A 51,709-nucleotide genomic window follows, 5' to 3' on the forward strand; every position below is an offset into this window, starting at 1 on the left:
CCGTTCGAAGAAGGCGTGCCAGCCTACAGGCTGGTCAACACCGCTGATGACGGCGCCTACCGGATCGAGAAGCGTATCCTGGCCGACCCTGCACGACCCACCTTGCTGCAGGAGATCACCTTCACGCCGCTCAAGGGCGCGCCGGGCGACTACCGCGTCCACGCCTTGCTGGCGCCGCATCTGGTCAATGCCGGCATGGGCAACACCGCCTGGGTCGGCGACCATGAGGGAGAGCCTGTGCTGTTCGCCTCGGGCCGCGGCACTTGCCTTGCGCTGGCCTCATCGCTGCCCTGGCGGAACGGCTCGGCCGGCTATGTCGGCGTCTCCGACGGCTGGCAGCAACTGCGCAACACCGGTCGGCTCGATCCAGCCTTTCAGCAAGCCGAGGACGGCAATGTAGCGCTGACCGGCGAAATCGGGTTTTCCGCCAACAGCACCAAAACGGTACTGGCGCTGGGCTTCGGGGCGACGTCCGAAGAGGCCGCTCGAAATGCCTTCGCCAGCCTCAGGCAGGGTTTCGCGGCGGCGGCGACGTCCTACGCCGAACAATGGCGCGAATGGCAGGCTGGCCTGCTGCGGCTGGACCGCCGTGGCGCGTCCGGAGTGAACAGCTACAGGATCTCCACCGCCGTCCTGGCGACGCACCGGTCATCGCTCATGCCGGGCGCGGCGGTCGCCAGCCTGTCTATCCCATGGGGCTTCGACAAGGGCGACGACGATCTCGGCGGTTACCATCTGGTCTGGCCGCGCGATCTGGTCGAGACGGCGGGCGGCTTTCTCGCCGCCGGCGATGCCGCTTCGGCCCTGCAAACCCTCGACTATCTCTGCTCCATCCAGCAGCCGGATGGCCACTGGCCGCAGAACGCCTGGCTCGATGGGACAGCTTATTGGCCGGGCATCCAGATGGACGAATGCGCCTTTCCGCTGCTGCTGGCGGATGCGCTGCGGCGCCAGGGCCATTTGCCGCGCGCCAGGCTTTTGGCCTTCCTGCCAATGATCGAGCGCGCCGCAGCCTATGTCGTGCGCAATGGACCCGTCACCGGCGAGGACCGTTGGGAGGAGGATTCCGGTTACAGCCCGTTCACGCTCGCCGTTGAGATCGCGGCGCTGCTTGCCGCCGCGGATATGCTGGAGGCCTGCGGCAAGCAGGACGCAGCAAGCTATCTGCGCGAGACCGCCGACGGCTGGAACGACCAGGTCGAGCGCTGGACCTATGTCACCGGCACGGCAAGCTGCGAGGCGACCGGCGTCGCGGGTTACTATGTCCGCATCGCACCGCCCGACAGCGCCGAGGCCGGTTCGCCGAAGGACGGCTATGTGCCGATCAAGAACTGCCCGCCTGGCGATGCCGACCGGCCGGCGCAGGAAATCGTCAGCCCGGACGCATTTGCCCTGGTGCGCTTTGGCCTCAGGGCAGCCGACGATCCACGCATCGTCGACACGGTCAAGGTCATCGACGCGCAGCTGCGCCGGCAACTGCCGCAGGGGCCGCTCTGGTATCGCTACACCGGCGACGGCTATGGCGAGCACGAGGACGGCGCGCCATTCGACGGCACCGGCCAGGGCCGCCCCTGGCCGTTGCTCGCCGGCGAACGGGCCCATTACGAGCTGGCGGCCGGACGCAAGGACAAGGCGACCTCGCTGCTGGCGGCAATGGAGGGCTCGTCCGGACCGGGCGGCCTGTTGCCGGAGCAGATCTGGGACGGCGCCGACCTCCCCGAGCGCGAACTGCTGCATGGCAAGCCCTCGGGCAGCGCCATGCCGCTGGTCTGGGCGCATTCCGAACATATCAAGCTGCTGCGCTCGCTGCGCGACGGCGCGGTGTTCGACATGCCGCCGCAAGGCGTCGAACGCTATATCGACAATAGGACCGTCTCGCCGTTCCGGACATGGCGCTTCAACAACAAGATCCGTTCCATGCCGGCCGGCAAGACAATGCGCGTCGAGCTTTTGGCGAAGGCAACCGTTCATTGGAGCGTCGACAATTGGGCGACCGTGCATGACAGCGCGACCAGCGAGAATGCCTTCGGCGTCCATGTTGCTGATCTGCCGGTCGCCGGCCTGCCCGAGGGGAGCACGCTGATCTTCACTTTTTTCTGGCCCGGCAGCGGCGATTGGGAGAATGTCGACTTCTCCGTCATCATTGGTGAACAGGACAGACTGTAGATCCTTCCCGACAGATCCTCTTCAAGACACAAGGATGAGACCATGCAGATCGGAATGATGGGACTGGGCCGAATGGGCGCCAACATGGTCCGGCGCCTGATGCGTGACGGCCACGAATGCGTCGTCTACGACATCAACCCGGCAAGCGTCGCGGCCCTGGTCGGCGACGGCGCCTCGGGGGCTGCATCGATGGCGGAATTCGTCGGCAAGCTCGCCAAGCCGCGCTGCGTGTGGCTGATGCTGCCTGCGGCCATCACCGGCAAGATCGTCGATCAGGTGGCGGCGCTGATGGAACCCCGCGACATCATCATCGACGGCGGCAATTCCTACTATCACGACGACGTCGACCGGGCCGCCAAGCTCGCCGCCAAAGGCCTCAACTATGTCGATGTCGGCACCAGCGGCGGCGTCTGGGGCCTGGATCGCGGCTACTGCCTGATGATCGGCGGGCCCGATGACGCGGTCCGGCATCTCGATTCGGTCTTCGCCACGCTGGCGCCCGGCGCGGATGCCGGTGCGCCCGCTCCCGACAAGACGGCCGGCACGGCGCCCTTCGGCTATCTGCATTGTGGCCCGAGCGGCGCCGGCCACTTCGTCAAGATGGTCCATAACGGCATCGAGTACGGCGTCATGGCCGCCTATGCCGAAGGCATGAATATTCTCAAGGCCGGCAATGCCGGCAAGGTCAAGCGCGAAGCCGATGCCGAGACCAGCCCGTTGCAGAACCCCGAATACTACCAGTTTGACATCGACCTTGCCGAAGTGGCCGAGGTCTGGCGGCATGGCAGCGTCATCGGCTCGTGGCTGCTTGATCTCACCGCCGGCGCGTTGAAGAGCGATCCCGGCCTGACCCAGTTTGGCGGCCGGGTGTCCGATTCCGGCGAAGGCCGCTGGACCCTGAAAGCGGCCATCGACACCGGCGTGCCGGCGCCGGTGCTGTCCTCGGCTCTCTTCGACCGCTTCTCCTCGCAAGGCGAATCCGAATTCGCCGACAAGCTCTTGTCGGCCATGCGCTATGCATTCGGCGGCCATGTCGAAAAACCGAAGGCCGGCAAGTGACGGCGGCAGGGGAGACGCGCTCATGAGCCCGGAACGGTCCGATACGCTGGTGCTCTTCGGGGCGACCGGCGACCTCGCCCACAAGAAGATTTTTCCGTCCCTCTACGCCATGGTCGCCAAGGGAACGCTCAGCGAACCGGTGATCGGCGTCGCCTTCGACGCCTGGGATTTGAGGAAATTGCAGGACCGCGCGCGCGACGGCATCGTCAATACGCTCGGCAAGATCGACGAGAAGGTGTTCGGCAAGCTCGCTTCGCTGCTGCGCTATGTCAGCGGCGACTATCGCGATCCGGCCACGTTCGAGAAACTGAAGAGCGCGTTGGGCACCGCCCAGCGGCCGCTGCACTACATGGCGGTGCCGCCGACCATGTTCGAGACGGTGGTCCAGGGCCTGGAGCAATCGGGCACGGCGCGCGGCGCGCGGCTGATGGTGGAAAAGCCCTTCGGCCATGATCTGCAATCGGCGCGCTGGCTGAACCGAGTGCTGCATCTGGTGTTCGACGAACAGTCGATCTTCCGCATCGATCACTATCTCGGCAAGGAGGCGATCCAGAACCTGCTCTATTTCCGCTTCGCCAATTCCTTCCTGGAACCGATCTGGAACCGCAATTTCGTCGAGAGCGTGCAGATCACCATGGCCGAGGATTTCGGCATCGATGGGCGCGGCCGCTTCTATGACGAGGTCGGCTGCGTCAGGGACGTCATCGAGAACCATCTGCTCAACATCCTCCTGCTGCTGGCGATGGAACCGCCGGTCGGCCGTTCCGCCGACGACCTGATCGACGAGAAGGTGCAGGTGCTGCGCGCGATCCGCACCCTGACCAAGGACGATATCGTGCGTGGCCAATTCGACGGCTATCTCGCCGAGCCCGGCGTGGCGCCCAACTCGCCGGTCGAAACCTTCGCGGCGGTGCGCTTCCTCGTCGACACCTGGCGCTGGCGGGACGTGCCGTTCTTCATCCGCGCCGGCAAGAACATGCCGGTGCATGCCACGGAGGTGATCGTGCGGCTGAAGCGGCCGCCGCTCGATGTCTTCGACCCGATCAAGCCGAACGACGCCAACTATGTGCGCTTCCGCATCGACCCGCAGGTGGCGATCTCGATCGGCGCCCAGCGCAAGGCAGCGGGCGACGACATGGTCGGCGAACAGGTCGAACTGACGGCGCTCGACGACAGCAAGGGCGATATGCCGCCCTATGAACGGCTGATCGGCGATGCCATGAACGGCAATGGCCAGCTTTTTACCCGCCAGGACGCCAGCGAACTCGCCTGGCGCATCGTCGGGCCGGTGCTCGGCGACACCACGCCGCCACATCTTTATGAACCGAAGACCTGGGGGCCGGCAGCCGCAATGAACGGCTTCGGGCCGCCGAACGGCTGGATCAATCCATCGAAATAGGCTGGGAGAGGGCAGCATGGCCAGGGCGGCAAGGCCGAAAGCGGCGAGCGGCGATCCGATCGTGCTGTCGATCGACATCGGCGGCTCGCACGTCAAGATCCTCACCAGCTCAGGCGGTGCTGAGCGCCGCGCCGATTCTGGGCCGGATCTGATGCCCCAGCAGATGATCGATGCCGTGACGGCGCTGGCCGACGGGCTGTCCTACGACGTCGTCTCGATGGGCTATCCCGGCCCGGTGCATCACAACAGGCCCTTGCTCGATCCCGCCAATCTCGGCAAGGGCTGGGCCGGCTTCGACTTCGCCGCGCAGTTCGGCAAGCCGGTCAAGGTGGTCAACGACGCGCTGATGCAGGCCATCGGCAGCTATGAAGGCGGCCGCATGCTGTTCCTGGGGCTGGGAACCGGCCTGGGTGCGGCGATGATCGTCGACAACGTCGCCCAACCGATGGAACTCGCCCATCTTCCCTACAAGAAGGGCAAGAGCTTCGAGGACTATGTCGGTGAGCGCGGCCTGGTAAAACGCGGCAAGAAGAAGTGGCGCAAATCCGTCTTCGACGTCGTCGACCGGCTGCGCGCCGCCATGCAGCCCGATTATGTCGTCATCGGCGGCGGCAATGTCGACAAGCTCGACGATTTGCCCGCCGACAGCAGGCGCGGCGACAACACACGCGCCTTCGAAGGCGGATTTCGTCTGTGGCGAGACAAGGCCCTGATCGTCTGATAGTATTACAGTTCAGTATAGTTATTCAAAATAATGTGTGACGCGGGGCCAAGTCGTTGCATTGCGCAGATTTGCCGACTAGGAATTCCGGCGCACTACATCGCGACGAACCGCGAGGGACGTGCAAAGACGCCGCCGCACTTTAACTTTGCGCATCATCCCATCCGAAACTGTGCCGATTTCGGGCCCCATACGCCATAGACGGAGGAAAATAGATTGACCGACGACAGCAACGACGCTCGCAAGGATATCGACCTTCTCGAGCTGACCGCCCATATCGTGTCGGCTTACGTCGAGAAGAACCGCCTGCCCGCCTCCGGCCTGGCCGACCTCATCGCCAGCGTCAGCGCTTCGATCAGCGGGCTCGGCCAGCCGGCCGTACCCGTGGCGGCGCCGCTCGTGCCGGCGGTCAATCCCAAGAAGTCGGTGACGCCGGATTTCATCATCTGCCTGGAGGACGGCAAGAAGTTCAAATCGCTGAAGCGTCATCTGGGCGTGCATTTCGGCCTGACGCCGGACGCCTACCGCGCCAAATGGGGCTTGCCGTCGGACTATCCGATGGTCGCTCCCAATTACGCGGCCTCGCGTTCGGAACTGGCTAAGTCGATCGGTCTCGGCCGCAAGGCCGTCGCCCCGAAAGCGCCGGCCAGGGGCAGGAAAGCCAAGGTCTCGGCCTGAGCGCGCATTCCGGCGCTGAGCCAATGGTTTGATTGAGGCCTGCCGGCGGTCCGTCTTGGCAGGCTTCATGCTTTTGTGGCTTGGATGTGCAGACAGGCCTTGGGAAAGCCATGAACTACACCAGGCTGGTGATCGAGAAAGAGGCGCCGCAGGAATACGGCTACGACCGCATCCGTTACAATCTCTCCGAAATTCGATCGCCGACCAGAAGCTATTCGACCTCGGCCTGTCGCTGCCCGATCTTGCGCTCTTCCACGGCGAGCGCGCAATTGCAGGGGGGGCTCGACGCCATCTCCGCCGCGCTGAGGGAATGATTTTCCACCCCGCCTGCAGGCAGGCAGGAAAGCTCAGTTCGCTGCCGGAACGGAACAGCTCAGATCGCCTTCCTTGCAGTTCAGGTAACCGTCGAAATCCTTGACCCGGGATTGCGTCAGGCCATCCATGCACATCGAGAGGAGCATGGGGACCACGCTGCCTCCGGCCGCTCCCGCGGTCTGGAAATTGCACTCAGCGTCGCGGAACTTGATCCAATCCTGCTGCGCTTGGACAAGAAGCTTCTTGGTATCCGCGTCGTCCTTCAGGCGGGTTTCGATCTGCTTGTAAAGTTCGTTGAGCTTCTTGTCGGATTTCCTGAACGAAGCATCGGCGCACTGGTTCATGGTGGCCTGATCCTTGGCGCCGGCGCACTTGTCCTTGGCAAAAGCGAAAGCCGGCATGGCCAGAACCACGGCGGTGGTCAGAATTGCGGTTTTCATTGGTCTCGTCCTCTTTGCAGGTGAGCGGCATCGTCATTCCGTAACGGTTTCGGCGAAGCACCTGGCCAGCTTTTCCGGTGCTCCAAGCTTCTTCGCCCAGGATACCAGTCCAGGCTTTTCCGATGGATCGGCATAGCCGCCCCATACGTCACGAAACTGCTTCTTTCCGTCGACGGTCTGGAAGAACATCACGCCGTCATCGCTCACAGGCGTGGAGACATAAGCGGCGCTCCAGTTGCCGCTTTCCAAGATGGTGATGAACTTGGCGCGGGCGGGCTTGAACTTATTGTCCATCGCCGAAGCGACGAGCGGTGCATATTCCTGTTTGCGCGCCTTCGTCACTTCGACCTTGACGCCGTCGCAGGCATCGTTCGCGAAAGCAGATGTCGGTATCAACCCCGCCAGCCCGATCATGACGATTTTGGCGTGCCGTCGAACCAAGTCGCCGAATTCAGACATAGGTGGTTTTCCTCTTCCTTTGCGGAGTGTGGCTGTCAGTCGGAATCGTCGTCACCCGATGAATTGTCATCGTCAGGCGCATCGACCTGGCAGCCAATGCCATTGCACCCCTGATAGTTGCCCTGCGTATCGAAGTTTGGATTGCCTTGCCTGTCGTATTGCGGCCTGTCGTCGATGCTTTGATCCCCATCGCCAGGGTCATCGACTTTGCATCCGATCCCATGGCAGCCAATGTATCTGCCTCGCGTATCGAAATTGGGATTGCCTTGCTTGTCGTATTGCGGCCTGGTGTCGATGGTCTGATCGTCGGTGGTGCAGCCGGCGACCGCCAGTAAAACACTGGCGATGACCGAATAGACTATATGTTTCACGGTTTATTCTCCTCGCTCCCCGGCGGCAGCGATTCATCCGTCGATCGGGGGACGATCCGAAGAGGACAAAAGCTTCGCGGACCACGAAACGCCCGGGCTGTGGTCCAGGCATTCGACGACTTTGCTGCCGGCTGTCGCAATTCCTCAAGTCGAGGGGAACGCTCCCAGCGGGAGCCGCCTTGGCGAATGTCCATTTCCCTCTCCATGCCTAGCGCCCATCCGCCCAAGCATGCCAACGATCCGCCGGCGCGGTTGATGTATCCATAGGTTGTAGCCGATGTCGCCGGCTAGCAAGGGAAAATTGCCAGATCTTGAGTTCTGTTTTGAGAATGCTTAATAACCCAGTAAGCACCCTGCTTGATTTAGCAAGTACTTAAATATGATTGACAGAAAGGCTCCAGCAAAAAGATTGCTGGGTAACGCCTACGCTTTTCGACTATTCCAGCATAAAATGGTCTATTATTCCAATTCACAAGGGACGACGATATATAAGGGTGGAGTTACGCTCGACATTATCGCCAGAACCCCAATGTATTGGTAGGTTTCGGCCAGGCCAGTGGGCAGGCCGAAAGAATGCTGCTCACGGATCGGCTTTCAAGGTTATCGCGTGCACGATGGGGGGGGCATGCGGTCTTCGAGACACCCGATAGGCTTTCCTGTCCCGCCGGGTCTTGGCGGGTGAGTTTCGTGTGCGTTCGATGGAACACGTCAGAAAATCCTTGATCCAGAACCTGTTTTTTGCGCGCGTCATACGTCGAACTGGGCTAAAGGGCTCCCCGGCCGGACCAGCGTCCATCGTGGAAGTGCCCCGCCGGCCTCCATCCTTCTAACGGGGCCTCGTTCCATGACCTCCGAACAGATATCACCGGACCAGCGCTATGCCGCGTTCCGCCATCGCTCGTTCCTGAGCTATTGGGCGGCGCGCTTCCTCACCACATTCGCCACCATGATCGTGTCCGTCGCGGTCGGCTGGCAGATGTACGATCTGACCCGCGACCCGCTCGATCTCGGGCTTGTCGGCATCGTCCAGTTCCTGCCTGCGCTGCTCCTGGTGCTGGTCACGGGGGTCGTTGCCGACCGTTTCGGCCGCCGGCTGATCATGGCGCTGGCGGTGCTGCTCGAGGCGATCTGCGCGCTCGCGCTGCTCATCCTGACCCTGCGCGGCATCAGTGGCCCGCTGCCAATCTTCATCGTGCTCGCCATGTTCGGCATCGCCCGCGCCTTCTTCGGACCGGCCTCGTCGTCGCTGTTCGCCAATCTGGTGCCGCCCCGGGATTTCGCCAACGCCATTGCCTGGAACTCGTCGGCCTGGCAGACGGCGACCATCGTCGGGCCGGTCGCCGGCGGCCTTCTCTACGGCGTATCGGCCGAGGTGGCCTATGGCACGGCCACGGCGCTGATGCTCGTCGCCGGGCTGCTGATCTTCACCATACCGAGGCCGGCACAGCGCAGCGAGACCGACAAGCCGACCATGCAGACCCTGTTCGCCGGCTTCGGTTACATCTACCATGGCGGCGCTGATCGGCACGGTGCCGGCCGTCGTCATCGGCGGCGTCGGCGCCATCGCCGTTGCCGGCCTGTGGGCCTACCTGTTCCCGGCGCTCCGAAGGGTGCGGCACCTCAATGGACGAAACTGACGGGGCATCGAATTCAGGTCCACCGGTATCGGCGGGCTGCGAATCTGTGCTAAGCCGCCGCCCGACCAACCAAAGGACGATACCTGTGAGCGAACCGACCGTGGCTGAGGCAACCGAGAGTATCTATGTGTCGCTGCGGGCCGACAATGCCGATCTCGACGCCCATATCGCGACGCTTAAGGCAGCGCTGGCACGAGAGGGGATGAAGCAGGCGGTGTTCGATCCCACCAAACTGGCGCAGAACAACCGCTCGGGCCGCAAATTGATGCAGGCTTATTTTCGTCAGCGCGGCGTGAGCGTGACGTTTTCGAACTAGCAGGCGTTAAACGACCCGCCATCAGGGGATGGTTGTGCCGCGACCGCGCCGTCGGCCGCCGAAAATCAGCACCAGGAACTCGTCCAGCCAGCGCTTGAGGTGCATGTCCCAGATCAGCCTGCCGCCGAGATGGTCGCGGCCGGGCTGGGCGCCCGGCAATTCGAAGCGGTGCGCGCCGCGCACCACCCAGCGCTGCATCATCAGCCTGGTCAATTCGCCGTGGAACTGGATGCCCCAGGCATTGTCGCGGTAGCGGAAAGCCTGGTTGGGATAGGTCTCGGCGGTCGCCAGCAAGGTCGCGTCGCTGGGCAGCGAAAAACCTTCGCGGTGGAACTGATAGACCATTTCCGGCCAGCGCATCAGTTTCTGGCCCGCTTCCGTCGCCTTCAACGGATACCAGCCGATCTCGACAAGCCCTTCGCCATGCCCCTCGACCTTGCCGCCCAAATGGTTGACCAGCATCTGCGCGCCAAGGCAGATGCCCAGCAGCGGCCGGTTCTCGCGCAGCGGAACCTCAAGCCACTCGGTCTCGCGGCGGACGAACTCGTCCTCGTCATTGGCGCTCATCGGCCCGCCGAACACCACGGCCCCGGCATGGCCGTCGAGCGTCTCTGGCAAGGGATCGCCAAGCGGCGGGCGGCGGATGTCGAGATCGAAGCCCTCTTCGAGAAGCATGTGGCCGACGCGCCCGGGGCTCGAATTCTCCTGATGCAGCACGATCAGGATTCTCGGCTTCGAACGCGGCGGCATCGGCGGCATCGGCGGATGGATCCTATTCGTCGCTCGACGTTCCACGGGCCCCCGGCGCCGCGGCCGCCGCCTTGCGGCGCGCCTCGATGCGATCCTGGCGTTCGACGCCGATCAGCTCGGCAACGCGCCAGACCGTGTTGTCTTCCAACTCGTGCAGCTCGCCATCGGCATAGACGATCTCCCACATCAGGCCGATGAAAGCCTTGCGGCCTTCGGCATCGAGGTGGCGCTTCAGCACGCTGGTGAAGGCATAGAGGTCGATCGCCTCGTTGTCGGCGCGCTCGCCGGCGGCGGCCAGCGCGTCGAGCTCGTTGCCGCTGACCGAATAGGCCTGCGCCAGCACTGCCTTGAACCGTTCCCACTCGACGTCCTGGCGCACGCCGTCGGCGCTCATCACGTGGTAGAGCAGCGCCGAGGCTGCCACGCGCGGATCATCGGCGCTGGCGCGGGCGCCGGTGCCGGTCGGCAAATCCCTCAGAAACGACAAAACGCGTTCGAACATCGATCCATTCCCAAACGGCCGGGCCACCCAGCCAACTCAAAACAACCGGAACCGGCGCGGCGACTTTTCCGCCGCATCGTCCGGATCGACGCCGGGATCGTCCGGCAGGCGTGCCAGTTCCTGCGCCGGTTCGACGGCCTCGGCATCGGCGGGCACCGCGGCGAAAGCCTGCGCCGTCACCGGCCTGACGTGGTCCTGATCGTTCTCGGCCTGCTTGCCGGCCGTCTCGCCGCCCGGGCCAGCGTGATCGATCACCTCGACCGACTCTTCCTGCGCCGGCCTGCCCGGCGCCTCGATCGCCACCGCCGGGGCGTCCGGCGCATCGTCACGGCTGTCGATCAGCTGGCCGAGACGCTCCATCGGGGCGCGCCACTCGAAGGCGTCAAGCCGGCCGGTGACCGGCGATACCGGCGCCCAGCGCTCCGAGACGACGCCGTCGGCGACCCAGGCCGGGTCGCGCGGCGCCCGCACCGCCTTGGACAAGAGCTGTCGCACCTTGCCCTGGTCGCCCGTCTCGGCTTCTTCGATGTCGGCCAAAAGCAGATAGGCGCCCTCGCGGCGGTCCATCCGGATCGCCGCCTCGGCTTCGCGGCGGGCAGTCGCAAAATCCTGTGCATCGAGCGCGGCGCGCGCCACCGTCATCGAGGATTCGGCGTGGTTCTTCCTCATCTCCTGCAATTTCTTCGCCCGGTTGAGGCGATCGAGCACGGCGTCACCTGGCCTTGCATGGGTATAGAGCTCCGCTATCTCCGGATGCGGTTCGGCCCTCCAGGCCGTCTCGAGGATCTTCGAGCCCTTGCGCACGTCGTTTTGGCGAAACAGCAGCGTCGCAGCCGCGACCGCGGCCGGCGCGAACTCCGGCTGCAGCCGATTGGCCTCTATCGCCGCCGTGCGGGCGGCTGCGGGATCGCTGTCGGCGAGTGACTGCGCCTTGGCGGTCAACAGCACGGCGCGTCGGCGGTTGGCGGCGTCACGTTCGATCTGGCGGGTCGCTTTCTGCGCCTCGACCAGCTTCAGCGCGCCGTCCCAGTCGCCGCGCCCGGTCAGCTCTTCAAGCGTCGATTCGGCCGCCCAGGCCAGTTGCGGCGCCATGCCGGCGGCGCGCCCGGCATAGTGCCTGGCGGCATTGCGGTCCCCCAGGCGCTCGGCTTCGAGATAAAGCCCGCGCAGCCCGAGCAGCCGCATTTCGGGATCGTCGAGCATGCTCTCGAATTTCTGGCGCGCGCCTTCGTGGTCGCCTTCGAGCAGCGAAGCCTGGGCCTCGAGCAGATGGATCAATGGCTCCTGGTCGGAGCGGATCAGCTTGGCCGCTTCCTTGGTCTTCTTGCGGGCCAGCGCGCCGTCGCCGGCGCCGGCGGCGATCATGCCGGTCGACAGCGCCTGATAACCGCGGTCGCGCCGCCGCACCCGGAAATAGCGCGAAATGGTGTAGGGGCTGTTCCAGACCGACTTGATCAGCCACCACAGGATCATCACCGCCGCGACGACAGCAACCACCGCCACCGCCGCCACCATCAGGCTGACCTGATACTGGTAGCCGTTGAAGGTGATGACCATGTCACCCGGCCGGTCCGCCAGCCAGGCAAAGCCCAGGCCCAGCGCGAAGACGGCGGCGAGGAAGAGCAGGATTCGGATCATCGCCAGTTCCTCACGCCTTCATCGCGCCTGATATCAGCGCATCGATCAGCGTCTCGACCTCGATGCGTGCCTTCAGCTTGCCGGCAAAATCGGCGCCGGCCGCCTTTGCAGGCGCGGGCAGCGTCTCATATTCGGTAAGCGCCTTGGCATAGTCGCCCTGATTGACCGCCACCTCCATGCGCGCAATGGTTTCCGGCGCGCCGGCGCCCTGGACGGCGCCGATCGGCCGGACCTTGACCAACGATTCGGCGCTCGACAGAAGGTTCTGCAGCAGCCCGGCATTTTCGTCGACGGGTGTGGCCGCCGCGACCATGGCGTTGGCGGCGGCATCCATCTGCGATGCGATCTCGGTGCGGGTCTGGACGCCCTTTTGCGCGTAGGCACGCAGAGCCGCAAGCTGCGGTGCGTCCGGCGCGATCGCGGCGAAGGTCTCAAGCTCGGCACCAAACGGCGCGCCCCGGTCGAGCGCCGCCTTCAGTGCCGAAGCGGCGATGGCGAGCGCAACCTTCGGCTGTCCGGCCTGCGCCTCGACCTTGCCGGAAAGCTGCGCCACCGACTGCTCCAGCGCGGTGAGCCGGCCGTCCTGCTTCGCCGCCGACTCGCCGGCCGATTTGACCAGCGCATCGAGGCCGGCCAGCCTTTCATTGAGTAGACCGAGATCCACTGGAGCCGGGTTGCCGGCCTTGCCTAGCGCCGCAACCGCCGTCTCGATCTGCCTGACCTTGTCGCCAAGCGCGGCCAGCCCGGCATTGTCGCCCGCTCCGCCTTGCTCGACCGCCGATTTGAGCGCCGCGACATCCGTCCTGACCTGATCCAACGCCGCGGACAACCCGTCGACCTTGGCCGACGCACCGCCGTCGCCGGCTTGCCTCAGATCCGCGATCTCGGTTCTGAGCGCGGCGATTTCGCCGTTGACGCCTTCGAGCGAGACGCTGGGAGCGGACCCCGGCGCGCCGAGCAGGCCGGCGAACTGCAATCCGCCGGCGCCGACCAGTGCGATGACACCGCCGATGATGCCGGCCGCGATGCCATTGACCCGCTTCGGCGGTGGCGGTGCGGATGCGGTTTTCCCGTTCCCCGCCGAGGCGCCGGTCACTGGCCCGGCCGGTTTAGGTTCGGCGCGCTTCGCCGATGTGTCCTCGAAACTGTAGTCGAAGGCGCCGGCCTTGCCAGCGGCGTCGTCCCGGGAACCGGGGTAGGCTGCCGCCGGTTCGTCCGCCTTGGCGGCGCTTTCCGCGGATCGTTCCGATCGGGGCGCTGTCGCCTCGGCGTGCTCCCAGGGTTCTAGATCGGTCTGGTCGGCGTGCACAGGCTCTTCGGGCGCCTCCGGCCGCGAGGCGTTCGCGGCTTCCTCCGCCTTGGCCTCGTCGGTTTGCGCCCCGGCCCTGGCGGCATTCTCGTCGGCGATGCGGGAAACGGCGCCGGGCTCAAGTTCGATGGTCACCGGCTCGCGGCGGCTTTTCGAATGTCGCATCTTCGGCGTCTTGACCATGCTTGGGCTCCGCAAATTCGCTTGGGGATGGTTCAAAGAGGGTCTAGCACATCACCAAGCGGTGAAAAGGGGCGGTGTGATGACGCGGCTCAGGACCCGGGCCGCAAAAGCGAAAGCAGCGCACCCTCGTCGGGCCGCGCGGCTATGTGGATGCGGTCGCCAGCGACGTCGCCAAGGACGGCGGCGATGCGATGCGACAGGGCAAAAACCCGCGTCTTGTCAAAGGCTTCATGCAGCGCAGGCCGCCTGACCAAGGCCTGCAGCGCAGCAGCCGCCCTGGCGGAATAGAGCAGCACCGCATCCGCGGTTTGCCCCGACAGACGGGCAAGCACGGCCTCGTCCGAATAGGTCACGGCGAGCGTGTCGTATGTCTCGACGGGGCGGACCCCGACGTCGGCAGCTTGCAGCCGCTGCTCGAATGCCGGGAAGCGCACGCGTCCGCAGAGATAGACAATGGTCTTGCCCTGGAATTCGCCGGCAAGACTGCCAGCAAGACCTTCGGCATTGCCGGGACCTTCGCTGACGGACAAAAATCCTGCTTCACGCGCGGCTTGCGCGGTCCTCTTGCCGACGGCATGGCAAGGCAAGTCCGAAAGCCGGGCGACGACCTCCTTAGGCGCAAAGCGCACGCCATTGGCGCTGGTCACCGCAACGGCCACGGCATTGCCGATGACGAGGTCCGTATCGATCGGCAAGGCCACCGTCTCGGTCAGCGGCAAAAGCAGCGGTAGAAACCCCATGTCCTTGAGCATTCGCGCGGTGCGGGAGGCGCCCGGTTGAGGCCGCGTCACCAGAACGCGCTGCACCGTCAGGCCCAGCCGTCGAAGAATGTCTCGCCGGCCCTGGCCCGCACCGTCCTTGCCGCCTCTTCACCGATGCGGGCGGCATCCAGCGCCAGGCCTTTCATCTCGACCATGTGCGACTGCGTGCCATCAGGCGAGATGATCAATCCCGCGAAAGAAAGGTCCGCGCCGTCTATCACGGCATGACCGGCAATCGGCGTGCGGCAGGAGCCGTCGAGGGCCGCCAGGAAAGCGCGCTCGCAAGCCAGCGCCTGTCCGGTCGGCAGGTCGTGGATGGCCGCCAGCATCTGTTCGACGTCGCCATCGCCTATGCGGGTTTCGATGCCGATCGCGCCTTGGCCCGGCGCCGGCGGAAAGATGTCGAGCGGGATCAGATCGGTGACCACGTGGCCGAGCCCGAGCCGCTTCAGCCCGGCATGGGCGAGGATGGTGCCGGCGGCAACGCCTTCATCGAGCTTGCGCAGCCGCGTCTGCACATTGCCACGAAACATCACCACGTCGAGATCCGGCCGCATGCGGCGGATCAGCGCCTGCCGCCTGAGCGACGACGAGCCGACTTTGGCGCCACGCGGCAGGTCTGCAATCGTCTTAGCCGCCCTGCCGACAAAGGCGTCGCGTGCGTCCTCACGCGGCAAAAAGGCTGAGAGCTCCAGGCCGTCGGGCAACTGCGTCGGCATGTCCTTAGAGGAATGCACGGCAATGTCGATCGCGCGGGCGAGCAGCGCCTCCTCGATCTCCTTGGTGAACAGGCCCTTGCCGCCAGCTTCCGACAGCGGCCGGTCCTGGATGCGGTCGCCGCTGGTCGAGATGACGACGATTTCGAACGCTTCTTGCGGCAAACCATGCGCCGCCATAAGCCGCGCCTGGGTTTCCTGCGCCTGCGCCAGCGCCAGCGGGCTGCCGCGTGTTCCGATCTTCAAGATTGTTTGCATGGCGCGCGGTCCGTGATAACCCCCCGGCAAGCGAAGTCGCCTTTTCCGGGCGTCTCCTACCGGGGAATGCCCCGATACACAATCCTTGGGGACAGCGACCAATTGATCCGCGTTCTGGGCATTGAAACGAGTTGTGACGAGACCGCCGCCAGCGTCGTGGCGTTGGAGGGCGATGCCGCGCCCAAAATCCTGTCCAATATCGTGCTGTCGCAGATCGAGGAGCATGCCGCCTTCGGCGGGGTTGTGCCGGAGATCGCCGCGCGCGCCCATGTCGAGGCGCTGGACGGCATTGTCGAGGCAGCCCTTGCCGATTCGGGCGTGGCGCTGGCCGACATCGACGCCATCGCCGCGACCGCAGGTCCGGGCCTCGTCGGGGGCCTCATCGTCGGGCTGATGACGGCCAAGGCGATCGCGGCCGCAACCGGCAAGCCGCTGATCGCCGTCAACCATCTCGAAGGCCATGCCTTGACGGCGCGGCTGACCGATGGGCTCGACTTTCCCTATCTCCTGCTGCTGGTCTCCGGCGGCCACACACAGATCCTGGCCGTGCGCGGTGTCGGCGACTACCAGCGCTGGGCGACGACCATCGACGACGCGCTCGGCGAAGCATTCGACAAGACGGCCAAGATGCTTGGCCTGCCCTATCCCGGCGGTCCCAATGTCGAGAAGGCGGCGGCATCGGGCGATGCGGGTCGTTTTGCCTTCCCGCGTCCGATGAAGGGATCGGCGCAGCCCGATTTTTCGTTCTCCGGCCTGAAGACCGCCGTGCGCCAGGCGGCGAGCGCTATCGAGCCCTTGAGCGACCGGGACGTCGCCGACATCTGCGCGTCCTTCCAGGCGGCGGTGGCCGACGCGCTGGGCGACCGTGTCTCGCGCGCGCTCGCCCGGTTCCGCCGGGAATTCCCCGACACGGCCGCGCCGGCGCTGGTCGTCGCCGGCGGTGTCGCCGCCAACCATACGATCAAGGCGACGCTGGAACGGCTGTGCGCCGAGGCGCGCTTCGCCTTCGTCGCGCCACCGCTGAAACTTTGCACCGACAATGCGGCAATGATCGCCTGGGCCGGCATCGAGCGGATGCGCGAAGGCCTGGCGCAAGAAAACGGCTTCGATTTCGTGCCGCGCTCGCGCTGGCCGCTGGACAGCATCTCCGCGCCGATGATCGGCTCGGGCCGGCGCGGGGCCAAGGCATGAACACGGAGGGCAGGAGCAAGGAGGGCAGGAGCGGCATCGAGACCGCGCCAACCGGCTGGCGCGTTGCCGTGCTCGGTGGCGGGGCCTGGGGTACCGCTCTGGCGCTGGCTATGCTGCGCGCCGGCCATTTCGTCCGCCTTTATGCGCGCGACCCGGAGACCGTCGCCGCGATCGATCACGGCGAAAATCGACGCTATCTGCCTGGCATCGCGCTCCAGGCCGGCATCGTGGCGACGAGCAACATCCAAGCCGCGCTCGACGGTGCCGATTGCGTGCTGGCGGTGACGCCGGCGCAATCGTTGCGGGCGATGCTTGCTCACGCCAACGGCCATATGCCGGCCGGTGTCCCGCTGGTGCTATGCGCCAAGGGCATCGAGCGCGATACCGGCGCCTTGCTGTCGGCGATCGTCGGGGAAATCCTGCCTGGGAATCCGGTCGCCGCCCTGTCCGGTCCGAGCTTCGCCACGGACGTTGCCCGGGGCTTGCCGACGGCGGTGGTGGTTGCCGCCCGGGACGAGGCGCTGGCGGCCAAGCTTGCCGCGCGCTTCTCGGCGGAAAATCTGCGCTGCTATTCGAATGATGATTTGATCGGCGTCGAGATCGGCGGCGCCTTGAAGAACGTCTTCGCCATCGCCGCGGGTGCCGTCACTGGCGCCGGGCTTGGCGCCAGTGCCCAGGCCGCCATGGTGACGCGCGGCTTCGTCGAACTGCGCCGCATCGGTGCCGCCTTCGGCGCCAGACCCGAGACGTTGATGGGGCTTTCCGGCCTTGGCGACCTGCTGCTCACCTGCTCGTCCACGCAATCGCGCAACTTCGCCTACGGACTGGCGCTCGGCCAGGGCAAGCCGCTTGGCGGGCTGCCGCTGGCGGAAGGCGTGCCGACGGCGGCGATCGCCGCCCGCATCGCCACCGAGCGCGGCATCGACGCGCCTATCATCGCCGCAGTCGCCGCCATACTGGACGGCACCATCACCATCCGGCAGGCTGTGGCGGCCTTGATGACCCGGCCGCTGAAGACCGAAACCGACGATTGATTCCAGCATCAGGAGACAGAGACATGTTGTTCGCGTTGATTTGCAAGGACAAGCCCGGAAGCATGCAAGTGCGCATCGATACGCGGCCGGAGCACCTCGCTTTTCTCGAAGGGCTGAACAGCGACAAGAAGCTGGCCTTCGCCGGTCCGTTCCTCGACGCCGACGGCAAGTCCAACGGCAGCCTCGTCGTCGTCGAAGCGCCTGACATGGCAGGCGCGCAGGCGCTGTCGGCAGCCGATCCCTATGCCAAGGCGGGACTGTTCGAAAGCGTCGAGGTCCGCCAGTGGAACTGGACCTTCAACAAGCCGGCGGCTAATTAAGCGGTACAGGGCTGGAGGAGCAATACGAATGAACTACTGGCTGTTCAAATCCGAACCCTCGGTCTTCTCGTTCGAGGCGTTGAAGGCCAAGGGCAAGGCAGGCACGCAATGGGACGGCGTGCGCAACTATGCGGCGCGCAACAACATGAAGGCCATGCAGATCGGTGATCTCGGCTTCTTCTACCACTCCAACGAGGGGCTGAACGTGGTCGGCATCGCCGAAGTGTGCGCACTGGCTCATCCCGACACCACATCGGACGATCCGCGCTGGGAATGCGTCGACATCCGCGCCTTCAAGGATGTGCCGAACCCGCCGACGCTGGAGCAGGTCAAGGCCAATCCCAAGCTCGCCGACATGGCGCTGGTGCGGCTCGGACGGCTTTCCGTGCAGCCGGTGACGCCGGCCGAATGGAAGGAAGTCTGCCGCATGGGTGGCCTGACGCCGGCTCCGTGACGGTTCTCACGAGCCATAGCGCCGAACGCTTCATCCTCGACAATACGGCGCTGATGGCGCCGCCGCATGTGCCCGAGATTGCGCTGTATCTTGCCGACGAGGCGCATGATCTGTGGCAGCGGACGGAGGACGAGCTGGTCGAGATCGGGCTGCCGCCGCCTTTCTGGGCCTTTGCCTGGGCCGGCGGCCAGGGGCTTGCCCGCCATATCATCGACAATCCGGCCATGGTGCGGGGCAAGCGCGTGCTCGACTTCGCCTCCGGCTCCGGTCTCGTCGCCATCGCCGCAGCCAAAGCCGGCGCGGCAGGGGTGACCGCCGCCGACATCGACCCGTTCTGCGCCACGGCGGTCCGCCTCAATGCGCAAGCCAATGGCGTCGCGGTCGAATTCGTCCAGAATGACTGCGTCGGAACGGATGCGGACTGGGACGTGGTTCTTGCCGGCGATGTCTTCTACGACAAGCCGTTCGCAGACCGGCTGACGCCCTGGTTCGCGGCTCTGAAGCGGCGCGGCGCCGATATCCTGATCGGCGATCCCGGCCGCTCCTATCTGCCGCGGTCGGGGTTGGAACCGCTTGGCGTCTACCAGGTGCCGGTGACGCGGGCGCTCGAGGATGCCGAGATCAAACGCACCACCGTCTGGCGGTGGAGCACCGCGCGCCCGGCTTGACGCCGCCACTGAACAGGCGTTTCCATGAGCTCCGTATCAGAGGGGGATATCATGGATTTTTCAGCGGTTAACTGGCTGGCGGTGATCGTCGCCGCAATCCTGGCGTGGCTGTTCGGCGCCGGCTGGTACACCGGTTTGAGTAAGCCATGGCTGAAGGCTGCAAAACTCGATCCGGCGACCATGAAGAAATCGTTGCTGCCGTTTCTCATCTCTTTCATCGCCGAGTTGGTCATGGCGCTTGTGATGGCCCTGGTCGTCGGCGCGGTGACTGGCGGCGAGCCGACATTGCTGGCGGGACTGGTCTTCGGTTTCGTGCTTTGGCTCGGCTTCGTCGCAACCACGCTGTCGGTCAATCATCGCTACGAGAATTTCGGCTGGGACCTGACCATCATCGACGGCGGCCACTGGCTTGGCGTGCTGTTGATCGTCGGCGCCGTGGTCGGCTGGTTCGGCGCCGCAGCGAGTTGAAGGCCTCCGCTACACCCGGTCCGCGGTTTGGGATTTTGCCATTTCCTCCAGAATCCACGTGCGAAAGGCAACGATGCGCGGATCGTTCACCAGTTCCTTGGGATAGACCAGGAAATAGGCGAATTCCGGCGCGACCTTGATGCCGAGTTCGAAAGGCCGCACCAACCTGCCTTCGGAAAGGTCGTTGGCCACCATGGCGAAATCGGCGAGCGCCACGGCGCTGCCCTCCATCGCCGCCTGGACCGCGTCGGCCGAGGTGCCGAAAACGATGGTGCGGCTGTCGTCGAAATCGTCGACGCCGGCTGCCGCCATCCACATGCGCCAGTTCGGCCAGGTCACGCCCTGACGCGCCCATTCGATATGGGCAAGCGTGTGATGGAAGAGATCGCGCGGTTCGCGCAGCGGCGGACCTGACGCCAGCAGGCTCGGGCTGCATACCGGGATGATGACGTTGTCGAACAGCCGATGCGCGCAAAGTCCCGGATATCTGCCGGCGCCGAAGCGGATGCCGACATCGACATCGTCAAGGTCGAAATCCCGCAATCCGTAGGCGATGTCGAACCTGAGTTCGATGCCTTCATGTTTTTTTCGAAAATCCTCGACCCGCCGCATCAGCCATTTCGTCGCGAATTGGGCGTCGAGCGTCACTTTCAGCAGCGTCGTGCCGCGCGTCATCTTCTGTGCCCGCGAGACGGCCTTGCCAAGCAGGTCGAGCGCATCGGCAGAGGCCTCGAACAGCACCGTTCCGGCCTCCGTCAGCCGGATGCTGCGGCTGGAGCGCGTGAACAGGACGATGCCGAGCTGGTCTTCGATCTCCTTGATCTGGTGGCTGACGGCGGCTGGTGTCAGGCCGAGTTCGTCGGCGGCCCGGGTGAAATTGAGATGCCGGGCCGCTGCCTCCAGCGTCCTCAGCGCCCGGGTTCCCGGCACCAGGCGGGCCATCAGCGTGGCCCCAGAACAGACGCGGTCATGGCGTCCTGATCCTCAAAGAAAACTTGATAATCCGGAAAGAACTACTCGTTTCTCTCCAATCTTTCAATCGGGCATGATGCGACCATCGAACCAATATCAAACCGGATTTTATGTCCGGATGGAAGGAACCGTATCATGTCTCACATAGCTTTGAGAGCTCCCGCGAGCCGGCTGAACTGGCTGACCGCCGCGTTCGACTGGCTCCGCCAGGCCAAGGTCGCGGCAAGCCTGCCGCAGGACGACATCGAGGACCTGTCGGATCGCCAGTTGCGCGATGTTGGCGCCACGCGCAAAGACGTCTCCCGCGCCATGGACCGCGAACTCGGCCGGCTGGGCCTGCTCGACATCGGCTGGCAGGTAAGGAAAGGGAATAGGAATTAGGAGTAGGCAATAGAAAGAGAATCCTACTGCCTACTGCCTATTCCCTACACCATTCCCTACCTTACCACCCTCACCACCGTCCGGTCCGACAGCAGCGGCAAAAGGCGCGCCATCGTGCGTGCGGTCACCGCGACGCAGCCTTGCGTGGGCGTGAAGCCCGGGCGCGCCAGGTGGAAGAAGATGGCGCTGCCGCGTCCGCGGCGGCGCGGCGTTATATTCCAGTCGAGCACAAGGCAGGCATCATAGAGCCTGTCGTCGCGCCGCATGCGTTCGTGGCTGGCGCCGTAGGGGATCTTGACCGGCCTGTTATAGTTTCGGTCGTCGGGCACTTCGCACCAGCCGAGATCAGGCCCGATCGGCGTCATCGCCAGCCGGGTGATGCGGCCGCTGGAGAAGTGGTCTCCCCGGAAATAACCCGACAGGATCCGCATTTGGCCAAGCGGCGTGGCGCCGTCGCCTTCGCGCTTGCCCGCCGAGATGCCGCCACGCCCCAGCGCGCAGGCAAACACCGTTCTGCCCGCCTGCAGCAGCCCCTGGCTGGGACGGCCGGGCCTTGCCCGCACGGTCAGCACCCGCAGTCCTTTTCGCAAAATTGCGCCGGCTGCATTGCGATCGTGTTTTTTCTTGTATGATCGTGCCACGGAACAAATCACTGTGATCGGCTGTTGTGCCGGTCAGCTTCCGCATAAACAGGCAGCGGTCAACTGAATTTTCTTTTCAAAACAACGGATTGATCCATGACTTCACGAACCATCCTGATCGTCGACGACGATGACGACCTGCGCGGCACGTTGGTCGAGCAATTGTCCCTTTATGAGGAATTCGACGTGCTGCAGGAGTCCACTGCGGCAAAAGGCGTCGCCGCGGCGCGTGGCGGCCTCATCGACCTGCTGATCATGGATGTCGGCCTGCCCGACATGGACGGCCGCGAAGCGGTGAAGATCCTGCGCAAGGGCGGCTACAAGGCGCCCATCATCATGCTGACCGGCCACGACACCGATTCGGACACGATCCTCGGCCTCGAAGCCGGCGCCAACGACTACGTGACGAAGCCGTTCCGCTTCGCGGTGCTGTTGGCGCGCATCCGCGCGCAGCTGCGCCAGCACGAGCAAAGCGAGGACGCCACCTTCTCGGTCGGCCCCTACACCTTCAAGCCAAGCCAGAAGCTGCTGATCGACCCGCGCGGCGCAAAGGTGCGGCTGACGGAGAAGGAGGCCTCGATCATCAAATATCTCTACCGCGCCGACCAGAAGGTGGTGACGCGCGACGTGCTGCTCGAGGAGGTGTGGGGCTACAATTCCGGCGTTACCACGCACACGCTGGAAACCCATGTGTATCGCCTGCGCCAGAAGATTGAGCGCGATCCTTCCAATGCGGAAATTCTTGTGACAGAAAGCGGTGGCTACAAGCTGGTTCCTTAAACATTTTATTATCCAATAAGCGGTCTGGGCGGGGCTGCTTTTGGGTGCGATCCTGTTGGAGCGGGATTCTGGATCGCACCGCAGAGGAGGGATTGGACTGACCGTTCGGGGACACAGCTAGATGGCGCTGGATGACGACATCCGCATCCTGTCAGCCGTGAGGCTTTTCGAGGGCTTCACGCAGGAACAATTGCGCCTGCTCGCCTTCGGCGCCGAGACCATGCTGCTGCAGGCAGACCACAAGCTCTATCGCGAGGACGATATGGCTGATTCGGCCTATATCGTGGTCAGCGGAGAGATCGTGCTCTACCGCGAGCAGACAGGCGGACGCATCCCTATCGGCACGGCCGGCCCCGGCACCATGCTGAGCGAACTGGCGCTGATCGCCGACACCAACCGGCTGACCAGCGCATCGGCCGCGGTCGATTCGGAGGTGATCCGGCTCAGCCGAAAGATGTTCCGCCGCATCCTGGAGGAATATCCGGATTTGGCGGCACAGCTCCACCAGCGCATCCTGGAAGACCTTCAGGCAATGATCCACCGCATCGAGAAGCTGGCGCCGCGCTTTTCCGAGTGAACGGGAGAGACAGGTGGAGTTCCGGCTGGTTCGCGCCACCGAAAATGACCTGCCCTTCATCATGGCGACCGAGCGGCTTGACGCAATTGTCGCCGGAGTGGGAAAAGCGCCGGCCCGGCTGATCAGTCCAGGTTGAACCGCGCGATGACCGGAACATGGTCCGAGGGGCGTTCCCAGCCACGCGCCGCCCGCAGGATTTCGTAGCCGGTGAAATCAGGCACCAGGTTCGGTGACGACCAGACATGGTCAAGCCGCCGGCCGCGGTTGGATGCCTCCCAGTCCTGCGCGCGGTAGCTCCACCAGGTGTAGAGCTTCTGTTCTGATGGCACGTTGAGCCGCATCAGGTCGACCCAGTCGCCGGCCAGCCGCATGGCCTCGAAACTCTCCGTCTCGACCGGCGTATGGCTGACCACGTTGAGCAGTTGCTTATGCGACCAGACATCGTGTTCGAGCGGCGCGATGTTGAGGTCGCCGACCAGGACCGAGGCGGACACTTCGCTGTGTTCGGCGCGGATTGCGTTCATCTCGGCGACGAAATCGAGCTTGTGCCTGAATTTGCGGTTGACTTCCGGGTCCGGTTCGTCACCGCCCGCCGGAACGTAGAAATTGTGCAGCAGGATCGTCTTGCCGCCGGCCCGCACGGTCACCGACAAATGCCGGCTGTCGTCGATGTCGCAGAAGCGGCGCTTCTCGACCACCGCGATCGGCCGGCGCGCGACCGTCGCCACGCCGTGATAGCCCTTCTGACCGTGAAAGGCGATGTGCCCGTAGCCGAGCCTGCGGAAGGCCTTTTCGGGGAACAGCTCGTCGGGAACTTTTGTTTCCTGCAGGCAAAGCACATCGGGTGCGTATTCATCGAGCAGGCGCTCGATGATCGGCATGCGCAGGCGAACGGAATTTATGTTCCAGGTGGCGATGGAAAAGGGCATTTGGCGGGTCCGGCGAAAGATCGCCGAACTACTGCCAGCCCCGCGCCATAAAGACAAGCATTGCAGCAGTTGCTGAGGTCGGCGCCGCGCCGCCGAAACTGCACGAAGGCTTCGCCAGCGCGAGGAAAGCTATCTGGTTTTCGTATTCAGCTCGCGATTGGCCGTATAGTCGATGGCAAACGTGTCGGGAGCGAAGCTGACGCCTTCCTTGGTGTTGAAGATCATCACCGTGGTGTCCTTGCCCTGCGCATCGGTGATCGTCCATTGGCGCAGATCATAGGTCTTCGGATCGAACATCATGGTGATACGCGCATTGCCGAACACCGACTTGTCCGAGAGCTGGATGGTGGTGAGATCGTCCTCTTCCTTGACGCTCTTGACGCGGTTCCCGGAGAGGTCGATCCGGTCGTCGAGCAACAGTTTCAGCGGCGTCTTCGACAAGGGATAGAGATCGGACGTGTTCAGTTTCTTGTTGAGGATGACCACCGACTTGCCGTCCGAAATCACCCGGAAATTCGAGGATCCGTCATAATTGAAGCGGATCTTGCCCGGTCTTTCCAGGAAGAACTTGCCGCCGGTCTGTTCGCCCTTGGGGCCGAACTGCACGAATTCGCCGCTCATCGACTTAACCGAGGAAAAATGATCGGCGATCTTCTGCGCGGCCGCCGGCACGGCCGCCTGCGCGGATGCCAGCAGCTCGAATCCGGGCACCACGTTGAGGGCGGCAGCGCCCGCGAGCACCAGGCCGAGGCCAAGCAGCTGACGGCGCGTCGGGGCAAGATCGCCGAGCGCGGAAAGATCGTTTTTCATGTCGGTCACTCTCATCTTGAATCCTGATTTGTTGTTGTCCTGAACCCCCAGTTGGGCTGAAGTTTGACGGCGAACACTGCTTGACCGCTTGAACGCGCCAGAAGGTTCAAAGTTGCCGCCGGTATTTGTCGCGATCAGAATTTGTCCTCTTCGGTCGGCACCAGGATCTCGCGTTTTCCGGCATGGTTGGCGGGGCCGACAATGCCTTCTTTTTCCATCTTCTCGATGATCGAAGCGGCGCGGTTGTAGCCGATGCCCAGACGCCGCTGGATGTAGCTGGTCGAGGCCTTGCCGTCGCGCAACACCACGGACACCGCCTGGTCGTAAGGATCATCGGAATCCTCGAAATTGCCGCCGCCGCCGCCCGAACTGCCCTTGCCGGAGGGCTCGTCCTCGTCCTCATCATCGTCCTCGGTGATGGCGTCGAGATATTCCGGCACGCCCTGCAGCTTCAGATGCGCGACGATCTTCTCGACCTCGTCGTCGGAGACGAACGGGCCGTGCACGCGCTGGATGCGGCCGCCGCCGGCCATGTAGAGCATGTCGCCCATGCCGAGCAGCTGCTCGGCGCCTTGCTCGCCCAAGATGGTGCGGCTGTCAATCTTCGACGTCACCTGGAAGGAGATGCGGGTGGGGAAGTTGGCCTTGATGGTACCGGTGATCACGTCGACAGACGGACGTTGCGTCGCCATGATGACATGGATGCCGGCGGCGCGCGCCATCTGCGCCAGGCGCTGGACGGCACCCTCGATGTCCTTGCCGGCAACCATCATCAGATCGGCCATTTCGTCGATGATGACGACGATGTAGGGCATCGGCTCGAGGTCGAGATTCTCGGTCTCGTAGATCGCCTCGCCGGTCTGGCGGTCGAAGCCGGTCTGCACCGTGCGCGAGATCTTTTCGCCCTTCTTCTCCGCCTGTTGGACGCGTGCGTTGAAACCGTCGATATTGCGCACGCCGACCTTCGACATCTTGCGGTAGCGGTCTTCCATCTCCCGCACGGTCCATTTCAGCGCAACCACCGCCTTCTTCGGGTCGGTGACGACAGGCGTCAAAAGGTGCGGGATGCCGTCATAGACCGAGAGCTCCAGCATCTTGGGATCGATCATGATCAGCCGGCATTCCTGCGGCGTCAGCCGGTAGAGCAGCGACAGGATCATGGTGTTGATGGCGACCGACTTGCCCGAGCCGGTGGTGCCGGCGACCAAGACGTGCGGCATCTTGGCGATATCGACGATGACCGCCTCGCCGTTGATGGTCTTGCCCAGCGCCAGCGCCAGCTTGGCCTTGGTGGTCTCGAAATCGCGGCTGGCCATGATTTCCCTGAGATACACCGTCTCGCGCTTGGCGTTCGGCAATTCGATGCCGATGGCGTTGCGGCCCGGCACCACGGCGACGCGGCAGGCGATGGCGCTCATCGAGCGGGCGATGTCGTCGGAGAGGCCGATGACGCGCGATGATTTGATGCCTGGCGCAGGCTCCAGCTCATAGAGCGTGACGACGGGGCCGGGGCGGACATGGATGATCTCGCCCTTGACGCCGAAATCCTCCAGCACGCCTTCGAGCAGGCGGGCGTTCTGTTCCAGCGCGTCTTTCGAGAGGCTCGGGTCGCGCGCGACGTTCTTCGGTTCGGACAGGAAATGCAGCGACGGCATCTCGAATTTTTCCGAGCCGATCAACGAGGTCTGCGCCTCGCGCTGGACGCGCGCACCCGGAGCCGGGCGCGGCGCCGGCGCTTCAACGCGCGTGGCGGCATCCGAGCGGAACGGCTGGACTTTGGCGGTGGAAGCCGCGCGACGCTGGACGAGGGGTTCATCGTCGAAATCGACATCGTCATCGCCGGTGTCGAAGCGATCGTCGAAGACGTCATCGTCCGGATCGACGGAAACGCTGCGGTCGTTGACCATGGCGGCGAAGAATTCCGGTTCGACGCGGGCACGGCCATCCGGGCTCATCCGCTGCTCGGCGAACTCGGCCGATTCGACTCGTTCGGCGGCACGCCGCCAGGCGCTGGCGCGCGGCTCCATTCCCGGCTCGAATTCGTCCCGCCGCTGCCTGCGGCGCACGGCGCGGCGGTGCATCCACGCGCGGAACGAAAGCCACCAATGGGTCATTGCGCCGAGCGCCAGTATGCCTTCGTCGCCTTCATCCTCGTCATTGTCGAACAGCAGCTCATCCTCACGCGGATCGGCGGCGGCCGGTTCCTCCATGACGGCGAAACCGTTCTTGCGTGCGATCAGCGCCGAACCGTAGGCGAATAGCCATAGCGCCGGACCGGCCATCAGAATGGCGAGCACGCTGGCCACCAGCCCGGTCGGATAGCCACCGATGACAACGCCCGGAATCTTCAGTACCATGTCGCCGAACACGCCGCCGAGCCCGGTCGGCAGCGGCCAGGTCTTGGGCGGCACCACGCAACCGGCGATCGCGGCGGCCAGCAGGGCAAAGCCGAACCAGAACAGACCGCGCCTGGGCAGCCTGTCGACGCCACGCGCCGAAAACAGCAGATATCCCCAGATCACGGCCGGAACCAGCGCCGCCACGGCGGCAAGGCCGAAGAACTGCATGGCGATGTCGGAGAAGACAGCACCCGCATAGCCCATGGCATTGGTGACGGTGTTGGCTGTGGCGTGCGAGAAGCTCGGGTCGGCGACATTCCAGGTGGCCAGGCTGGCGACGCCGAAAGCGGTGAACGCGAACATGCCGGCGCCGACAAGCCGGCCGACCTGGCGTCGCGCGAATGCCTGGATGCCGTGCCCCGTATCGGTCAGCGCGAGCGGTGCTGAAGCCCCTGAACGCATGCTCTTCCCCGTCAGTGATTGCCTGGCCCGAGCGCGTGACGCACTTCGGCAGATTTGGCTGCCAGACTATGCGTGGGAAGGTTAAGGCCGCATTAACCATGGCAAGGGCCCCAGCCGCCTGCCGCAAATAACAATGGCGAGCCTCACGGCCCGCCATTTCTGCATCGGCAACGGCAGGGTGACCAGGCTCGGTGGGCCTGATCCGCCGCGGTCTCAGTTGGCTCCGCCGAGCGCCTGGACGTTGGCGCAGAACTCGGCATGCGGCTTGCTCATCGCCGCGTCCTGGCATTCCTTCTTCATCGCATCCTGCTTTTCCATTGGCATGGCCATGAAAGCGGTCTTGAATTCCGCCATCGGCTTCATGGTTTTCATGCTGGAATCGGTGAAGAACGGGGCCATATTGTCGGGTTCGTCGAGAGCCCCGGCAAATGCCATGCCGCTGACCATGGAAAGAGCGAGCGCGCCGAGACAGATATTCTTGACGTTCATTGGATAGTTTCCTTCCCTATTGTTTGCAACGACCGCCGAACAGTGGTCGTGCCCGGGAGTTCGATGCCAAGACGTCCGATGTTTCCTCGAAAATCTCAATCACGCGAACGTGATTGCGCTCGTTCAATCAAACGGGCTCCAAAAAAGAGGCCCGGAGCGATCCGGGCCTCAAGGCGTGAGCACCTTGCGGAGCGTCACGACGGGATTTCAAGTTCCAGAAGACGTGCAGCGGTTTTCCGTACGCGATTACAGAAAGAGATGGGACCGGCGGGAGGAGGTCCGCCGGTCCCATGGCAAAGAGGCCTTACGGCACCACTTCGCCGTGCTGGCTGATGTCGAGACCCTCGACCTCTTCCTGGGTCGATGGACGCAGGCCGACGAGCGCCTTGACGATGTAGAGGATGACGAAGGTGGCGATTGCCGTCCACAGGATGGTGAAGACGATGCCGTAGAGCTGCTTGCCGATCGACGCGCCCGAGGACAGGCTGTTGATTGCCGGGTCGGCGAGCACGCCGGTCAGCAATGCGCCGACCACGCCGCCGACGCCATGGACACCGAAGGCATCGAGCGAGTCGTCATAGCCGAACATGTGCTTTACCTTGACCGCCGAGATGTAGCAGACGACGCCGGCGACGATGCCGACGATGAAGGCGCCCGTCGGGTTGACGAAGCCGGAAGCCGGCGTCACCGCGACAAGGCCGGCGACGGCGCCGGAGATGATGCCGAGCACCGAGGGCTTCTTGGCGACGATCCATTCGGCGAACATCCAGGCCAGCGCCGCTGCCGCGGTGGCAACCTGGGTGTTGAGCATCGCGGCACCGGCGAGGCCGTCGGCGGCGAGTTCCGAACCGGCGTTGAAGCCGAACCAGCCGACCCACAGCAGCGAAGCGCCGATCACGGAATAGACCAGGTTATGCGGCGCCATGTTGGTGGTGCCGTAGCCTTCGCGCTTGCCCAGGACCAGGGCGCAGACGAGACCCGCGACACCGGCATTGATATGGACGACCGTGCCGCCGGCGAAGTCGAGCACGCCGGCAGCGCCGAGGAAGCCGCCGCCCCAGACCCAATGCGCGATCGGCGCATAGACGACCAGCAGCCACAGCGCCATGAAGATCAGCAGGGCCGAGAACTTCATGCGCTCGGCAAAGGCGCCGGCGATCAGGGCCGGGGTGATGATGGCGAAGGTCATCTGGAACATCGAAAAGACGAATTCAGGAATGTTAGCCACGCCCGGCGCCCACAGCGTCGAGGTGGTGATGCCGTGATGGAAGAACTTCGAGAAGCCCCCGAGATAGGCATTCATGCCGCCGCCGTCGGAAAAGGCCAGCGAATAGCCGAACATGAACCACAGCACCGTCACCAGGCAGGTGATGGCGAAGCTCTGCATGACGGTGGCAAGCACGTTCTTCTTGCGCACCATGCCGCCGTAGAACAGTGCCAGGCCGGGGATGGTCATCATCAGCACCAGCGCCGTCGAAGTCAGCATCCAGGCGGTGTTGCCGGTGTCGAGCACCGGGGTGGGAGCGGCCGGGGCGGCGGCAGCCGCGGCCGGAGCCGCTTCCTGCGCGAGGGCGGCGACGCTGCCCAACGCTGCGAGAGCGAGCGAGCCAAAAAGGGCGGCGCGTCCCGTCTTCTTCAAGGTGGAAGGAATATTCATTGAACTCTCCATTGGAATACGTGTTCGCCGCTTCAGAGCGCGTCGGTGTCTGTTTCGCCGGTGCGGATGCGCACCGCCTGGTCGATGCCGAAAACGAAGATCTTGCCGTCGCCGATCTGACCGGTCTTGGCGGCTGCGGTGATGGCCTCCACGGCCTTGTCGACCATGTCGGCGCTGACCGCGACCTCGATCTTGATCTTCGGCAGGAAACTGACCGCGTATTCCGCCCCGCGATAGATTTCCGTGTGCCCCTTCTGACGCCCGTAGCCTTTGACTTCGGTGACGGTCAGGCCCTGGATGCCGACGGCGGTAAGCGCTTCGCGTACCTCGTCGAGCTTGAACGGCTTGATGATTGCCATCACGATTTTCATAAGGTTTCACCCTTTTGCTGTTGCGGTCCCCCGCGTTTGCACACCTTCACCGATCCCGAGGAGCCGGAGAGTGCCGACGAGGATTCAAGCTCCGTGCCAATTGCCGAAGCAGCGTGTTAACTGGTTGTAAACAAAGGAATTGACGCACCGGCGATCGCACCGTACCGATGAGCGCGGCACAGCTTCTGCTCAATAATTAAGCAGTTTTCAGAAAACGCCTATTTGGCGGGCTTTGGTCGAAAGGACTGCTCAACGCTTGAGCCGGATCAAGCCTTCCTGGGCCATCGAGGCGATCAGCGTGCCGTCGCGGGCATAAAGCGTGCCGCGGCTGAATCCGCGCGATCCCGAGCTCGAGGGGCTGTCCTGCGCGTAGAGCAGCCAGCCGTCGAGCGAATGCGGGCGGTGGAACCACATCGAATGGTCGAGGCTGGCCGCCTGGATGTCGGGATCGAACAGCCCGCGCCCATGCGCGAAGGTCGAGGTGTCGAGCAGCGTCATGTCGGAGAGATAGGCGAGCAACACCGATTGCAGCGCGCGGTCGTCTGGGACGGGACCGGCGAGGCGGATCCAGACATTCTGCCGGGGCGGCAGCTTGTCACGGCTTTCATAGTGCTGGAGATTGACCGGCCTGAGCTCCAGCGGTCGCTCGCGCGCCCAGAAGCGTCGCACCGCTTCCGGCACCCGGTCGGCCTTTTCGAGCAGTTGGCGTTGCGTCTTCAGCTCTTCCGGCGGCGGCACGTCGTCAGGCAAAGCGAACTGGTGCTCCAGCCCCTTCTCATCGACCTGGAACGAGGCTTCCAGCGAGAAGATCGCCTGCCCGTGCTGGATCGCCAGTACCCGGCGGGTGGTGAAGGAGCCGCCGTCGCGGATGCGGTCGACCTCGTAGATGATCGGCACCTTGATGTCGCCCGGCCGCATGAAATAGCCGTGCAGCGAATGCACGTAGCGGTCGGGCTCGACGGTCCGCTGCGCCGCCACCAGCGCCTGGGCGATGGTCTGGCCGCCGAAGACGCGCTGCCACTCCACCTGGGGGCTGCGACCACGATACAGATTGTGTTCCAGCCTCTCGAGGTCGAGAATGCGCAGAAGCTCGTCCATGGCCGCCGTCATGTGTCGTGACCTCGCCTCAAGATTTCCTCGGCGGGTTTCCGACAGGAAGGACGGGCCGTCAAGGGCGGATGGCAGGCTGGCTTGCAAGGAGCGAAGACCATGGAAGGCAAGGCAGAGGCGAAAACCAGGTCCGGGCTCGATGTTCTGGTCGCCGGCGCCGGCTATGTCGGCCTGGCTGCCGCCGTGTCGCTGAAACAGGCGCAACCGGAGCTTGCCGTGGCCCTGGTCGATGCCGCACCCGCCGGCTCCTGGCAAAGGGACGGGCGCGCCTCGGCCATTGCGGCGGCCGCCTGCCGCATGCTCGAGCGGCTCGGCGTCTGGGCCGAGATCGCGCCGGAAGCGCAGGCAATCACCGAGATGATCATCACCGATTCGCGTGCCGCCGATCCTGTGCGCCCGGTCTTCCTCACTTTCGACGGCGAGGTGGCGCCGGGCGAGCCCTTCGCACATATGGTGGCCAACCGGGTGCTGAACGGCGCCTTGCGCCGCAGCGCCGAAAAGCTCGGCGTCGACATCATCGAAGGCGTTGCCGTGCAAGGGTTCGAAACCAATGGTGCAGGCATCACCGTGCATTTGGCCGACGGCGCGACGCTGAAGGCGAGGCTGCTGGTCGCCGCTGATGGCGTCAATTCGAAGCTGCGTGACATGGCCGGCATCAAGACGGTGAAGTGGGAATACGGCCAGTCCGGCATCGTCTGCACCGTGGCACATGAACGGCCCCACAACGGCCGTGCCGAAGAGCATTTCCTGCCCGCCGGCCCCTTCGCCACGCTGCCGCTGAAGCCGGGCGAGGACGGCTCCAACCGCTCGTCGATCGTCTGGGTCGAGCGGTCGGAAGATGCTCAGACGCTGGTCGCCGGCGACGACCTCCTCTTCGAGCATGAGCTGGAACAGCGTTTCGGCCTCAAGCTTGGCGAGATCCGCGTCGCCGATAAGCCGCGCGCCTGGCCGCTGGGTCTTACCATCGCGCGCGCCTTCGTCGCGCCGCGCGTGGCGCTTGCCGGCGATGCCGCCCACGGCATCCACCCGATCGCCGGCCAGGGCCTCAATCTCGGCTTCAAGGATGTCGCCGCCCTGGCCGAGGTGATCGTCGAGGCCGACCGGCTGGGCCAGGATATCGGCGCGCTCGACGTGCTCGAGCGCTACCAGCAATGGCGTCGTTTCGACACGGTGCAGATGGGCGTCACGACAGATGTGCTGAACCGGCTGTTTTCCAACGATATCGGCCCGCTGCGCGCGGTGCGCGACATCGGCCTCGGCCTGGTCGAGCGCATGCCACGGCTGAAGGAATTCTTCATCCGCCAGGCGTCGGGGCTTTCAGCCGGCACGCCGCGCCTTTTGAAGGGCGAGGCGATCTGACCCGCCGCGCCGCTTATGACCCGGGCACGTCATAGATCGCCCGGACCTCGATCGTGCCGAGTTCGGCCAGCGGAATGCCGCCGGCGATGTCCAGTGCCTCCTGGAGGTCCTTCGCCTCGATCATGACGAAGCCGAGCAACTGCTCCTTGGTTTCGGCGAACGGGCCGTCGGTGACCAGCCGCTTGCCCTTGCGACGGCGCACGGTTTTCGAGGTCTTCACCGATTGCAGCGCCTGCGCGACGATGAGCTTGCCTTGTTGGTCCAAGGACCGGTCATAGGCCAGCGAATCGGCGTCGAGCTTGGCCGATCCTTCCGGGGTGAGCGCGTAGAGGTCTTTCTCCTCACCATAGACCAGGCAGACATATTTCATTTCGCGCTCCCTTGCTGCGATGAATCATAGGATGCGGTGACGAGCGTGTCAGCCTTGCCTTCGACCGCTGCCGCATGGTCGAGAAGGCATGCCGCGACCGCGATGATGGCGACAGCCGCCAGCAGCCTGCGGACACCGGACGGCGGTGGCTCCAGCCAGAAGTCTTGCCGTCGTTGAGCCTTGCGGCCCGGGGTCTTCCATATTGCGAAAAACAGATTGTCCATGTGAACCTCCATCCGGCCACAATCCCGTGGTCGCCCGCAGGACGGCCGGGCCGAATGGAAGCCGACATTTTTGCACGCAGTTTTTTTTTCGAAAGGAATGAACCGTCATCACGTTGTGGTCCAAACAGCGCAGTGGTCTTCGCGCATGCCCGCGTTATAGTTGGCCGGACGCTGGGCTCACCTGGACAAGTTCACGACAACCAAGGAGGAATTCATGGACCGCACCGCAACCGCCGTCTGGAAGGGCAATCTGAAGGACGGCAAAGGCACGCTCGACAGCCAGAGCGGGACCCTGAACGGCACGCCCTATTCGTTCAAGGCACGCTTCGAGGACGAGAGCGGCAAATCCGGCACCAATCCGGAAGAGCTGATCGCGGCCGCGCACGCCGGCTGCTACGCCATGCAGCTGTCGCATTTCCTGGCCGAGAACGGCACCCCGGCAGCCGAGCTCGACGCCAAGGCCGTGGTGACGCTGGTTCCCGGCACCGGCATCACGGGCAGCGCGATCACCCTTGTCGGCAAGGTGCCCGGCATCGACGCCGCGAAGTTCAAGGAATTGGCCGAGAAGGCCAAGGCCGAATGCCCTGTTTCCAAAGCGCTGGGCGCCATCAACGTATCGCTCGACGCCAGGCTCGGCTGAGACCACGGCATCCCGGCGCGCATGGTCGCGCCGGACACGCCCGACCGCTCAGGCGCCCAGCGCGTCGAGCCGGGCGCGAAGGGCTGCGACTTCCTGCTCCAGCGCCTCCACTCTCGCTTCGAGGTCGGAAGCGGGCACGGCCGATGCAGTGCGCTGCGCCGACAGGGCGGCAACGTCAACCGGCCCGGCGAGGAGATGCACATAGCGGTCCTCGCGTTGGCCTGGACCGCGCGGGATTTCCTGAACGAGCGGCGGTCGACGGCCGATCAGCATATCGAGTTCACCGCGCAAATCCTCGATCGATGAAAACCTTGCCATGCGCTCGCTGCGTGCCAACAATTCATGCGCCGTCTGCGGCCCGCGCAGCAAAAGCAGACCGACCAAGGCGGTCTGAGGCGTGGTCAGCGAGAAGCGCTGCGCCATCTGGTGCTCGTAGCGCTCGACGCGGGAGCCGAACATCTGCCGCACCAGCCCCTTCTGCTCGAGCAGCTTCAGCGCCCGGTGCACCTCTGTCTGCTCCAGCGCCATGACGGGCTCGCGCGCCGTCTTCTGGTTGGCGGCGGCAAGCGCTGCGTTGAGGGTCAACGGATAGACGTCCGGCGTCAGCTCCTTCTTCTCGATGAGGCAGCCGAGCACACGCGCTTCGGGAGGAGACAGGATGGGGAGGTCCGTCATTGGATTGCAATCCTTTTTGAAGCTGGCAAGACAGCGCCCCTTTTGTCCTGCCGGAGAAAGGGGGCGCGAAGGATCGCTGCGTTCAAGATTGCCGCGAGCGAGCGCCTAAACCCTTCTCTCCACCATCATCTTCTTGATTTCCGCGATCGCCTTGGCCGGATTCAAGCCCTTGGGGCAGGTCTGCGCGCAGTTCATGATGGTGTGGCAGCGATAGAGCCGGAAGGGGTCCTCGAGATTGTCGAGCCGCTCGCCCGTGGCCTCGTCGCGGCTGTCGATCAGCCAGCGATACGCCTGCAGCAGGGTTGCCGGGCCGAGATAACGGTCGCCGTTCCACCAATAGCTCGGGCAAGAGGTCGAGCAACAGGCGCATAATATGCATTCGTAGAGCCCGTCGAGCTTCTCGCGCTCCTCATGGCTCTGCAGCCATTCCTTGGCCGGCTGCGGCGAGACCGTCTTCAGCCACGGTTCGATCGAGGCGTGCTGGGCGTAGAAATTGGTGAGATCGGGCACCAGGTCCTTGATGACGGGCATATGCGGCAGCGGGTAGATCTTGACAGCACCCGATATGTCGTCGCAGCCCTTGGTGCAGGCGAGCGTGTTGGAGCCGTCGATATTCATGGCGCAGGAGCCGCAGATGCCTTCCCGGCAGGAGCGGCGCAAGGTCAGCGTCGGGTCGATCTTGTTCTTGATCCAGAGCAGCGCATCCAGCACCATCGGCCCGCAATCGTCCATGTCGACGAAATAGGTGTCCATGCGCGGGTTCTCGTCATCATCCGGCGACCAGCGGTAGATGCGGTATTCCCTGAGATTGGTCGCGCCTTCCGGCTTCGGCCAGGTCTTGCCCTGCTGGATCTTCGAGTTCTTGGGGAGCGTGAGTTCGACCATTACCTCAGGTCCTTTCGGATGACGCGGCTGGACGTCATTTCAATACACCCTGGCCTTGGGCGCGATCTTGGCGAGACTGATGCCGCCGTCCTTTTCGGCCAGCAGCGGTTCGGTGTGCACCGGGCGGTAGGAGAGCGTCACCTCACCGGTCTCGCTCAGATGGGCGAGCGTGTGCTTGCGCCAGTTGGCGTCGTCGCGGGCCGAGAAATCCTCCCGCGCGTGCGCGCCACGGCTCTCCTTGCGCGCCTCGGCGCCGTAGACCGTGGTGATGGCGTTGGCCATCAGGTTTTCCAGCTCCAGCGTCTCCACCAGGTCGGAGTTCCAGATCATCGAGCGGTCGAAAACCTTTATGTCCTTGAGCTCGCCCCAGATCTGCGAAATGCGCTTGCAACCGTTCTCCAGCGATTCCTGCGTGCGGAACACCGCCGCGTCTTCCTGCATGGCGCGCTGCATCTTTTCGCGCAGAACCGCCGTCGGCGTCGAGCCGTTGGCGTGGCGCAGCCGGTCGAAGCGGTCCATGATCTTGTCGACCGAGGCCTGGTTGGGCGACGGGATTGCCGATTTGCGGTCGATGACCTGGCCGGCACGGATCGCCGCCGCGCGGCCGAACACGACCAGGTCGATCAGCGAGTTCGATCCCAGCCGGTTGGCGCCGTGCACCGAGGCGCACCCGGCCTCGCCTACCGCCATCAAGCCGGGCGAGACCAGATCGGGATTAAGGATCGTCGGGTTGAGCACCTCGCCCCAGTAATTGGTCGGCACGCCGCCCATATTGTAGTGCACCGTCGGCAGCACCGGAATCGGCTCCTTGGTGAGGTCGACGCCGGCGAAGATCTTTGCCGATTCCGAGATGCCGGGCAGCCGCTCGTGCAGCACCGCCGGATCGAGATGATCGAGGTGCAGGAAGATATGGTCCTTGTTCTTGCCGACGCCGCGGCCTTCCCGGATTTCCAGCGTCATGCAGCGCGAGACGACATCGCGCGAGGCAAGGTCCTTGGCCGACGGCGCGTAGCGCTCCATGAACCGCTCGCCCTCGGAATTGACGAGATAGCCGCCCTCGCCGCGCGCGCCTTCGGTGATCAGGCAGCCGGCCCCGTAGATGCCGGTCGGGTGGAACTGCACGAACTCCATGTCCTGTAAGGGGAACCCCGCCCGCGCGGCCATGCCGCCGCCATCGCCGGTGCAGGTGTGGGCCGACGTGGCCGAGAAATAAGCGCGGCCATAGCCGCCTGTCGCCAGCACAACCATCTTGGCCGAGAAACGGTGGATGGTGCCGTCGTCGAGGTTCCAGGCGACGACGCCGGTGCATGTACCGTCCGGCTCCATGATCAGGTCGAGCGCGAAATACTCGATGAAGAACTGCGCGTTGTTCTTCAGCGACTGGCCGTAGAGCGTGTGCAGGATGGCGTGGCCGGTGCGGTCGGCGGCCGCGCAGGTGCGCTGCACGGGCGGGCCATCGCCGTAATTCATCATGTGGCCGCCGAACGGCCGCTGGTAGATCTTGCCCTCTTCCGTGCGCGAGAACGGCACGCCGTAGTGCTCGAGTTCGTAGACGGCGGCCGGCGCTTCACGCACCAGATATTCCATGGCGTCGACATCGCCCAGCCAGTCCGAACCCTTGACGGTGTCGTACATGTGCCACTGCCAGGAGTCCGGGCCCATGTTGGAAAGCGAAGCGGCAATGCCGCCCTGCGCCGCCACCGTGTGCGAGCGGGTCGGGAAAACCTTGGTGATACAGGCGGTGCGCAGGCCCTGTTCGGCCATGCCCAGCGTAGCGCGCAGTCCCGCGCCTCCGGCACCGACGACCACGACGTCGAATTTGTGGTCGACATAGGTATAGCCTGCCGTATTGGCTTCTTTCGCGTCCTTGGCCAAAACGTCAGCCTCCGAATGTCAGTTTGAGCAGGGCGAAGAGCGAAGCCACGCCGACCGCTACGGTGAAGAAAGTGTTGAGGGCGATCAGCGCCAGCTTCATGCCTTCGCCATGCACGTAATCCTCGATGATCACCTGCATGCCGATCCGCATGTGATAAAGCGGCGAGATGAGCACAAGGGCCATCATCAGCGCCACGAGCGGGTTGGCGAGCGCTGCCCGCACCTCCGCATAACCGGCGCCGTTGAGCGCGACCAGGAACCCGGTGAAGAACAGGATCAGCGGGATGTTGGCGATTGCCGTGAGGCGCTGGCGCCAGAAATGCCCGGTGCCTTCGCGGGCCGAGCCCAGGCCGCGGACTTTCGCCAGCGGCGTGCGCATGTCGGTCTTTCCAGTGCTCATGGTCAGGCTCCTCGCGCCATATAGCCGGCGATCCAGATCAGCAGCGTGAGCAGGACCGAGCCGGCCAGGGTCGCCCAGGCGATCTTGGAGGCGGTATGCTTTTCGAGACCGGCGCCGGTATCCCAGATCAGGTGGCGCACGCCGCCCAGCATGTGGTGCATGAGCGCCCAGGTGTAGCCGAACAGGATCAGCCGTCCGAGCCAGGTTCCGAAGGCCCAGCTCACCCAATCGAAAGTGGCTTGCGAGCTCGCCGCCGCCATCAGCCATATCGCGACCAGGAGCGTGCCGAAATAGAGCGCGCCACCGGTGATGCGATGGATGATCGACATCGTCATGGTGATCGGCGGCCGGTACACGCTGAGGTGCGGCGAAAGCGGCCGTTCACGTCTGGCGAATTCGCGGGTGGCTGGTGATTTGCTCATGGCTCCCCCAGTTCGGCGTTCCTGGAGCCTCAGGTGGAAATGCGGCATTGCCGCTTCCGGTTGCGACTTCGGACAGCCGGTTTCTAATGCTCTTTTTGCACCGCGTCAAAGCCAGAAAACCGTTTCGAAAACGTAATTTAGTCTGATTAAAAGGCAGGTCCGGGCTTCAATCGATTAGGCGTCGACGATGCCAAGCCGGCCCGTTCTCGCTGCGGTGCAGCATATATGTGGCGGGCGCGGGCTTCGGCTCAGCGGGTGCAGGTCAGTGGCGCCGAGCCCGCTTTCATCACCAGCGCCTCGCGACCGTCGATCACGATCGCGTCATGTGCCTCGTTAACCATGTTTATCAAGACATGGGTGAGAACCGCGCCAGCCTCTTAACAAAGGTTAAGAAAAGGTTAATTTCCGATTCGAGGAGGCTTTGTCTCCAACATGGAGGACGGCATGCGTTCGAATTCGGGCAGATCGCGCCTTGCGGCGCTCACAGTGGCGGTATTGGCCGTCGGCTTCGCCGCGCCGGCGCTGGCGGACGGACGCCACCAGGATCGGGTCTACGCCGATTCCTTCGGCAATCTCGTCATCGACAGTGCCGCCGGCTACAAGCGCATCCTCGTCGGCGAAGGCAAGCTCGCCAAGCAGCTGTCCGACTATACCAGCGCCGGCCAGCCCAAGGTGATCTACGAGAACGGGGCTGAGGAGATGTCGGGCTATGGCGACTGCTATCGGCCGCCGGTGTTCGTGAAGGGGCGCAGTTATATGTATGGCCTCTCCGACGGCGAAATGCCCGAGCTCAGCCCCTGCCGCTGAACAGCGCCACGGCCTCTGGCCTGGCTGGCCCGGCGGAAACGCGCACGCAGTCGCGCCCGGCATCCTTGGCCCGATAGCGCGCTTCATCGGCACGCCGCATCAGACCGGAAAAATGCTCGCCGGCACGAAGCTCGGCGACGCCGAAGCTTGCCGTGCAGCGATTGTCGGCGGGGAGCCCGTCGATGGGCAGCGTCCCGAAGGCGCTGCGCGCGCTTTCGGCGAACAGCCGCGCGGCGGCAAGGTTGGTGCCTGGCAGGATGATGGCGAACTCCTCGCCGCCTATACGACCGGCGACATGGTGGTCGGCCGCGGCCTCGCGCAGGAAGCGGGCAAAGGCCTCGATGACCCGGTCGCCCGAGGCATGGCCGTAATTGTCGTTGATGGACTTGAAGTGGTCGAGATCGGCGATGACCAGCGCGACTGGGACGCCCCGGCGCGCCGCGTCCCCCAGCGCCCTCTCGGCGTGATGCTCGAAGCCGCCGCGGTTGAGGAGCCGCGACAGCGTGTCCGTTTCCGATTTCGACGTCGCCTCGGCGAGCACGTCGCGCACCAGTATGGCCAGCGCCAGCAAGGCCAGCGCCACGCCGAACACGGTGCCGAGCGATTGCGATACCAGGGCATAGCTGGTCTGCAGATAGGATTGCGGGGCGGCGCCGCGGCCGCCAAGCGCATCGGCGATGAATGGCTTGCTGGCGAACTGCATGGCGCTGGCCGCCAGCACCGCCATCAGCATCCGATCGAGCCGGTCACGCCTTTGCCTGGACGACCAGACAATGCCGAACCCGGTAAGCTGCATGACGGCGTAGGGCAGTTGGTAGGCCATCTTGCTGACTAGGGACTGGCGCGGCAGATCCTGGGCGAAATAGACCGCGACAGACGCAACGGCCAGGATCAGGAGCATCGCCGACCAGGGCGGCGTCACGCCGTATCTATGCGCAAGCCCGCCGTTGAAGGCGATGGTGGCGCCAAGGAAAACGGCAAAGGCTGCGACGACCACCAGCCGCGCATTGTCGAAGGCGGGGATGCTGAATTCCACGACGAAATAGGCCATGCCCAGCACATAACCGAACGCCAGCCAGCGTGCCGAGACGCGTCCGATGTCATAGACGGCAATCGCCATGAAGGCCGCCGCCAGCAGCCCGGCAACGAACAGATTGATGACAAGGATGAAGTCCGCGCCGCCCATGATTTCCCAAAGCCCCTGACGGCAGCAAACCATCGACGGGCGAAAAAGAAGTTAACGTCAGGTCATATCGGAGGCTCGCGCACGCCTCGGGGATTGGCCGAAGGATGTTTGCCATCGCCTTTCAGGGCGAAGCAAGGAACGAAGCGGTGCGGCGCGGTCCTGGATGGTGAAGACGTCAGGCCGATCGCCTTCAGCCGGCTTTGAGCGGCTCCGGCACGAACAGCGTTTCCGGCCGCTCATAGGACAGGCGCACGCTGTCGCGGCCGTTCTTCTTGGCCTTGTAGAGGGCCTCGTCGGCGCGGCGCATCAACGGCTCCAGCGCTTCGTCGCCGCTGCGTGCCGCCACGCCGAAACTGGCGGTGACCTTGGTGCCGGGCGGAAGTCCGTCGACGCCGCCGGCCGAGTAGGCCACGCGCACGGCCTCTGCGAGCAGCCGCGCGGCGGCAAGATCGGTCAAGGGCAGGAGCACCGCGAATTCCTCGCCGCCGATACGTCCGGCCTCACCGCGCGTACCGGCGGCGGCGCGAAGCTTGGCGGCGAAGTCGGCGATCACCCGGTCGCCCGCGGCATGCCCATGCAGGTCGTTGAGCGCCTTGAAGTGGTCGAGATCGGCCAGCACAAGGGCCACCGGCAATTTCGCCGCCGCGCAGCGTTGCAAGAGCAGTGCCGCCCGTTGCTCGAAGCCGCGCCGGTTGAGGAGGCGAGACAGCGGATCTGTGTAGGTTTCGACCTTCAACGCCTTCATCACGTCGAGCGCGGCGGCGGAGAACAGGCAAAGCGCGATCAGCAGCGACAGCAGCGCATGCGACAGCAACGCCGTCGTCCAATAGGATGATGTATAGAGCTCGTCATAGGTCGCGAAAGGCCCGTGCGCGACGATGACGGCAAGCGTGCGCACGAAGAAATTCAGCCCCGCGAGCAACGCCAGGACGAACAGGATATTTTCCGTCGGGCCATTGCCACGCACCTTGCGCAATTCGGCGGCCGCCACCAGGCTGATGCCGCCGAGCGCGAAATTGATGACGAGGACCCGCCATGTCAGGTCCGGCTGGACGAACAGGAACCAGCAAAAGGCGGCCATGCCGCCGCTCGCCAAGACGCAAAGCCCGGCATAGGGCACTCGCCGGCCATGCCGCGCCACGATCGCGCCGGCCAGGCAGGATCCGGCAACGCAGAAGCATAGGTTGGAGAGCAGCTTCGACGGTGCCAGGCCAACGGGCAGCGTGAAATGCTGGAACAGGAACCCGGCCGCCGCAAGCGAATAGCTTACCGCCAGCACGGCCAGATAGGGACGGTGGCGCTGATAGAACCAAAGCACGAGGAACGCCGCGCCGAGGGCCAGCGCGATCGTCGGGTTTAGCAACGCTATCAGCAGGCCGGTGTCCAAAGGACCGTGACTTCCCCTCGCTTGACGTCGGGGAAGACCTTAGGCTGCAAGCCCAAACAAGCGGTTAAGCGAAAGCGAATATGCGTCACGCTGGTGCGGAGCGTGACGTGGAACCGGCGCGCCGGACCTGCGTTTGTCCAGCGCAGAAGAGGAACCGATAATGGCCGATACAATCACCCTGACCGATCACGAGGCAATCCGTTCATGGGCCGCTTCACGCGCCGGCTTTCCGGCCATTGTCGACGTGTCGCCCGAGGCCGGCACGCAGGCGATGCTGCGGCTGGTATTCGGCCAGCACGCCTATGAGGACGAAGACCAGCCGGAGCGCCCGATCAATGCCGGAGGTTATGAGCTGGTCGAGTGGGACGAATGGTTCAAACTCTTCGATGAACGCGGGCTGGCCCTGGTGGTCGCCGCCGAAGAACCCGGGCGCCGCGAGCAGTTCCACGAGATCATCCGCCGCGACGACCGGTGAAGCTCCAAACATGCTCTGAACGCTTAAGCAGAAGGCCCGAATCGCATCGCGATCCGGGCCCTTGCGTTTCGATCGAACCAGCCGCGATTTACTTCCAGTCGCGAATATCGACGAAGTGGCCGGCGATCGCCGCCGCCGCAGCCATGGCCGGCGACACCAGATGGGTGCGCCCCTTGAAGCCCTGCCGGCCCTCGAAATTGCGGTTCGAGGTCGAGGCGCAGCGCTCATGCGGCTTCAGCCGGTCGTCGTTCATGGCAAGGCACATCGAGCAGCCCGGCTCGCGCCAGTCGAAGCCGGCGGCGAGGAAGATCTTGTCCAGCCCTTCGGCCTCGGCCTGTTCCTTGACCAGGCCGGAGCCCGGCACGATCATGGCGTTGACGCGCGGATTGACTTTTCTGCCCTCGACCACCTTGGCGGCGGCGCGCAGATCCTCGATGCGGCCGTTGGTGCAGGAGCCGATGAAGACACGGTCGAGGGCGATGTCGGTGATCTTCGTTCCCGGCGTCAGGCCCATATAGTCGAGCGCGCGCTGCTTTGAGGTGCGCTTGTTTTCGTCGGTGATGTCTTCCGGGTTCGGCACAATCCCTTGCACCGAGACAACATCCTCCGGGGAAGAGCCCCAGGAGACGATCGGCGGCAGTTTGGCCGCATCGAGCACGATCACCTTGTCGAAATGCGCGCCTTCGTCGGATTGCAGTGTCTTCCAGTAGGCGAGCGCGGCGTCCCAGGCGGCGCCCTTGGGCGCGCGCGGCTTGTCCTTGACATAGGCGAAGGTCGTCTCGTCAGGTGCGATCAGGCCGGCGCGCGCGCCGCCCTCGATCGACATGTTGCAGATCGTCATGCGGCCTTCCATCGACAGCGAGCGGATCGCCTCGCCGGCATATTCGATGACATGGCCGGTGCCGCCGGCGGTGCCGATCTCCCCGATGATGGCGAGGATAATGTCCTTGGCGGTGACGCCTTCCGGCAACTGGCCGTCGACGCGCACCAGCATGTTCTTGGCCTTACGCTGGATCAGCGTCTGCGTCGCCAGCACGTGCTCGACCTCCGACGTGCCGATGCCGTGCGCCAGCGCGCCGAAGGCGCCGTGGGTGGAGGTGTGGCTGTCGCCGCAGACGATGGTCATGCCGGGCAAGGTGAAACCCTGCTCCGGCCCGATGATGTGGACGATGCCCTGGCGGATGTCATTCTCGGAATAATATTCGACGCCGAAATCCTTGGCGTTCTTGGCCAGAGCCTCGACCTGGATGCGGCTTTCCTCGTTCTTGATGCCGAACTTGCGCTCGGGCGAGGTCGAGACGTTGTGGTCGACCACGGCCAGCGTCTTTTCGGGATGACGGACTTTGCGGCCACTCATGCGCAGGCCCTCGAAGGCCTGCGGGCTGGTCACCTCATGGACGAGGTGGCGGTCGATATAGAGCAGGCAGGTGCCGTCGTCCTGGCGGTCGACGACGTGGTCGTCGAAAATCTTGTCATAGAGGGTGCGCGGTGCGCTCATGTGCGTAAATCCGTCGATATGAGAAAGGGAAGGGCAGACGCCGAGATGTCAGGCGAAACGAGTTGATCAGTCGGCCCGCGTAAGTCGGCTGGTCGGCGCGCCACAGACGCGCGCGGAGAAGCGCGACGGCAGGCGTTTTCTGTCCTGCAGCACGAACCCCTTGTAGGCCGGATCGCCAAAAAGCTCTTCCATGGCGGGGTAGATAGCAATGTTTTGGCTTTTCGGCAATTGGCGGTGGCTGCGCGGGACCTGGGTTCCTCGTCCTCGCGTCCACGCCTCCGGGGGATGCGCACCAAGCTTGGCGGACCCGCGGTTCAAAGCACCTCGAAGACAAACGTCTTCACCAGCGCATCCGGCTCGGCAATCGCATAGCAGCGGAACCACGGGCTTTGCTCCATCAGCCGCCATTTTCCCGTGCGTTCCAGCTCGTCGAAGACGGCCTGGAAACCACCGCTCTCGAACACCTGGTCGCGCACGGTGAAGATGGCGTGGCCGCCTTTCTTCGTGATGCGCACCAGTTCGTGCAGGCCGGAAGCCGGCGCATGGCTGATGGTGAACACGCCGGTCGAGAAGAAGGCGCGGAAATGGCCGTCGGGCCAGGGCAGCGGGCCGCCCAGCATTGCCTGCTTCAGCTCGCCATAGGCGTTGCGGCTGCCGGCGATCTTCAGCATGTCGTCCGACAGGTCGAGCCCGGCGATATCGCCGTAGCCCAGCGCCTTCAGCGACGGCCCGGACAGGCCAGTGCCGCAGCCGGCGTCGAGCAGCGGCCCTTCGCCCGCAGGCACGTGGCGCGCCACCCAGGCGGTGATGAGGAACGGCAGGAGATAACCGAGCGAGGCGGTCTCGCTGTCATAAGTCGCGGCCCATGCGGCATAGGCCTGCGCCAGGGTTTCGGGCGTATCGGCCGTATAGACCGAATCCAGCGCAGCATTGGCCTTGTCGACGTTCATGGGCATGCTCCTCCTCCAGTGCGCAACCGGAGCGTAACGCCGTCCTTGCCGAAACACTATTCCTGATGCTGGCGGCGCAACCGCCGTTCCAGCGCCCGGAGCGCCAAAGACAAGCCGACGGTCAGGATAAGATAGATGTAGGCTGTTATCGAATAGGTCTCGAAGAAGCGGAAGGAACCGGCGGCATAGACCTTGCCCATCTGCGTGATGTCGGCGACACCGAGCACCGAGACCAGCGAGGAATCCTTGACCAGGGCGACGAAGTCATTGCCGAGCGGCGGCAGGATGGTACGGATCGCCTGCGGAAAGACGATGAGCCGGAAACGTTGCGCCCGCGTGAGCCCGAGCGCCTTGGCCGCTTCGATCTGGCCCTTCTCGACCGCCTGGATGCCGGCCCGGAACACTTCGGAGATGAAGGCGGAATAGCCGATGGTCAGCGCCATGACGGCGCGCCACAAGAGCGAGACGTCGCGCACCTGCAACTCGCCGAGATAGCCGGTGCTCTGCAGCGGCGCGGTCAGCGCGTTCCAGGCTGCGACGAAAGCCGGTGCGCCGGCAAACGCGATCCAGAACAAAAGCACCAGGATCGGTACGCCACGGATGATCTCGACATAGAAACGCGCGATCTGCCGCAGCCACTGCGAACCCGACAATCCCATCAGCGCGATGCCGAGGCCGATGATCGAGGCCAGCGCGAAGGCGACAATGGTGACGAAGACGGTGACGCCGATGCCCTTGGCAACAGTGGCGAAGACCTGGGCATAAAGATCGCTGGCGGCGATGGCGAGCGCGGCGGCCAAGGCAAGGACAAGGGCGGCGGCCAGCCACCAGGGGAATTCAGGTTTGACGGAGGATGGTGGGGGGGCCATCAGGCGTGGCCGGCGAGGTGCATAGTGCGCAAGGCAGGCGCCAAGGCGCCCCCCTCTGTCCTGCCGGACATCTCCCCCTCAAGGGGGGAGATCAGATGTCTCATCGGCCTTCGCCAATCTTCATCGATGCTGCATGTGGGACGAAGGCCAAGCTGCCAATCTCCCCCCTTGAGGGGGAGATGCCCGGCAGGGCAGAGGGGGGCGTTCAAGCGCAAACTCAGCGCGAGTTCCCGCACGCGCACCGCCCGCATCAAGACGAACTACTGCCCCATCTTGTAATCAAGAAACCATTTCTTGTTCAGCGCATCGAACGTGCCGTCGGTCTTGAGCGCGGCGATCGCGGCGTTGACAGGCTTCACCAGGTCGGAGCCCTTGGGAAAGATGAAGCCGAAATCCTCGGTGCCGAGCGGGCCGCCGATCAGCTTCAGCTTGCCCTCGGAAGCGTCGACATAGCCCTTGCCCGCAGTGCCGTCCGTGAGCACCACATCGACGTCGCCAGTCTTCAGCGCCTGCACGGTGGCACCGAACGTCTCGAACAGCTTTATGCGCGGGTTCTGCTCATTGCCGTCCAGCACGCTGTAGACAGCGGTGTAGAAGGGCGTCGTGCCGGCCTGCGCGCCGATCAGCCCGTCCTTGAAGGCGCCGAAGGTCTTGGCGTCGGTGAAGCGGCTCTCGTCGCCGCGCACCAACATGAATTGTTCCGAGCGCATATAGGGGTCAGAGAAATCCACCTTCTGCTTGCGGTCGTCCTTGATGGTGATGCCGGTCATGCCGATGTTGTACTGGTTGTCGGAAACCGCTTGGATCATCGCGTCCCAGGACGTGTTCTGGTACTCGACGGTGAAATTCAGCCGCTTGGCGATCTCGTTCATCGCGTCATATTCCCAGCCGATCTGTTTTCCGGTCTTGGCATCGATGAACTGTAGCGGCGGATAGGCGTTTTCCGTCACCACCACCACTTTCTTGCCGCCGAGATCGGGCAGCGCCTGGGCGAAGGCGGCAACGGGCGCAAGCATGACGGCAAGCAGGCCGGCCAGCAGCAGTTTCGATTTTGTCATGACACACTCCCCGGAAGTGAAAGCGCCCGGACACGGGCCGGGCTTGCAAAGGAAATCCGGCGCCGACTTTAGCTCTCCGCAAGCGCCATGCAAGACGCTCCGCTGCGCCACGGCCGGCGAAAAACGCAAATAGATACTTTCGGCCGGGATTTTGGGGAACGATCCTTGCCGTGGCCGATCAGCCGCGCTGCGGCGCTCCGGCATCGGCCTCGCGCAGCCCGGCGACGAAGCGGGTCAGCGTGCCGTGCAGCGACTTCAACTCGGCTGGGTCGAGCGGCGTGCTGCAGAGCATGGCGGCGGGGATGTCCCTGGCGCGCTCGCGCAAGGCTTGGCCCTTGGCTGTCGGCTCGACCAGCACGCGGCGCTCGTCGGCAGGATCGCGCCGGCGCGTAACCAGGCCGCCGGCCTCGAGCCGCTTGAGCAGCGGCGTCAGCGTCGCCGAATCGAGGCCCAGCGCCTCGCCGAGCTCGCCCACCGTGCTCGGCGCGCGCTCCCACAGCGCCAGCATGGCCAGATATTGCGGATAGGTCAGGCCAAGCGGATCGAGCAACGGCCGGTAGAGCTTCGTCATCAATCCGCTCGCCGAATAGAGCGCGAAGCAGAGCTGGTCGCTGAGCCTTGGGACCGCGCTTGTCCCGGCGTCAGCCGCCGGGACCTGGTTGGCCGTGTCTTTGGTTTTCGCCGTCATGTCGCCTTTGCCGAAATCGCCACCTCGATATTGCCCCTGGTTGCGTTGGAGTAGGGGCAGATCTGGTGCGCTGCCGATACAAGCGCTTCGGCGGACGCCTGATCAAGACCTTTCGTCTCGGCCGCCAGGGAAACGCCGAGCAGGAAACCGCCCTGACCGTTGGGATGGAGGCTGACAGTGGCCGTCACCGAGGCATCGCGCAGCGGCAGTTTCTGCTTGCCGGCGAGAAACCGCATGGCGCTTTCGAAGCAAGCGGCATAGCCGGCGGCGAAAAGCTGTTCGGGATTGGTGGCGCCACCCTTGCCGCCAAGCTCCTTCGGCATTGCGAGATCAAGGCTGAGCAGGCCGTCATCGGTCTGGACGTGGCCGGCGCGGCCGCCGACGGCACGAGCCTGAGTCGAATAGAGTGCGGTCATATCAAGTCTCCAAAATTAATTTGTACACGATTAATTAGTGTACCGTATTATAGAAATCAATCCCGCTTTGGAAGCCCGCATTTGGCAAAAGGCGGGCTCCGAAACGAAAAAAGGCGGCCGAAGCCGCCTTCTTCAGAATGTCTGTCCAAAGCCTTTATTCGGCGGCGGCGGCTTCCGCAGCCTTGGCGGCCTCGTCGGCGGCCTTCTTCTCGGCGGCTTCCTTGGCGGCCGTCTCGGCGGCCAGCGCCTGCGCGGCGGCAACCTTCTCGGCCTCGATGCGCGCCTTCTCGGCGTTCAGCGCGTCGCGCTCCTCATCATTGAGCTTGCGGGCGCGCACGCCGGTGTTCTCCGAAATACGGGCCGACTTGCCGCGACGGTCGCGCAGATAATAGAGCTTGGCACGACGCACCTTGCCGCGACGCACGATCTCGACGCCTTCGACCATTGGCGAAAACACCGGGAACACGCGCTCGACGCCTTCGCCGTAGGAGATCTTGCGGACGGTGAAATTTTCCTGGAAGCCCGAACCGGCACGGGCGATGACGACGCCTTCATATGCCTGGACGCGGGTGCGGGTGCCTTCGGTCACGCGGACCTGGACGCGCACGGTGTCGCCGGGCTGGAATTCGGGAAGCTTGCGCTTTGCTTCGATCTTGGCGGCCTGTTCGGCCTCGATCTGACGGATGAGATCCATCTCAATAATCCACTTCTTGTTCTTCCGACAGTCAGAGCGCCCGGCGCTCGCCTTGCAGTTCCAATGACCGCTCGGCTATGCCCTTTGTTCGAAAACATCGGGCAGGGGCGACTACACCGCCATTGTTGACGGGTCCGGCAGATTTCTCCCGGTTCGGCGGGCACATACAGCTATTTCGACGCTTTGTCACGTCTTGGCCGCGTCTTTTTTGCTCGCGTGCACCATCGTATCTGTCCACTACCGGGTTGCAAGGGCCCTTCAAGCTGCCTAAGGCGGGGCAACCATAGTTCTCCGGCGGCATCCTCATGTCCTTTTTCGACGCGGTCCTGCTATTCATGGCGGGTTTTCTTTCCGGCGCCGCCAATGCGGTCGCGGGCGGCGGCACCTTCATCACCTTCGGTGCCATGACCTTGGTCGGCCTGCCGCCGATCGTCGCCAACGCGACCTCCTCGGTGACGCAATTTCCCGGCTACATCACCTCGACGCTGGCCTACCGGGACGACATCCGCCATTTCTGGCGTGGCGCCCTGCTGCTCTGCCTGATATCGGCGCTCGGCGCACTGGCCGGCGCACTCATCCTGCTGGCGCTGGACAATCCGTCATTTCGCGTCCTGGTGCCGTGGCTGCTGCTGGCCGCGACGGCGCTGTTCGCCGCCGGGCCGTGGCTGAAGCCCGCACCCAAGCCGGGGCATGAGGCTTCTGTGGGCTCGTTGGCCGGCTCGCTGGCGCAGTTCGTCACCGCCATCTATGGCGGCTTCTTCGGGGCCGGCATGGGCGTGATGATGCTGGCGACGCTCGGCCTGACCCAGGCCGGCGACTACCACCGCCTGAACGCGCTGAAAAACATGCTGGCCATGGTCATCGCAGCGGTCGCCATCGTCGTCTTCGTCTCGGGTGGCGTCGTCGCCTGGCCGCAAGCGATCGTCATGATCCCCGGCGGCGCGTTGGGCGGCTATGCCGGCGTGTGGATCGCCAAGCGCGTGCCGCAGAACGTGGTGCGTGGCTTCGTCGTCGCGGTCGGGCTGTTCTTGGCTTTCTACTATTTCGCCAAGGGCTGAGGAGAGCCGAGCAAGTCCGGCCGCCGTTCTCGAGTCAGCTTCTCCGACTCTGCCCGCCGCCAAGCTGCGATCTTGCCGTGGTTGCCCGAGGTCAGCACCTCGGGAATGGGCCGGCCCTCGAAATCCTGCGGCCGCGTGTAATGCGGGTGTTCGAGCAGGCCGTTTTCAAAGCTCTCTTCTTCACCCGACACCGCATTGCCCATGACGCCGGGCAGCAGCCGCACCACCGCGTCGAGCAGCACAAGCGCCGCCGGCTCGCCACCGGACAGAATGAAGTCTCCGACCGAGACTTCCTCCAATCCTCGCGCGTCGATCACCCGCTGGTCGATGCCTTCGAAGCGGCCGCACAGGATGACGGCGCCCGGCCCGGCGGCCAGTTCGCGCACGCGCGCCTGCGTCAGCGGCTTTCCACGCGGGCTCATCAGCAGCCGTGGCCGCAAATCGCCTTCGGGCGAGGCATGGTCGATCGCCCTGGCCAAGACATCGGCGCGCATCACCATGCCGGCGCCGCCGCCGGCCGGCGTGTCGTCGACAGTCCGGTGGCGGTCGGTTGCGAAGTCGCGGATCTGGATCGCCTGCAGCGACCATGTACCGGCCTCCAGCGCCCGCCCGGCCAGCGACAGGCCAAGCAGACCCGGAAACATTTCCGGGTAGAGCGTAAGCACGGAGGCGGAGAAGCTCACCGGTTGCCCCCGGCGTCCCTCGGGCCGCGCGGCCTGCCCTTCGGGTCGAAGCCTTCCTCGCGCGGCGCTTCGCCGTCCTCGTCCTCGACCAGCCCGGCCGCCGCCGGGTCGACGCGCACAAAACCCTCGGCGATCGACACTTCGGGCACAGCGGTCTGCGTGAACGGGATCAACACGCCCTTGCGCCCGGCCAGCGTCACATCGAGGATGTCGCCGCCGCCGAAATTGTGCACGGCGACGACCTTACCAAGGACGGCTCCCGTATCGTCCCGAACCTCCAGACCGATCAGGTCGGCATGATAGAATTCGTCCTCCTCGCCGTCATCGGGCAGCATGGAGCGATCGACGAACAGCTCCGTGCCGGCCAGCGCCTCGGCCGCGTTGCGGTCGCTGACGCCCTTGAAGCGCACCACGACCACGGTGTTGGCGGGCCTTATGTCGATGATCTGGAAGGCGCGGCCGTCCCTTGCGTAAAGCGGCCCGTAATCGGCGAGCGCCAGCGGATCGCCGGTAAAGGTTTTGACGCGCAATTCGCCCTTGATGCCGTGAGCGGCGCCGATCACGGCCATCTGGACGGGGTTCTGGGGCTTGCTCATGGCGCGCTTTTACCTTCGTCATCCACGGGCGGAGCAGGCGCGAAGCGACTGCGCAGACCCGAGGACCCATTCGTTACGGTGATCAAACCCACGGCAGTTCAGAAAGGCTCACGGGTTTCGTTCCTGCAACTCTCTATTTGCGGATACCCCGTTTGGCCAATCACCACGGTTTTGACTTGCCGCCGGTCGACTCCTAGCCCCACCAGATTGTCATTTCAATGACGCCTCTTCACCGCTTCCTAACCCGGCTGCCGGAAAATGACGGCGAACCGGAACGACGCCATGCAGGAATTCCTTATCCCGGCAAAGCCCGACCTCCAGGCGGCGCGCGAAAGCTGGCTCAAGATGCTCGCGCGAGAACGTCGGCTGTCGCCCGAGACGGTGGAAGCCTACGAGCGCGACACCAGGCAGTTCCTGCATTTCCTGACGGGTCATAATGGCGGCCCGCCCGGCATAGCCGACATCGCCGATCTGCGCCCGGCCGACCTGCGCGGCTTTCTCGCCGCCCGCCGCAACGAAGGCGCAGGCGCCCGCACGCTCGGCCGGGGGCTGGCCGGCATTCGCTCACTCTTGCGCTTTCTGGAACGGCGTGGTCTCGCCAACGCAGCGGGCGCGGCGGCCCTGCGTGCGCCTCGCCAACCAAAATCACTGCCGAAACCGCTGACGGCCAGTGACGCAAAACATGTCGTTTCCGTCGAGGGTCAATTGGCGGAGGAACCCTGGATCGCCGCCCGCAACGCCGCCGTGCTGACGCTGCTCTACGGCTCGGGCCTGCGCATTTCCGAGGCGCTCGGCCTTGCCGGCGCCGAACTGGCGTCGGAGGCCGACACGGTGCTGCGCGTCACCGGCAAGGGCGGCAAGACGCGGCTGGTGCCGGTGCTGCCGGTGGCGCTCAGGGCGGTTGCCGAATACCGCCGGCTGTGCCCCTACCATCTCGACCCCAAGGGCCGGTTGTTTCGCGGCGCGCGCGGCGGCCCGCTCAACCCGGCCATCGTCCAGCGCGAGATGGCCAAGCTGCGCTCGGCGCTCAACCTGCCGGACACCGCAACGCCGCACGCCTTGCGCCATTCCTTCGCCACGCATCTGCTCGGCCGCGGCGGCGACCTGCGCACCATCCAGGAACTGCTCGGCCATGCCAGCCTGTCGACCACGCAGATCTACAC

58 protein-coding genes and 1 pseudogene (1 of these 59 cut by a window edge) are annotated in these 51,709 nt (G+C 64.5%); 23 read left to right on the forward strand and 36 right to left on the reverse strand.

Translation table 11 applies throughout. The features are described from left to right. The 6 genes from FJ428_RS11450 to FJ428_RS11475 all read left to right on the forward strand — a co-directional run. Positions 1-2,166 carry the 3' portion of a glucan 1,4-alpha-glucosidase gene (locus FJ428_RS11450; RefSeq protein ID WP_140879462.1) on the forward strand. 252 nt of this gene lie to the left of the window's left edge, so 2,166 of the gene's 2,418 nt are visible here — the last part of the coding sequence; the start codon falls outside the window, past its left edge; the stop codon is at positions 2,164-2,166. A 42-nt stretch (positions 2,167-2,208) separates the two neighbouring features. Continuing rightward, positions 2,209-3,225, forward strand: a complete 1,017-nt coding sequence (gene gnd, locus FJ428_RS11455; protein ID WP_140879463.1) for a phosphogluconate dehydrogenase (NAD(+)-dependent, decarboxylating) — start codon at positions 2,209-2,211, stop codon at positions 3,223-3,225. 22 nt (positions 3,226-3,247) lie between these two features. Then, positions 3,248-4,624, forward strand: a complete 1,377-nt coding sequence (gene zwf / locus FJ428_RS11460) for a glucose-6-phosphate dehydrogenase (protein WP_140879464.1) — start codon at positions 3,248-3,250, stop codon at positions 4,622-4,624. 16 nt (positions 4,625-4,640) lie between these two features. Further along, complete coding sequence (locus FJ428_RS11465) at positions 4,641-5,345, forward strand: ROK family protein (RefSeq protein ID WP_140625402.1); 705 nt, start codon at positions 4,641-4,643, stop codon at positions 5,343-5,345. 216 nt (positions 5,346-5,561) lie between these two features. Beyond that, positions 5,562-6,023 carry a MucR family transcriptional regulator gene (locus FJ428_RS11470; protein WP_140492615.1) on the forward strand — a complete coding sequence of 154 codons (462 nt, stop codon included), beginning with the start codon at positions 5,562-5,564 and terminating at the stop codon, positions 6,021-6,023. Positions 6,024-6,133: 110 nt separating this feature from the next. Then, positions 6,134-6,337 (forward strand): hypothetical protein, encoded by a 204-nt coding sequence (locus FJ428_RS11475; RefSeq protein WP_224518941.1) that lies wholly within the window; start codon positions 6,134-6,136, stop codon positions 6,335-6,337. A gap of 33 nt (positions 6,338-6,370) precedes the next feature. On the opposite strand, the gene FJ428_RS11480 is transcribed toward FJ428_RS11475, so the two are convergent. The 3 genes from FJ428_RS11480 to FJ428_RS11490 are packed head-to-tail and all read right to left on the reverse strand — an operon-like array spanning position 6,371 to position 7,608. After that, positions 6,371-6,778 (reverse strand): lysozyme inhibitor LprI family protein, encoded by a 408-nt coding sequence (locus FJ428_RS11480; protein WP_140816392.1) that lies wholly within the window; start codon positions 6,776-6,778, stop codon positions 6,371-6,373. A 33-nt stretch (positions 6,779-6,811) separates the two neighbouring features. Further along, positions 6,812-7,237: a hypothetical protein gene (locus tag FJ428_RS11485; protein ID WP_140554826.1), complete on the reverse strand. Its 426-nt coding sequence runs from the start codon at positions 7,235-7,237 to the stop codon at positions 6,812-6,814. A gap of 35 nt (positions 7,238-7,272) precedes the next feature. Further along, a complete protein-coding gene (locus FJ428_RS11490; RefSeq protein ID WP_140625404.1) occupies positions 7,273-7,608 on the reverse strand; it encodes a hypothetical protein in 336 nt (111 codons plus the stop codon). A gap of 844 nt (positions 7,609-8,452) precedes the next feature. Between FJ428_RS11490 and FJ428_RS11495 the strand changes: the two are divergent. Further along, positions 8,453-9,245, forward strand: a pseudogene (locus tag FJ428_RS11495) (MFS transporter). An 85-nt stretch (positions 9,246-9,330) separates the two neighbouring features. Then, entirely contained in the window at positions 9,331-9,561 is a 231-nt protein-coding gene (locus FJ428_RS11500) for a hypothetical protein (protein WP_140492627.1), read from the forward strand. 21 nt (positions 9,562-9,582) lie between these two features. On the opposite strand, the gene FJ428_RS11505 is transcribed toward FJ428_RS11500, so the two are convergent. From FJ428_RS11505 to hemC, 6 genes are all read right to left on the reverse strand, one after another. Then, the gene (locus tag FJ428_RS11505; protein WP_140492630.1) at positions 9,583-10,311 is read right to left on the reverse strand and encodes a glutamine amidotransferase; all 729 of its coding nucleotides are present in this window, start codon (positions 10,309-10,311) and stop codon (positions 9,583-9,585) included. A gap of 22 nt (positions 10,312-10,333) precedes the next feature. After that, positions 10,334-10,813 carry a TerB family tellurite resistance protein gene (locus FJ428_RS11510; RefSeq protein ID WP_140492633.1) on the reverse strand — a complete coding sequence of 160 codons (480 nt, stop codon included), beginning with the start codon at positions 10,811-10,813 and terminating at the stop codon, positions 10,334-10,336. A gap of 36 nt (positions 10,814-10,849) precedes the next feature. Beyond that, positions 10,850-12,451, reverse strand: a complete 1,602-nt coding sequence (locus tag FJ428_RS11515; RefSeq protein WP_140816390.1) for a heme biosynthesis protein HemY — start codon at positions 12,449-12,451, stop codon at positions 10,850-10,852. 10 nt (positions 12,452-12,461) lie between these two features. Continuing rightward, positions 12,462-13,943 carry a mitofilin family membrane protein gene (locus FJ428_RS11520; protein ID WP_140816388.1) on the reverse strand — a complete coding sequence of 494 codons (1,482 nt, stop codon included), beginning with the start codon at positions 13,941-13,943 and terminating at the stop codon, positions 12,462-12,464. A gap of 89 nt (positions 13,944-14,032) precedes the next feature. Then, positions 14,033-14,749: a uroporphyrinogen-III synthase gene (locus FJ428_RS11525; RefSeq protein WP_140513959.1), complete on the reverse strand. Its 717-nt coding sequence runs from the start codon at positions 14,747-14,749 to the stop codon at positions 14,033-14,035. Between the two features lie 2 nt (positions 14,750-14,751). After that, positions 14,752-15,678, reverse strand: a complete 927-nt coding sequence (hemC, locus tag FJ428_RS11530; RefSeq protein ID WP_140879465.1) for a hydroxymethylbilane synthase — start codon at positions 15,676-15,678, stop codon at positions 14,752-14,754. Positions 15,679-15,783: 105 nt separating this feature from the next. On the opposite strand from hemC, the gene tsaD reads away from it, so the two are divergent. Genes tsaD through FJ428_RS11560 form a run of 6 tightly spaced genes read left to right on the forward strand, consistent with a single transcriptional unit; the run spans position 15,784 to position 19,813 of the window. Continuing rightward, the gene (gene tsaD, locus FJ428_RS11535; protein WP_181167281.1) at positions 15,784-16,869 is read left to right on the forward strand and encodes a tRNA (adenosine(37)-N6)-threonylcarbamoyltransferase complex transferase subunit TsaD; all 1,086 of its coding nucleotides are present in this window, start codon (positions 15,784-15,786) and stop codon (positions 16,867-16,869) included. Next, a complete protein-coding gene (locus tag FJ428_RS11540) occupies positions 16,866-17,903 on the forward strand; it encodes an NAD(P)H-dependent glycerol-3-phosphate dehydrogenase (protein ID WP_140625409.1) in 1,038 nt (345 codons plus the stop codon). The genes tsaD and FJ428_RS11540 overlap by 4 nt, the downstream gene beginning before the upstream one ends. A 23-nt stretch (positions 17,904-17,926) precedes the next feature. Beyond that, positions 17,927-18,223: a YciI-like protein gene (locus tag FJ428_RS11545; RefSeq protein ID WP_140554833.1), complete on the forward strand. Its 297-nt coding sequence runs from the start codon at positions 17,927-17,929 to the stop codon at positions 18,221-18,223. A 28-nt stretch (positions 18,224-18,251) separates the two neighbouring features. Next, complete coding sequence (locus tag FJ428_RS11550) at positions 18,252-18,677, forward strand: EVE domain-containing protein (protein ID WP_140492656.1); 426 nt, start codon at positions 18,252-18,254, stop codon at positions 18,675-18,677. Beyond that, the gene (locus FJ428_RS11555; RefSeq protein ID WP_140513954.1) at positions 18,674-19,345 is read left to right on the forward strand and encodes a methyltransferase; all 672 of its coding nucleotides are present in this window, start codon (positions 18,674-18,676) and stop codon (positions 19,343-19,345) included. Before FJ428_RS11550 ends, FJ428_RS11555 begins: the two co-directional genes overlap by 4 nt. A 51-nt stretch (positions 19,346-19,396) precedes the next feature. Beyond that, complete coding sequence (locus FJ428_RS11560) at positions 19,397-19,813, forward strand: DUF1761 domain-containing protein (protein WP_140513953.1); 417 nt, start codon at positions 19,397-19,399, stop codon at positions 19,811-19,813. A gap of 9 nt (positions 19,814-19,822) precedes the next feature. Here the strand turns inward: FJ428_RS11560 and gcvA are convergent, their stop codons facing one another. Continuing rightward, on the reverse strand, positions 19,823-20,755 hold the full coding sequence (gene gcvA, locus FJ428_RS11565) for a transcriptional regulator GcvA (RefSeq protein ID WP_140492662.1): 933 nt from the start codon (positions 20,753-20,755) through the stop codon (positions 19,823-19,825). 165 nt (positions 20,756-20,920) lie between these two features. Here gcvA and FJ428_RS11570 point away from each other — a divergent pair, with 165 nt between their 5' ends. Next, positions 20,921-21,166 (forward strand): hypothetical protein, encoded by a 246-nt coding sequence (locus FJ428_RS11570; RefSeq protein WP_140554835.1) that lies wholly within the window; start codon positions 20,921-20,923, stop codon positions 21,164-21,166. Positions 21,167-21,222: 56 nt separating this feature from the next. Here FJ428_RS11570 and FJ428_RS11575 read toward each other — a convergent pair whose 3' ends face one another. Continuing rightward, positions 21,223-21,759: a L,D-transpeptidase gene (locus tag FJ428_RS11575; protein ID WP_181165209.1), complete on the reverse strand. Its 537-nt coding sequence runs from the start codon at positions 21,757-21,759 to the stop codon at positions 21,223-21,225. Positions 21,760-21,903: 144 nt separating this feature from the next. On the opposite strand from FJ428_RS11575, the gene FJ428_RS11580 reads away from it, so the two are divergent. Then, positions 21,904-22,587, forward strand: a complete 684-nt coding sequence (locus tag FJ428_RS11580) for a response regulator transcription factor (RefSeq protein ID WP_091576052.1) — start codon at positions 21,904-21,906, stop codon at positions 22,585-22,587. Between the two features lie 121 nt (positions 22,588-22,708). Continuing rightward, a complete protein-coding gene (locus tag FJ428_RS11585; RefSeq protein ID WP_140879466.1) occupies positions 22,709-23,164 on the forward strand; it encodes a cyclic nucleotide-binding domain-containing protein in 456 nt (151 codons plus the stop codon). Between the two features lie 122 nt (positions 23,165-23,286). Here the strand turns inward: FJ428_RS11585 and FJ428_RS11595 are convergent, their stop codons facing one another. The 7 genes from FJ428_RS11595 to tesB form a co-directional block, all read right to left on the reverse strand. Continuing rightward, entirely contained in the window at positions 23,287-24,093 is an 807-nt protein-coding gene (locus tag FJ428_RS11595; RefSeq protein WP_140492674.1) for an exodeoxyribonuclease III, read from the reverse strand. A gap of 129 nt (positions 24,094-24,222) precedes the next feature. Beyond that, positions 24,223-24,903, reverse strand: a complete 681-nt coding sequence (locus tag FJ428_RS11600) for an outer membrane lipoprotein carrier protein LolA (RefSeq protein WP_140513951.1) — start codon at positions 24,901-24,903, stop codon at positions 24,223-24,225. 134 nt (positions 24,904-25,037) lie between these two features. Beyond that, on the reverse strand, positions 25,038-27,704 hold the full coding sequence (locus FJ428_RS11605; RefSeq protein ID WP_140559260.1) for a DNA translocase FtsK: 2,667 nt from the start codon (positions 27,702-27,704) through the stop codon (positions 25,038-25,040). A 213-nt stretch (positions 27,705-27,917) separates the two neighbouring features. Beyond that, complete coding sequence (locus tag FJ428_RS11610; RefSeq protein WP_140513949.1) at positions 27,918-28,193, reverse strand: hypothetical protein; 276 nt, start codon at positions 28,191-28,193, stop codon at positions 27,918-27,920. Between the two features lie 304 nt (positions 28,194-28,497). Next, the gene (locus FJ428_RS11615) at positions 28,498-29,850 is read right to left on the reverse strand and encodes an ammonium transporter (protein WP_140492683.1); all 1,353 of its coding nucleotides are present in this window, start codon (positions 29,848-29,850) and stop codon (positions 28,498-28,500) included. Between the two features lie 32 nt (positions 29,851-29,882). Then, positions 29,883-30,221, reverse strand: a complete 339-nt coding sequence (locus tag FJ428_RS11620) for a P-II family nitrogen regulator (protein ID WP_013528889.1) — start codon at positions 30,219-30,221, stop codon at positions 29,883-29,885. A 249-nt stretch (positions 30,222-30,470) separates the two neighbouring features. Beyond that, a complete protein-coding gene (gene tesB, locus FJ428_RS11625) occupies positions 30,471-31,331 on the reverse strand; it encodes an acyl-CoA thioesterase II (protein ID WP_140492686.1) in 861 nt (286 codons plus the stop codon). Positions 31,332-31,430: 99 nt separating this feature from the next. Here tesB and FJ428_RS11630 point away from each other — a divergent pair, with 99 nt between their 5' ends. Next, complete coding sequence (locus tag FJ428_RS11630) at positions 31,431-32,690, forward strand: ubiquinone biosynthesis hydroxylase (RefSeq protein WP_140554838.1); 1,260 nt, start codon at positions 31,431-31,433, stop codon at positions 32,688-32,690. Between the two features lie 13 nt (positions 32,691-32,703). Here the strand turns inward: FJ428_RS11630 and FJ428_RS11635 are convergent, their stop codons facing one another. Next, positions 32,704-33,060: a YciI family protein gene (locus FJ428_RS11635; protein ID WP_140492691.1), complete on the reverse strand. Its 357-nt coding sequence runs from the start codon at positions 33,058-33,060 to the stop codon at positions 32,704-32,706. Next, positions 33,057-33,284 (reverse strand): hypothetical protein, encoded by a 228-nt coding sequence (locus FJ428_RS11640; RefSeq protein WP_140554839.1) that lies wholly within the window; start codon positions 33,282-33,284, stop codon positions 33,057-33,059. The genes FJ428_RS11635 and FJ428_RS11640 overlap by 4 nt, the downstream gene beginning before the upstream one ends. Positions 33,285-33,498: 214 nt before the next feature. Here FJ428_RS11640 and FJ428_RS11645 point away from each other — a divergent pair, with 214 nt between their 5' ends. Next, positions 33,499-33,924, forward strand: a complete 426-nt coding sequence (locus FJ428_RS11645) for an OsmC family protein (protein WP_140492697.1) — start codon at positions 33,499-33,501, stop codon at positions 33,922-33,924. Positions 33,925-33,972: 48 nt separating this feature from the next. Here FJ428_RS11645 and FJ428_RS11650 read toward each other — a convergent pair whose 3' ends face one another. The 5 genes from FJ428_RS11650 to sdhC form a co-directional block, all read right to left on the reverse strand. After that, positions 33,973-34,599 carry a DUF480 domain-containing protein gene (locus tag FJ428_RS11650; RefSeq protein WP_140559263.1) on the reverse strand — a complete coding sequence of 209 codons (627 nt, stop codon included), beginning with the start codon at positions 34,597-34,599 and terminating at the stop codon, positions 33,973-33,975. A 105-nt stretch (positions 34,600-34,704) separates the two neighbouring features. Beyond that, a complete protein-coding gene (locus FJ428_RS11655) occupies positions 34,705-35,484 on the reverse strand; it encodes a succinate dehydrogenase iron-sulfur subunit (protein ID WP_140518103.1) in 780 nt (259 codons plus the stop codon). A gap of 39 nt (positions 35,485-35,523) precedes the next feature. Then, positions 35,524-37,359: a succinate dehydrogenase flavoprotein subunit gene (gene sdhA, locus FJ428_RS11660; RefSeq protein ID WP_140879467.1), complete on the reverse strand. Its 1,836-nt coding sequence runs from the start codon at positions 37,357-37,359 to the stop codon at positions 35,524-35,526. A gap of 4 nt (positions 37,360-37,363) precedes the next feature. Then, positions 37,364-37,759 (reverse strand): succinate dehydrogenase, hydrophobic membrane anchor protein, encoded by a 396-nt coding sequence (gene sdhD, locus FJ428_RS11665; RefSeq protein ID WP_140879468.1) that lies wholly within the window; start codon positions 37,757-37,759, stop codon positions 37,364-37,366. A 2-nt stretch (positions 37,760-37,761) separates the two neighbouring features. Continuing rightward, positions 37,762-38,181: a succinate dehydrogenase, cytochrome b556 subunit gene (sdhC, locus tag FJ428_RS11670; RefSeq protein WP_140518100.1), complete on the reverse strand. Its 420-nt coding sequence runs from the start codon at positions 38,179-38,181 to the stop codon at positions 37,762-37,764. Between the two features lie 444 nt (positions 38,182-38,625). Between sdhC and FJ428_RS11675 the strand changes: the two genes are divergently transcribed. After that, complete coding sequence (locus FJ428_RS11675) at positions 38,626-38,988, forward strand: hypothetical protein (RefSeq protein WP_140654923.1); 363 nt, start codon at positions 38,626-38,628, stop codon at positions 38,986-38,988. Here the strand turns inward: FJ428_RS11675 and FJ428_RS11680 are convergent. Together FJ428_RS11680 and FJ428_RS11685 are read right to left on the reverse strand one after the other, a co-directional pair. Continuing rightward, positions 38,972-40,174, reverse strand: a complete 1,203-nt coding sequence (locus tag FJ428_RS11680; RefSeq protein ID WP_140879469.1) for a GGDEF domain-containing protein — start codon at positions 40,172-40,174, stop codon at positions 38,972-38,974. The genes FJ428_RS11675 and FJ428_RS11680 overlap by 17 nt on opposite strands. Before the next feature lie 190 nt (positions 40,175-40,364). Further along, positions 40,365-41,561: a GGDEF domain-containing protein gene (locus FJ428_RS11685; protein ID WP_140662750.1), complete on the reverse strand. Its 1,197-nt coding sequence runs from the start codon at positions 41,559-41,561 to the stop codon at positions 40,365-40,367. A 160-nt stretch (positions 41,562-41,721) separates the two neighbouring features. Between FJ428_RS11685 and FJ428_RS11690 the strand changes: the two genes are divergently transcribed. Next, positions 41,722-42,036 (forward strand): hypothetical protein, encoded by a 315-nt coding sequence (locus FJ428_RS11690; protein ID WP_140492726.1) that lies wholly within the window; start codon positions 41,722-41,724, stop codon positions 42,034-42,036. A gap of 88 nt (positions 42,037-42,124) precedes the next feature. Here FJ428_RS11690 and leuC read toward each other — a convergent pair whose 3' ends face one another. The 7 genes from leuC to rplS all read right to left on the reverse strand — a co-directional run bounded on the left by leuC (position 42,125) and on the right by rplS (position 48,209). Further along, complete coding sequence (leuC, locus tag FJ428_RS11695; RefSeq protein WP_140673928.1) at positions 42,125-43,534, reverse strand: 3-isopropylmalate dehydratase large subunit; 1,410 nt, start codon at positions 43,532-43,534, stop codon at positions 42,125-42,127. 314 nt (positions 43,535-43,848) lie between these two features. Beyond that, the gene (locus FJ428_RS11705) at positions 43,849-44,484 is read right to left on the reverse strand and encodes a class I SAM-dependent methyltransferase (protein WP_140524674.1); all 636 of its coding nucleotides are present in this window, start codon (positions 44,482-44,484) and stop codon (positions 43,849-43,851) included. A gap of 56 nt (positions 44,485-44,540) precedes the next feature. Continuing rightward, positions 44,541-45,353, reverse strand: a complete 813-nt coding sequence (locus FJ428_RS11710; RefSeq protein WP_140492737.1) for an amino acid ABC transporter permease — start codon at positions 45,351-45,353, stop codon at positions 44,541-44,543. Between the two features lie 260 nt (positions 45,354-45,613). After that, entirely contained in the window at positions 45,614-46,411 is a 798-nt protein-coding gene (locus tag FJ428_RS11720; protein ID WP_140524675.1) for a transporter substrate-binding domain-containing protein, read from the reverse strand. Positions 46,412-46,589: 178 nt separating this feature from the next. Beyond that, positions 46,590-47,099: a MarR family transcriptional regulator gene (locus tag FJ428_RS11725; RefSeq protein ID WP_140879470.1), complete on the reverse strand. Its 510-nt coding sequence runs from the start codon at positions 47,097-47,099 to the stop codon at positions 46,590-46,592. Next, positions 47,096-47,515, reverse strand: coding sequence for an organic hydroperoxide resistance protein (locus tag FJ428_RS11730; protein WP_140879471.1), 420 nt, complete (start codon positions 47,513-47,515; stop codon positions 47,096-47,098). Before FJ428_RS11730 ends, FJ428_RS11725 begins: the two co-directional genes overlap by 4 nt. Before the next feature lie 154 nt (positions 47,516-47,669). Continuing rightward, a complete protein-coding gene (gene rplS / locus FJ428_RS11735) occupies positions 47,670-48,209 on the reverse strand; it encodes a 50S ribosomal protein L19 (RefSeq protein ID WP_140518090.1) in 540 nt (179 codons plus the stop codon). Between the two features lie 305 nt (positions 48,210-48,514). On the opposite strand from rplS, the gene FJ428_RS11740 reads away from it, so the two are divergent. Next, a complete protein-coding gene (locus FJ428_RS11740) occupies positions 48,515-49,267 on the forward strand; it encodes a sulfite exporter TauE/SafE family protein (protein WP_140625664.1) in 753 nt (250 codons plus the stop codon). Here FJ428_RS11740 and trmD read toward each other — a convergent pair. Both trmD and rimM read right to left on the reverse strand, forming a co-directional pair. After that, a complete protein-coding gene (gene trmD, locus FJ428_RS11745) occupies positions 49,249-49,950 on the reverse strand; it encodes a tRNA (guanosine(37)-N1)-methyltransferase TrmD (protein ID WP_140559272.1) in 702 nt (233 codons plus the stop codon). The two genes, FJ428_RS11740 and trmD, sit on opposite strands and share 19 nt — an antisense overlap. Next, complete coding sequence (rimM, locus tag FJ428_RS11750) at positions 49,947-50,546, reverse strand: ribosome maturation factor RimM (protein ID WP_140879472.1); 600 nt, start codon at positions 50,544-50,546, stop codon at positions 49,947-49,949. The genes trmD and rimM overlap by 4 nt, the downstream gene beginning before the upstream one ends. A 282-nt stretch (positions 50,547-50,828) precedes the next feature. Between rimM and FJ428_RS11755 the strand changes: the two genes are divergently transcribed. Further along, on the forward strand, positions 50,829-51,709 hold an 881-nt coding region (locus tag FJ428_RS11755; RefSeq protein ID WP_140563957.1), incomplete at its 3' end, for a tyrosine recombinase XerC.

It is taken from the genome of Mesorhizobium sp. B2-8-1 (genome assembly GCF_006440955.1).
GTDB lineage: Bacteria > Pseudomonadota > Alphaproteobacteria > Rhizobiales > Rhizobiaceae > Mesorhizobium.

Excerpts from the sequence above, each read along its gene's own strand:
- gnd (WP_140879463.1), top strand. The coding sequence starts at position 2,209 with ATGCAGATCGGAATGATGGGACTGGGCCGAATGGGCGCCAACATGGTC.
- zwf (WP_140879464.1), top strand. The coding sequence starts at position 3,248 with ATGAGCCCGGAACGGTCCGATACGCTGGTGCTCTTCGGGGCGACCGGC.
- FJ428_RS11465 (WP_140625402.1), top strand. The coding sequence starts at position 4,641 with ATGGCCAGGGCGGCAAGGCCGAAAGCGGCGAGCGGCGATCCGATCGTG.
- FJ428_RS11475 (WP_224518941.1), top strand. The coding sequence starts at position 6,134 with ATGAACTACACCAGGCTGGTGATCGAGAAAGAGGCGCCGCAGGAATAC.
- FJ428_RS11480 (WP_140816392.1), bottom strand. The coding sequence starts at position 6,778 with ATGAAAACCGCAATTCTGACCACCGCCGTGGTTCTGGCCATGCCGGCT.
- FJ428_RS11485 (WP_140554826.1), bottom strand. The coding sequence starts at position 7,237 with ATGTCTGAATTCGGCGACTTGGTTCGACGGCACGCCAAAATCGTCATG.
- FJ428_RS11505 (WP_140492630.1), bottom strand. The coding sequence starts at position 10,311 with ATGCCGCCGCGTTCGAAGCCGAGAATCCTGATCGTGCTGCATCAGGAG.
- FJ428_RS11510 (WP_140492633.1), bottom strand. The coding sequence starts at position 10,813 with ATGTTCGAACGCGTTTTGTCGTTTCTGAGGGATTTGCCGACCGGCACC.
- FJ428_RS11515 (WP_140816390.1), bottom strand. The coding sequence starts at position 12,451 with ATGATCCGAATCCTGCTCTTCCTCGCCGCCGTCTTCGCGCTGGGCCTG.
- FJ428_RS11520 (WP_140816388.1), bottom strand. The coding sequence starts at position 13,943 with ATGGTCAAGACGCCGAAGATGCGACATTCGAAAAGCCGCCGCGAGCCG.
- hemC (WP_140879465.1), bottom strand. The coding sequence starts at position 15,678 with ATGCAAACAATCTTGAAGATCGGAACACGCGGCAGCCCGCTGGCGCTG.
- FJ428_RS11540 (WP_140625409.1), top strand. The coding sequence starts at position 16,866 with ATGAACACGGAGGGCAGGAGCAAGGAGGGCAGGAGCGGCATCGAGACC.
- FJ428_RS11545 (WP_140554833.1), top strand. The coding sequence starts at position 17,927 with ATGTTGTTCGCGTTGATTTGCAAGGACAAGCCCGGAAGCATGCAAGTG.
- FJ428_RS11550 (WP_140492656.1), top strand. The coding sequence starts at position 18,252 with ATGAACTACTGGCTGTTCAAATCCGAACCCTCGGTCTTCTCGTTCGAG.
- FJ428_RS11560 (WP_140513953.1), top strand. The coding sequence starts at position 19,397 with ATGGATTTTTCAGCGGTTAACTGGCTGGCGGTGATCGTCGCCGCAATC.
- gcvA (WP_140492662.1), bottom strand. The coding sequence starts at position 20,755 with ATGGCCCGCCTGGTGCCGGGAACCCGGGCGCTGAGGACGCTGGAGGCA.
- FJ428_RS11570 (WP_140554835.1), top strand. The coding sequence starts at position 20,921 with ATGTCTCACATAGCTTTGAGAGCTCCCGCGAGCCGGCTGAACTGGCTG.
- FJ428_RS11580 (WP_091576052.1), top strand. The coding sequence starts at position 21,904 with ATGACTTCACGAACCATCCTGATCGTCGACGACGATGACGACCTGCGC.
- FJ428_RS11585 (WP_140879466.1), top strand. The coding sequence starts at position 22,709 with ATGGCGCTGGATGACGACATCCGCATCCTGTCAGCCGTGAGGCTTTTC.
- FJ428_RS11595 (WP_140492674.1), bottom strand. The coding sequence starts at position 24,093 with ATGCCCTTTTCCATCGCCACCTGGAACATAAATTCCGTTCGCCTGCGC.
- FJ428_RS11600 (WP_140513951.1), bottom strand. The coding sequence starts at position 24,903 with ATGAAAAACGATCTTTCCGCGCTCGGCGATCTTGCCCCGACGCGCCGT.
- FJ428_RS11605 (WP_140559260.1), bottom strand. The coding sequence starts at position 27,704 with ATGCGTTCAGGGGCTTCAGCACCGCTCGCGCTGACCGATACGGGGCAC.
- FJ428_RS11610 (WP_140513949.1), bottom strand. The coding sequence starts at position 28,193 with ATGAACGTCAAGAATATCTGTCTCGGCGCGCTCGCTCTTTCCATGGTC.
- FJ428_RS11615 (WP_140492683.1), bottom strand. The coding sequence starts at position 29,850 with ATGAATATTCCTTCCACCTTGAAGAAGACGGGACGCGCCGCCCTTTTT.
- FJ428_RS11620 (WP_013528889.1), bottom strand. The coding sequence starts at position 30,221 with ATGAAAATCGTGATGGCAATCATCAAGCCGTTCAAGCTCGACGAGGTA.
- tesB (WP_140492686.1), bottom strand. The coding sequence starts at position 31,331 with ATGACGGCGGCCATGGACGAGCTTCTGCGCATTCTCGACCTCGAGAGG.
- FJ428_RS11630 (WP_140554838.1), top strand. The coding sequence starts at position 31,431 with ATGGAAGGCAAGGCAGAGGCGAAAACCAGGTCCGGGCTCGATGTTCTG.
- FJ428_RS11635 (WP_140492691.1), bottom strand. The coding sequence starts at position 33,060 with ATGAAATATGTCTGCCTGGTCTATGGTGAGGAGAAAGACCTCTACGCG.
- FJ428_RS11640 (WP_140554839.1), bottom strand. The coding sequence starts at position 33,284 with ATGGACAATCTGTTTTTCGCAATATGGAAGACCCCGGGCCGCAAGGCT.
- FJ428_RS11645 (WP_140492697.1), top strand. The coding sequence starts at position 33,499 with ATGGACCGCACCGCAACCGCCGTCTGGAAGGGCAATCTGAAGGACGGC.
- FJ428_RS11650 (WP_140559263.1), bottom strand. The coding sequence starts at position 34,599 with ATGACGGACCTCCCCATCCTGTCTCCTCCCGAAGCGCGTGTGCTCGGC.
- FJ428_RS11655 (WP_140518103.1), bottom strand. The coding sequence starts at position 35,484 with ATGGTCGAACTCACGCTCCCCAAGAACTCGAAGATCCAGCAGGGCAAG.
- sdhD (WP_140879468.1), bottom strand. The coding sequence starts at position 37,759 with ATGAGCACTGGAAAGACCGACATGCGCACGCCGCTGGCGAAAGTCCGC.
- sdhC (WP_140518100.1), bottom strand. The coding sequence starts at position 38,181 with ATGAGCAAATCACCAGCCACCCGCGAATTCGCCAGACGTGAACGGCCG.
- FJ428_RS11675 (WP_140654923.1), top strand. The coding sequence starts at position 38,626 with ATGCGTTCGAATTCGGGCAGATCGCGCCTTGCGGCGCTCACAGTGGCG.
- FJ428_RS11680 (WP_140879469.1), bottom strand. The coding sequence starts at position 40,174 with ATGGGCGGCGCGGACTTCATCCTTGTCATCAATCTGTTCGTTGCCGGG.
- FJ428_RS11690 (WP_140492726.1), top strand. The coding sequence starts at position 41,722 with ATGGCCGATACAATCACCCTGACCGATCACGAGGCAATCCGTTCATGG.
- leuC (WP_140673928.1), bottom strand. The coding sequence starts at position 43,534 with ATGAGCGCACCGCGCACCCTCTATGACAAGATTTTCGACGACCACGTC.
- FJ428_RS11705 (WP_140524674.1), bottom strand. The coding sequence starts at position 44,484 with ATGAACGTCGACAAGGCCAATGCTGCGCTGGATTCGGTCTATACGGCC.
- FJ428_RS11710 (WP_140492737.1), bottom strand. The coding sequence starts at position 45,353 with ATGGCCCCCCCACCATCCTCCGTCAAACCTGAATTCCCCTGGTGGCTG.
- FJ428_RS11720 (WP_140524675.1), bottom strand. The coding sequence starts at position 46,411 with ATGACAAAATCGAAACTGCTGCTGGCCGGCCTGCTTGCCGTCATGCTT.
- FJ428_RS11725 (WP_140879470.1), bottom strand. The coding sequence starts at position 47,099 with ATGACGGCGAAAACCAAAGACACGGCCAACCAGGTCCCGGCGGCTGAC.
- FJ428_RS11730 (WP_140879471.1), bottom strand. The coding sequence starts at position 47,515 with ATGACCGCACTCTATTCGACTCAGGCTCGTGCCGTCGGCGGCCGCGCC.
- rplS (WP_140518090.1), bottom strand. The coding sequence starts at position 48,209 with ATGGATCTCATCCGTCAGATCGAGGCCGAACAGGCCGCCAAGATCGAA.
- FJ428_RS11740 (WP_140625664.1), top strand. The coding sequence starts at position 48,515 with ATGTCCTTTTTCGACGCGGTCCTGCTATTCATGGCGGGTTTTCTTTCC.
- rimM (WP_140879472.1), bottom strand. The coding sequence starts at position 50,546 with ATGAGCAAGCCCCAGAACCCCGTCCAGATGGCCGTGATCGGCGCCGCT.